The sequence below is a fragment of the Bacteroides gallinaceum genome (assembly GCF_030373775.1).
Lineage (GTDB): Bacteria > Bacteroidota > Bacteroidia > Bacteroidales > Bacteroidaceae > Phocaeicola > Phocaeicola excrementipullorum.
The window spans coordinates 1-57,671 of sequence record NZ_JAUDEN010000005.1 but is presented as its reverse complement, the minus strand read 5'-3'; the positions used below and the strand labels follow the sequence as shown (position 1 = coordinate 57,671).

Annotated in this window: 53 protein-coding genes and 2 pseudogenes (1 of these 55 running past the window's edge); 31 read left to right on the top strand and 24 right to left on the bottom strand. The window is 49.5% G+C overall.

The genetic code is table 11. The features are described from left to right. The 10 genes from QUW60_RS04415 to miaA form a co-directional block, all read left to right on the top strand. Positions 1-614, top strand: the 3' portion of a protein-coding gene (locus QUW60_RS04415; protein ID WP_258337756.1) for an AIR synthase-related protein. The gene continues 559 nt to the left of window position 1, outside the view; only the last 614 of its 1,173 coding nucleotides appear in the window; its start codon lies beyond the left edge, outside the window; it ends in the stop codon at positions 612-614. Beyond that, on the top strand, positions 607-879 hold the full coding sequence (locus QUW60_RS04410; protein ID WP_258337757.1) for a hypothetical protein: 273 nt from the start codon (positions 607-609) through the stop codon (positions 877-879). Before QUW60_RS04415 ends, QUW60_RS04410 begins: the two co-directional genes overlap by 8 nt. A gap of 5 nt (positions 880-884) precedes the next feature. Then, positions 885-1,994, top strand: coding sequence for a peptide chain release factor 1 (gene prfA / locus QUW60_RS04405; protein WP_258337758.1), 1,110 nt, complete (start codon positions 885-887; stop codon positions 1,992-1,994). Positions 1,995-2,065: 71 nt separating this feature from the next. Next, on the top strand, positions 2,066-3,784 hold the full coding sequence (locus QUW60_RS04400; RefSeq protein ID WP_289558699.1) for a DUF4153 domain-containing protein: 1,719 nt from the start codon (positions 2,066-2,068) through the stop codon (positions 3,782-3,784). 18 nt (positions 3,785-3,802) lie between these two features. Beyond that, on the top strand, positions 3,803-4,627 hold the full coding sequence (gene pyrF, locus QUW60_RS04395; RefSeq protein ID WP_289558697.1) for an orotidine-5'-phosphate decarboxylase: 825 nt from the start codon (positions 3,803-3,805) through the stop codon (positions 4,625-4,627). Positions 4,628-4,866: 239 nt separating this feature from the next. After that, on the top strand, positions 4,867-5,907 hold the full coding sequence (gene lpxD, locus QUW60_RS04390) for a UDP-3-O-(3-hydroxymyristoyl)glucosamine N-acyltransferase (RefSeq protein WP_289558695.1): 1,041 nt from the start codon (positions 4,867-4,869) through the stop codon (positions 5,905-5,907). A 5-nt stretch (positions 5,908-5,912) separates the two neighbouring features. Then, positions 5,913-7,298, top strand: coding sequence for a bifunctional UDP-3-O-[3-hydroxymyristoyl] N-acetylglucosamine deacetylase/3-hydroxyacyl-ACP dehydratase (locus QUW60_RS04385; protein ID WP_258337762.1), 1,386 nt, complete (start codon positions 5,913-5,915; stop codon positions 7,296-7,298). 4 nt (positions 7,299-7,302) lie between these two features. After that, positions 7,303-8,070 carry an acyl-ACP--UDP-N-acetylglucosamine O-acyltransferase gene (lpxA, locus tag QUW60_RS04380; RefSeq protein ID WP_289558693.1) on the top strand — a complete coding sequence of 256 codons (768 nt, stop codon included), beginning with the start codon at positions 7,303-7,305 and terminating at the stop codon, positions 8,068-8,070. 46 nt (positions 8,071-8,116) lie between these two features. After that, the gene (locus QUW60_RS04375) at positions 8,117-8,665 is read left to right on the top strand and encodes an IS1096 element passenger TnpR family protein (RefSeq protein WP_258337764.1); all 549 of its coding nucleotides are present in this window, start codon (positions 8,117-8,119) and stop codon (positions 8,663-8,665) included. An 82-nt stretch (positions 8,666-8,747) separates the two neighbouring features. Further along, positions 8,748-9,662 (top strand): tRNA (adenosine(37)-N6)-dimethylallyltransferase MiaA, encoded by a 915-nt coding sequence (gene miaA, locus QUW60_RS04370; protein WP_289558691.1) that lies wholly within the window; start codon positions 8,748-8,750, stop codon positions 9,660-9,662. A 25-nt stretch (positions 9,663-9,687) separates the two neighbouring features. Here the strand turns inward: miaA and QUW60_RS04365 are convergent, their stop codons facing one another. From QUW60_RS04365 to QUW60_RS04355, 3 genes are read right to left on the bottom strand one after another with little or no spacing between them, the layout of a single operon-like run. Beyond that, entirely contained in the window at positions 9,688-10,683 is a 996-nt protein-coding gene (locus tag QUW60_RS04365) for an AI-2E family transporter (RefSeq protein WP_258337766.1), read from the bottom strand. Further along, positions 10,680-11,036, bottom strand: coding sequence for a hypothetical protein (locus QUW60_RS04360; protein WP_289558690.1), 357 nt, complete (start codon positions 11,034-11,036; stop codon positions 10,680-10,682). Before QUW60_RS04360 ends, QUW60_RS04365 begins: the two co-directional genes overlap by 4 nt. Beyond that, positions 11,033-11,344: an FtsB family cell division protein gene (locus tag QUW60_RS04355; RefSeq protein WP_258337768.1), complete on the bottom strand. Its 312-nt coding sequence runs from the start codon at positions 11,342-11,344 to the stop codon at positions 11,033-11,035. The genes QUW60_RS04360 and QUW60_RS04355 overlap by 4 nt, the downstream gene beginning before the upstream one ends. Positions 11,345-11,452: 108 nt before the next feature. Here QUW60_RS04355 and QUW60_RS04350 point away from each other — a divergent pair, with 108 nt between their 5' ends. After that, a complete protein-coding gene (locus tag QUW60_RS04350; RefSeq protein WP_289558689.1) occupies positions 11,453-13,279 on the top strand; it encodes a DNA polymerase III subunit gamma/tau in 1,827 nt (608 codons plus the stop codon). Between the two features lie 41 nt (positions 13,280-13,320). Here the strand turns inward: QUW60_RS04350 and queF are convergent, their stop codons facing one another. The 6 genes from queF to QUW60_RS04320 all read right to left on the bottom strand — a co-directional run bounded on the left by queF (position 13,321) and on the right by QUW60_RS04320 (position 17,531). Continuing rightward, positions 13,321-13,779 carry a preQ(1) synthase gene (gene queF / locus QUW60_RS04345; RefSeq protein ID WP_258337770.1) on the bottom strand — a complete coding sequence of 153 codons (459 nt, stop codon included), beginning with the start codon at positions 13,777-13,779 and terminating at the stop codon, positions 13,321-13,323. 98 nt (positions 13,780-13,877) lie between these two features. Beyond that, positions 13,878-14,534, bottom strand: coding sequence for a 7-cyano-7-deazaguanine synthase QueC (gene queC / locus QUW60_RS04340; protein ID WP_258337771.1), 657 nt, complete (start codon positions 14,532-14,534; stop codon positions 13,878-13,880). Positions 14,535-14,539: 5 nt separating this feature from the next. Further along, on the bottom strand, positions 14,540-15,226 hold the full coding sequence (locus QUW60_RS04335) for a queuosine precursor transporter (protein WP_258337772.1): 687 nt from the start codon (positions 15,224-15,226) through the stop codon (positions 14,540-14,542). A gap of 202 nt (positions 15,227-15,428) precedes the next feature. Then, entirely contained in the window at positions 15,429-15,998 is a 570-nt protein-coding gene (locus tag QUW60_RS04330) for a flavodoxin (protein WP_289558688.1), read from the bottom strand. A gap of 107 nt (positions 15,999-16,105) precedes the next feature. Then, positions 16,106-16,801 carry a flavodoxin gene (locus tag QUW60_RS04325; protein WP_289558687.1) on the bottom strand — a complete coding sequence of 232 codons (696 nt, stop codon included), beginning with the start codon at positions 16,799-16,801 and terminating at the stop codon, positions 16,106-16,108. Positions 16,802-16,829: 28 nt separating this feature from the next. Beyond that, the gene (locus QUW60_RS04320) at positions 16,830-17,531 is read right to left on the bottom strand and encodes a flavodoxin (RefSeq protein ID WP_289558686.1); all 702 of its coding nucleotides are present in this window, start codon (positions 17,529-17,531) and stop codon (positions 16,830-16,832) included. 198 nt (positions 17,532-17,729) lie between these two features. Here QUW60_RS04320 and QUW60_RS04315 point away from each other — a divergent pair, with 198 nt between their 5' ends. From QUW60_RS04315 to nth, 3 genes are all read left to right on the top strand, one after another. After that, entirely contained in the window at positions 17,730-18,632 is a 903-nt protein-coding gene (locus QUW60_RS04315; RefSeq protein ID WP_289558685.1) for a helix-turn-helix domain-containing protein, read from the top strand. Positions 18,633-18,747: 115 nt separating this feature from the next. Further along, positions 18,748-19,785, top strand: a complete 1,038-nt coding sequence (gene corA, locus QUW60_RS04310; protein ID WP_289558684.1) for a magnesium/cobalt transporter CorA — start codon at positions 18,748-18,750, stop codon at positions 19,783-19,785. Between the two features lie 3 nt (positions 19,786-19,788). Next, positions 19,789-20,439 carry an endonuclease III gene (gene nth, locus QUW60_RS04305; RefSeq protein ID WP_258337776.1) on the top strand — a complete coding sequence of 217 codons (651 nt, stop codon included), beginning with the start codon at positions 19,789-19,791 and terminating at the stop codon, positions 20,437-20,439. Between the two features lie 83 nt (positions 20,440-20,522). Here the strand turns inward: nth and QUW60_RS04300 are convergent, their stop codons facing one another. After that, positions 20,523-21,113 carry a Crp/Fnr family transcriptional regulator gene (locus tag QUW60_RS04300; protein WP_289558683.1) on the bottom strand — a complete coding sequence of 197 codons (591 nt, stop codon included), beginning with the start codon at positions 21,111-21,113 and terminating at the stop codon, positions 20,523-20,525. Positions 21,114-21,226: 113 nt separating this feature from the next. Between QUW60_RS04300 and hcp the strand changes: the two genes are divergently transcribed. After that, positions 21,227-22,885 carry a hydroxylamine reductase gene (gene hcp, locus QUW60_RS04295; RefSeq protein ID WP_289558682.1) on the top strand — a complete coding sequence of 553 codons (1,659 nt, stop codon included), beginning with the start codon at positions 21,227-21,229 and terminating at the stop codon, positions 22,883-22,885. 10 nt (positions 22,886-22,895) lie between these two features. Further along, on the top strand, positions 22,896-23,627 hold the full coding sequence (gene ric / locus QUW60_RS04290) for an iron-sulfur cluster repair di-iron protein (RefSeq protein WP_289558681.1): 732 nt from the start codon (positions 22,896-22,898) through the stop codon (positions 23,625-23,627). A gap of 552 nt (positions 23,628-24,179) precedes the next feature. Here the strand turns inward: ric and QUW60_RS04285 are convergent. The 5 genes from QUW60_RS04285 to QUW60_RS04265 form a co-directional block, all read right to left on the bottom strand. Further along, positions 24,180-25,967 carry a vWA domain-containing protein gene (locus QUW60_RS04285; protein WP_289558680.1) on the bottom strand — a complete coding sequence of 596 codons (1,788 nt, stop codon included), beginning with the start codon at positions 25,965-25,967 and terminating at the stop codon, positions 24,180-24,182. Positions 25,968-26,234: 267 nt separating this feature from the next. Beyond that, entirely contained in the window at positions 26,235-27,503 is a 1,269-nt protein-coding gene (locus QUW60_RS04280) for a WD40-like domain containing protein (RefSeq protein WP_289558679.1), read from the bottom strand. A gap of 606 nt (positions 27,504-28,109) precedes the next feature. Beyond that, positions 28,110-28,892, bottom strand: coding sequence for an MBL fold metallo-hydrolase (locus QUW60_RS04275; protein ID WP_289558678.1), 783 nt, complete (start codon positions 28,890-28,892; stop codon positions 28,110-28,112). A 27-nt stretch (positions 28,893-28,919) separates the two neighbouring features. Further along, on the bottom strand, positions 28,920-29,933 hold the full coding sequence (gene murB / locus QUW60_RS04270) for a UDP-N-acetylmuramate dehydrogenase (protein WP_289558677.1): 1,014 nt from the start codon (positions 29,931-29,933) through the stop codon (positions 28,920-28,922). 4 nt (positions 29,934-29,937) lie between these two features. Then, positions 29,938-30,795, bottom strand: coding sequence for a DUF4348 domain-containing protein (locus tag QUW60_RS04265; protein WP_289558674.1), 858 nt, complete (start codon positions 30,793-30,795; stop codon positions 29,938-29,940). A 120-nt stretch (positions 30,796-30,915) separates the two neighbouring features. Between QUW60_RS04265 and pheS the strand changes: the two genes are divergently transcribed. Together pheS and QUW60_RS04255 are read left to right on the top strand one after the other, a co-directional pair. Then, a complete protein-coding gene (gene pheS, locus QUW60_RS04260; protein WP_289558672.1) occupies positions 30,916-31,950 on the top strand; it encodes a phenylalanine--tRNA ligase subunit alpha in 1,035 nt (344 codons plus the stop codon). 98 nt (positions 31,951-32,048) lie between these two features. Further along, positions 32,049-33,248 carry an MFS transporter gene (locus QUW60_RS04255; RefSeq protein WP_258337793.1) on the top strand — a complete coding sequence of 400 codons (1,200 nt, stop codon included), beginning with the start codon at positions 32,049-32,051 and terminating at the stop codon, positions 33,246-33,248. Between the two features lie 11 nt (positions 33,249-33,259). On the opposite strand, the gene QUW60_RS04250 is transcribed toward QUW60_RS04255, so the two are convergent. The 8 genes from QUW60_RS04250 to susR form a co-directional block, all read right to left on the bottom strand. Further along, a complete protein-coding gene (locus QUW60_RS04250; RefSeq protein WP_289558669.1) occupies positions 33,260-34,390 on the bottom strand; it encodes a hypothetical protein in 1,131 nt (376 codons plus the stop codon). A gap of 80 nt (positions 34,391-34,470) precedes the next feature. After that, complete coding sequence (locus QUW60_RS04245) at positions 34,471-35,313, bottom strand: tetratricopeptide repeat protein (RefSeq protein WP_289558667.1); 843 nt, start codon at positions 35,311-35,313, stop codon at positions 34,471-34,473. Between the two features lie 184 nt (positions 35,314-35,497). After that, positions 35,498-36,559, bottom strand: coding sequence for a 3-isopropylmalate dehydrogenase (leuB, locus tag QUW60_RS04240; RefSeq protein ID WP_258337796.1), 1,062 nt, complete (start codon positions 36,557-36,559; stop codon positions 35,498-35,500). A gap of 20 nt (positions 36,560-36,579) precedes the next feature. Then, entirely contained in the window at positions 36,580-38,115 is a 1,536-nt protein-coding gene (locus QUW60_RS04235; RefSeq protein ID WP_289558664.1) for a hydroxymethylglutaryl-CoA lyase-like TIM-barrel protein, read from the bottom strand. 29 nt (positions 38,116-38,144) lie between these two features. Further along, positions 38,145-38,741, bottom strand: a complete 597-nt coding sequence (gene leuD / locus QUW60_RS04230) for a 3-isopropylmalate dehydratase small subunit (protein WP_258337798.1) — start codon at positions 38,739-38,741, stop codon at positions 38,145-38,147. Between the two features lie 13 nt (positions 38,742-38,754). Further along, positions 38,755-40,149 carry a 3-isopropylmalate dehydratase large subunit gene (gene leuC / locus QUW60_RS04225; RefSeq protein WP_289558662.1) on the bottom strand — a complete coding sequence of 465 codons (1,395 nt, stop codon included), beginning with the start codon at positions 40,147-40,149 and terminating at the stop codon, positions 38,755-38,757. A 13-nt stretch (positions 40,150-40,162) separates the two neighbouring features. After that, a complete protein-coding gene (locus QUW60_RS04220; protein ID WP_258337800.1) occupies positions 40,163-41,659 on the bottom strand; it encodes a 2-isopropylmalate synthase in 1,497 nt (498 codons plus the stop codon). Between the two features lie 343 nt (positions 41,660-42,002). Beyond that, the gene (gene susR, locus QUW60_RS04215; RefSeq protein ID WP_289558660.1) at positions 42,003-43,616 is read right to left on the bottom strand and encodes a SusR family glycan utilization regulator; all 1,614 of its coding nucleotides are present in this window, start codon (positions 43,614-43,616) and stop codon (positions 42,003-42,005) included. 451 nt (positions 43,617-44,067) lie between these two features. On the opposite strand from susR, the gene QUW60_RS04210 reads away from it, so the two are divergent. Both QUW60_RS04210 and QUW60_RS04205 read left to right on the top strand, forming a co-directional pair. After that, on the top strand, positions 44,068-46,365 hold the full coding sequence (locus QUW60_RS04210; RefSeq protein WP_289558658.1) for a TonB-dependent receptor: 2,298 nt from the start codon (positions 44,068-44,070) through the stop codon (positions 46,363-46,365). Between the two features lie 48 nt (positions 46,366-46,413). Further along, the gene (locus QUW60_RS04205) at positions 46,414-48,606 is read left to right on the top strand and encodes an alpha-galactosidase (protein WP_289558657.1); all 2,193 of its coding nucleotides are present in this window, start codon (positions 46,414-46,416) and stop codon (positions 48,604-48,606) included. 63 nt (positions 48,607-48,669) lie between these two features. On the opposite strand, the gene pncB is transcribed toward QUW60_RS04205, so the two are convergent. Continuing rightward, positions 48,670-49,836 (bottom strand): nicotinate phosphoribosyltransferase, encoded by a 1,167-nt coding sequence (gene pncB, locus QUW60_RS04200; protein ID WP_258337803.1) that lies wholly within the window; start codon positions 49,834-49,836, stop codon positions 48,670-48,672. A gap of 561 nt (positions 49,837-50,397) precedes the next feature. Here pncB and QUW60_RS15175 point away from each other — a divergent pair. From QUW60_RS15175 to QUW60_RS04145, 11 genes and pseudogenes are all read left to right on the top strand, one after another. Continuing rightward, positions 50,398-51,360, top strand: a pseudogene (locus QUW60_RS15175) (WG repeat-containing protein); the annotation flags it as partial. Beyond that, complete coding sequence (locus QUW60_RS04190; RefSeq protein ID WP_289558656.1) at positions 51,357-51,839, top strand: SecDF P1 head subdomain-containing protein; 483 nt, start codon at positions 51,357-51,359, stop codon at positions 51,837-51,839. The pseudogene QUW60_RS15175 and the gene QUW60_RS04190, both read left to right, overlap by 4 nt. Before the next feature lie 126 nt (positions 51,840-51,965). Continuing rightward, positions 51,966-52,106, top strand: a pseudogene (locus tag QUW60_RS04185) (SIMPL domain-containing protein); the annotation flags it as partial. 228 nt (positions 52,107-52,334) lie between these two features. Then, positions 52,335-52,697, top strand: coding sequence for a hypothetical protein (locus QUW60_RS04180; protein ID WP_289558654.1), 363 nt, complete (start codon positions 52,335-52,337; stop codon positions 52,695-52,697). 17 nt (positions 52,698-52,714) lie between these two features. Next, a complete protein-coding gene (locus QUW60_RS04175) occupies positions 52,715-52,945 on the top strand; it encodes a hypothetical protein (RefSeq protein WP_258339276.1) in 231 nt (76 codons plus the stop codon). Next, entirely contained in the window at positions 52,929-53,471 is a 543-nt protein-coding gene (locus QUW60_RS04170; RefSeq protein ID WP_289558652.1) for an RNA polymerase sigma factor, read from the top strand. Before QUW60_RS04175 ends, QUW60_RS04170 begins: the two co-directional genes overlap by 17 nt. Before the next feature lie 4 nt (positions 53,472-53,475). Beyond that, entirely contained in the window at positions 53,476-53,802 is a 327-nt protein-coding gene (locus QUW60_RS04165; RefSeq protein ID WP_289558650.1) for a hypothetical protein, read from the top strand. Positions 53,803-53,815: 13 nt separating this feature from the next. Further along, positions 53,816-54,250 carry a hypothetical protein gene (locus QUW60_RS04160; RefSeq protein ID WP_289558648.1) on the top strand — a complete coding sequence of 145 codons (435 nt, stop codon included), beginning with the start codon at positions 53,816-53,818 and terminating at the stop codon, positions 54,248-54,250. 31 nt (positions 54,251-54,281) lie between these two features. Next, positions 54,282-54,623 (top strand): hypothetical protein, encoded by a 342-nt coding sequence (locus QUW60_RS04155; RefSeq protein ID WP_258339279.1) that lies wholly within the window; start codon positions 54,282-54,284, stop codon positions 54,621-54,623. A 257-nt stretch (positions 54,624-54,880) separates the two neighbouring features. Then, a complete protein-coding gene (locus QUW60_RS04150) occupies positions 54,881-56,275 on the top strand; it encodes a formylglycine-generating enzyme family protein (RefSeq protein ID WP_289558644.1) in 1,395 nt (464 codons plus the stop codon). Between the two features lie 22 nt (positions 56,276-56,297). Continuing rightward, entirely contained in the window at positions 56,298-57,641 is a 1,344-nt protein-coding gene (locus QUW60_RS04145; protein ID WP_289558642.1) for a formylglycine-generating enzyme family protein, read from the top strand. The last annotated feature ends 30 nt before the right edge of the window (positions 57,642-57,671 follow it).

Sequence of the window (57,671 nt, the reverse complement as noted above, 5' to 3'; positions counted from 1 at the left end):
TGGCTTCTTACGGACAGGCCACTTACGAAAAGGAATACAACGGAGGAATGGGAAGCAACGGACTGACCAGCGCACGGCACGACGTGTTCGCCAAATACCTGGCCGCGAAATATCCGGAAAGCTACGACCATGCCGTGCCCGAAGAACTGGTGTACAGCGGAGGCCTGAAACTGACCGACGCCGTGGAAGGATCGCCCGTCGACGCAGGCAAGCTGGTGCTCTCTCCCACACGCACCTATGCGCCGGTGGTGAAGAAGCTGCTCGATGCGCTCCGCCCGCAGATTCACGGAATGGTGCATTGCTCGGGAGGCGCGCAGACCAAGGTGCTCCACTTTGTGGGCGAGAACTGCCGCGTGGTGAAGGACAATCTTTTCCCGGTTCCTCCTCTCTTCCGCACCATCAAGGAGCAGAGCGGAACGGACTGGGACGAAATGTACAAGGTGTTCAATATGGGACACCGGCTGGAAGTCTATCTCTCGCCGGAACACGCCGAAGAGGTCATCGCCATCTCGAAATCGTTCAACATCGACGCGCAGATCGTGGGCCGCATCGAAGAAAGCGAACGCAAGGAACTGATTATCCGCAGCGAGTTCGGGGAGTTCAGGTATGAGTAAAATGGAAGGAAAGAAACGTCCGGCAGGAGTATATGTCGCATTGGCCATCCTCGTGGTGGGGGTAGGACTGAGCATCGTTGCCGACTGGCTGGGAAGTCCCTTCCTGAAGTCGTTGGCTCTCGTGCTTCCGTGCGGTCTGGCGGGATATGCCGTCAGCGTCTACATGTTCGACATAAAGCCTTTCCGGACAACGGCAGGGCGGCTCTTCTATGCCGCAATCATACTGCTGGTGACGATAGCTTTTTGGCTCATTGATATTTATTGAAGAAAATGACAGGAAACAATACATTACTGGAAAAACTGGAGGGACTGGTTTCCCGCTTCGAAGAGGTTTCGACCCTGATAACCGACCCTTCCGTCATTTCCGACCAGAAACGGTACGTGAAGCTGACCAAGGAATACAAGGACCTGAACGACATCATGAAGGCACGCAAGGAATACGTGCAATGCCTCAACGGGCTGGAAGAAGCCAAGGCCATGATGAACGAGAGCGATCCGGAAATGAAGGAAATGGCACGCGAGGAAGCGGCCCGGTGCGAAGCGCGCCTTCCGGAACTGGAAGAAGAAATCAAGCTCCTCCTTATCCCTGCCGACCCGCAGGATGACCGCAACGCCATCCTGGAAATCCGCGGAGGAACGGGAGGGGACGAAGCCGCCATCTTTGCCGGCGACCTGTTCCGCATGTACTCGAAATACTGCGAATCGAAGGGCTGGAAACTGGAGGTGTCGAGCGCAAGCGAAGGAGCGTCCGGAGGATTCAAGGAAATCATCTGCTCGGTGACGGGCGAAAAAGTTTACGGAACGCTGAAATACGAGTCGGGCGTACACCGCGTGCAGCGCGTGCCGGCCACCGAAACGCAGGGACGCGTGCATACGTCGGCCGCATCGGTAGCGGTATTGCCCGAAGCGGAACCTTTCGATGTGGAAATCAACGAGGGGGAAATCAAGTGGGATACGTTCCGAAGCAGCGGAGCCGGAGGACAGAACGTGAACAAAGTGGAATCGGGTGTCCGCCTGCGATACAACTGGAAGAACCCGAACACGGGCGCAACGGAAGAAATTCTGATCGAGTGTACCGAAACACGCGACCAGCCGAAAAACAAGGAGCGCGCGCTGGCGCGTCTGCGCACTTTCATCTACGACAAGGAACACCAGAAATATATCGACGACATCGCATCGAAACGCAAGACAATGGTGAGCACGGGCGACCGGTCGGCAAAGATACGCACCTACAACTATCCGCAGGGACGCATCACCGACCACCGCATCAACTACACCATCTACAACCTGGCCGCTTTCATGGACGGTGACATACAGGACTGCATCGACCATCTGATTGTGGCCGAAAATGCCGAAAGGCTGAAGGAAAGCGAACTATAACCCCAAGTGTCTGATCCGGACAAGCCTCTCTTCCGGGAGGGGCTGGAGAGGCTCTTTAATTACCTGAAGACATGGCAAGTAACTTTATCGAAAAAGCGGTTTACACCATAGCGGAAGCGTTTCAGAATTGCCTGAAACGCTTCCCGGTCACAGTATGCTTCGTGTTTGCCCTGACCGGACACCTGATTTATCTGTGCGCATCCGACGGAAAGGTGCCGGACGACAAGCTGTTCTACACCATCAGCTACTACTTCTCCGTAGGAACCCTGCTTTCGCTCACTCTCCATCTGTGGAGCGAGGAGATAAAGCGGAAAGCGGCCAAGGCCGTCACGCACCTGACCGGACACCTGCTTCTGCTGGCCGACACGTTCTTTCTTTACACGCTGTCGCCGGAACAGTCGTGGACGGAAATCATCATCGCCCACGCTGCCGCCATACTGGCTCTGGGGCTTTCGGTGTTCTTCCTTTCGTTCTTCCGGGAGAAGAATGACGTGCCGAGCTGGAACTTCGCCCTGTCAAGCCTCGGCTCGTTCGTCACGGCCAACGTCATGGGAAGCATCATGAGCGGAGGCATCTGCCTGCTGCTGTTCTCCCTGCACCAGCTCTTCAACCTGGATATTAAGCCCAAAGGATACGGCTATATCCTCATTCTCTGCAACGTACTGCTCGCCATGATGCTGTTTTTGGGACTCCTGCCGAAAGGAGAGGCCAAGCACGACCGCAAGCCGCTTGTCCGGAGTTTCCTGAACACGGCGGCGCACTATCTTTTTCTGCCGCTCACCGGAGCCTACCTGCTGGTGCTGTATGTATATGCCGCAAAGATACTGATCAGCTGGGAACTGCCCGACGGGTGGGTGTCGTGGCTGGTCACGGCCCTCATGACGGGATGCATCGCAATCGAATTCAGCATCTACCCTACCCGCATGGCATTGTCCGGCAGATGGGACGAACGCATCGCCCGCTGGCTTCCGGTGCTTGTCCTGCCTCTGCTCGTCCTCATGAGCGTGGGCATCGTACGCCGGCTCAATGACTACGGAATTACCGTCAACCGCCTGTATCTCGCCACCTTCAACGCGTGGTGCTATGCGGTGTGCATCGGACTGTTCGTCACCCGGGCCAGACGCATCAACTGGATTCCGATTTCCTTCGCAGCCACCTTTCTGCTGACTTCCGCTTTGCCGGTGAACTTTGCCAGCATAACTCGCCGGACTTTGCGGCACGACATCGAACAGCTGACGGCACAAGTGGACAAAGACAAGCTGCCATTTTCAAACCGCCAGTACGAGGAGTGGCTGAACACGCTTCCCAGAGAAACCGCAACGGATGTAAACGACAAGCTCGCCTACATGCGGCACACCTTCGGACGGGAAAGTATCCGCGACATTGTGGCAGAGGATGTGTACTTCTACGACAAGGTAGAAACCGCATCCGAAAGATCGCACCTGCTCGTCTGTTCGTTCGATGAAACGAAACCGATGGAAATACCCGAAGGATATACACGGTTCATCGGGGACAGCCAGGATACATTCTTCTTCTCCGCAGAGGAATGCCGGACAGGAACATTGGCCGTCCCTTTAAACAGATGGATCGAAAACTCCGAAGACTCCATATCCATAGACATCAAGACGCTGGAAGAATGGGACAAGAAAGAAGAGTCCGGAAACATTCCTCCGCCCCGAATCAACAGCAAGTCGGGGAACCATGTGTTCTATATAACTTATTTCTGCTATGATCCGAAACAGGGCAGCGGGCCTTCCCTCCGACTGAGCGGCTACCTATTCATGAAATAACCATCAAAACAAACCGATATGAACAAACAACAACTCTTTGAAAACATCAAGCGCAAGAAATCATTCCTCTGTGTGGGACTGGACACCGACATCAAGAAAATTCCGGAACACCTGCTGAAAGAGGAAGATCCCATCTTCGCCTTCAACAAAGCCATCATAGATGCAACCGCACCCTACTGCATCGCCTACAAGCCGAACCTCGCCTTCTACGAAAGCATGGGCGTAAAGGGCTGGATCGCATTCGAGAAAACGGTGCAGTACATCAAATCAAACTATCCCGACCAGTTCATCATCGCCGACGCAAAGCGGGGTGACATCGGAAATACGTCCGCCATGTATGCGCGCACCTTCTTCGAGGAACTCGACATCGACTCCGTAACCGTTGCCCCCTACATGGGCGAAGACAGCGTAACCCCGTTCCTCACCTACAAAGGCAAATGGGTTATCCTGCTGGCCCTGACATCTAACAAAGGCTCGCACGACTTCCAGCTCACGGAAGACAAGGACGGCGAACGCCTGTTTGAGAAAGTGCTCCGCAAATCGCAGGAATGGGCGAACGACGAGAACATGATGTACGTGGTGGGAGCCACACAGGGACGCATGTTCGAAGACATCCGCAAGATCGTTCCCAGCCACTTCCTGCTGGTTCCGGGAATCGGCGCGCAAGGCGGCTCGCTTGAGGAAGTATGCAAATACGGCATGACACCCGAATGCGGGCTGATCGTGAACTCCAGCCGTGCCATCATCTATGCCGACAAGACGGAAAGCTTTGCGGAAACCGCCGGCAAAGAGGCACACAAAGTGCAGATGCAGATGGAAGAACAGCTCAAAAACATATGCTGAAACGGGCCTGCCCGGAATCCTTCTTTTTGATACGTGAGGAAGCAGTACACGTTGTCACTCAGAATCTCCGGGCAGCCAGTCGCAAGAAATTAAGGGGGGGCATCTGCAAATAACTGACTTTTTCGACGGCTATGTAAAAAAAAAATATTTAATTTGCATAATTAAGTAGTAAGTATGCTTTGTACTGCAACATTACAGGCAACCGAAATAAGAAAACCAAGGAACAAAAGACGATAATTATGGAGTTCTCAGCGAAACAGATTGCGGAATACATCGGAGGAACAATCATAGGAGATGAAAATGCCAAAGTGCATACCTTCGCAAAGATAGAAGAGGGTGTGCCGGGGGCCTTGTCGTTCCTTTCCAATCCGAAATATACACATTATATATATAGTACACAGTCGTCAATCGTACTGGTGAACAACGATTTCTGCGCAGAGCACGAAATCAAGGCCACGCTCATAAAGACAGCAAACGCCTATGACAGCCTGGCCAAGCTGATGACTCTATACGAACAGAGCATGCCCAAGAAAAGCGGCATCAGCCCGCTGGCCTCCATCGCCGAAAACACAAAAATCGGCAGCAATGTATATATCGGACCTTTCGCCTGCATCGAAGAAGGCGCGGAAATCGGCGACAACTCCTATATCCACCCGCATGTAACCGTAGGCTGTCACGCAAAAGTGGGAGCAAACACCATATTATATCCCAATGTGACAATCTATCACGACTGCCGCATCGGGAACAACTGTATCCTGCACGCCGGAGCGGTCGTAGGAGCAGACGGCTTCGGATTCGCTCCCACACCGGAAGGCTATGAAAAGATCCCCCAGATCGGAATCACTGTCATTGAAGACAATGTGGAAATCGGAGCCAACACATGCGTCGACCGTGCCACCATGGGCGCCACCATCGTACACTCGGGCGTAAAGCTGGACAATCTTATACAGATCGCACACAACGTGGAAATAGGAAGCCATACGGCTATCGCTTCACAGACCGGCATCGCAGGCTCGGCAAAAATAGGAGAATGGTGTGTGTTTGCCGGCCAGGTGGGAATCGCAGGACACATCAAAGTGGGCGACCATGTAACGGTGGGGGCACAGTCCGGCATACCCGGAAATACAAAACCGGGGCAGACACTGATGGGATACCCAGCCATCGACCCGAAACTTTTCGCACGCTCTGCCGCCATCTACAAGAAACTTCCTGACATGTACGTAGAGCTGGGACGCCTTCAGAAAGAAATCGAAGAATTGAAAAAACAACTAAATAAATAAGACCCATGTTGAAACAACAAACATTAAAAGGCAGCTTCTCACTGAACGGCAAAGGGCTTCACACGGGAGTGAAACTTACCGTTACGTTTAATCCTGCTCCCGAACACCACGGGTATAAGATTCAACGCATCGACCTTGATGACCAACCGATCATTGACGCAGTTGCCGAAAATGTAGTGGACACCACCCGAGGAACGGTTTTGGCCAAGAATGGGATAAAAGTCAGCACGGTAGAACACGCGCTGGCCGCACTCTATGCAGCCGGCATCGACAACTGTCTGATACAGGTGGACGGCCCGGAAATACCGATTCTGGACGGAAGTGCCAAAGCCTATGTTGAATGTATCAAACGGGTGGGAATCGAAGAGCAGACAGCTCCCAAAGACTATTATATCATCAAATCCAAGATAGAGTTCAGGGACGAACAAAACGGTTCGTCAATCATCGTGCTGCCTGACGACAAGTTCAGCGTAGACACGCTCATCTCGTATGATTCGAAGATTCTGACAAACCAGTATGCCACATTGGAGAACATGGAAGAATTTCCCGCCGAAATCGCTTCGGCGCGCACATTCGTGTTCGTCCGCGAAATCGAGCCGCTGCTCAACGCGGGACTCATCAAGGGAGGGGATCTGGACAACGCCATCGTAATCTACGAAAAGCAGATGACGCAGGAGAACTTCGACAAGCTGGCAGATGTCATGGGAGTGCCCCACATGGATGCCAGCCATCTGGGATATATCAACCACGTGCCTCTGGTATGGCCCAACGAACCGGCGCGCCACAAACTGCTTGACATCATCGGCGACATGGCGCTGATCGGGAAGCCTATCAAAGGACGCATCATCGCAACCCGCCCGGGACATACCATCAACAACAAGTTTGCCCGCCAGATGCGGAAGGAAATCCGCCAGCACGAGATACAGGCTCCGGTCTACAACTGCAATGAGGCTCCGCTGATGGATGTGAACCGCATCCGGGAACTTCTTCCGCACCGCTACCCGTTCCAGCTGGTAGACAAGGTGATCGGAATAGGAGCCAACTACATCATCGGAGTAAAGAACGTAACTTCCAACGAACCGTTCTTCCAGGGACATTTCCCGCAGGAACCGGTCATGCCGGGTGTCTTGCAGATCGAAGCAATGGCGCAAGTGGGAGGACTGCTGGTGCTCAACTCCGTAGACGAGCCTGAAAAATATTCAACTTACTTCCTCAAAATAGACAACGTGAAGTTCCGGCAGAAAGTAGTTCCCGGCGATACGCTGATTTTCCGCGTGGAGCTGATGGCACCTATCCGCCGCGGAATCTCCACAATGAAAGGATATGTTTTCGTAGGCGAAAGAATCGTCTGCGAAGCTGAGTTTATGGCACAAATCGTAAAAAACAAATAAAGATATGATAAGTCCACTTGCATATATAGACCCGGATGCACAAATCGGAGAAAACGTAGAAATCGGACCATTCGTGTTTATTGACAAGAACGTAGTGATAGGCGACAATAACGTAATCATGCCTAATGCAAACATACTCTACGGTTCACGCATTGGCAACGGAAACCGGATTTTCCCGGGAGCCGTCATTGGCGCCATTCCTCAGGACTTGAAGTTTCATGGGGAAGAAACCACGGCCGAAATAGGCGACAACAATACAATCAGAGAAAATGTAACAATCAACCGGGGAACTGCAGCTAAAGGAAAGACAATCGTGGGCAACAACAACCTGCTTATGGAAGGGGTACACGTGGCGCACGACGTGTGGGTAGGAAGCGGATGCATCGTGGGAAACTCCACAAAAATGGCGGGAGAAGTCATCATCGACGACAACGCTATCGTGAGCGGAGGTGTGCTCATGCACCAGTTCTGCCGTGTGGGAGGATATGTGATGATTCAGGGCGGATGCCGGTTCAGCAAGGACATACCTCCTTTCATCATCGCAGGACGCGACCCCATCGCCTATTGCGGAATAAACATTGTGGGACTGCGCCGGCGGAACTTTTCGAACGAGCTGATCGAAAACATCCATAACGCCTACCGAATCATCTACAACAGCGGAAAAATCGTTTCGGAAGCCCTGGAACAGGTACGCAAAGAAGTCCCGATGAGCAAGGAAATCGAATACATCATTTCTTTTGTCGAGGGTTCGCAACGTGGAATCATCCGATAACAGCATATTATCTTACACAATTGACTAAAAATGAAAGGACAAGACAATGGTATATAAATTTAGAATCATATCCGATGAAGCCGATGATTTTCTGAGAGAAATCAAAATCGACTCTGAAGCCACATTTTACGACTTGCACGAAGCGATATTGAAATGCACGGGCTATAAAGATGACCAGATGACTTCTTTCTTTATCTGCGACGACGACTGGGAAAAGGAAACGGAAATCACACTGGAAGACATGGGACAAAGCTCTTCAGAAGAAGACACCTACGTCATGAAGGATACCAGACTGAGCGAACTGCTCGAAGACGAAAAGCAGAAAATGCTCTATGTGTTCGACCCGCTGTCGGAACGTGTGTTCTTCATCGAGCTCTCTGAAATAATCACCGGAAAGGATCTGGACAAAGCCGTATGCTCGCGCAAGTCCGGCGAAGCGCCCCAACAGATTATCGACTTTGACGAACAGATGAATACGAACAGCGCACTCGACCTTGACGAGAACTTTTATGGAGATGAAGAATACGACATGGAAGACTTTGATCAGGAAGGATACGGAATGGACAACGAAAATCCATACGACGACAAATATTAATCAAAATCATTCACAGAAACACAAGGGTGCGTCAAAGGATGTAATGTACATCAATGACACACCCTTGTGTCGTTTAGAGCCAATGGACAAACAATCTACATTAATCGTGCTGGTCGGTCCGACCGGAGTAGGAAAAACAGAACTGAGCCTATCGATTGCGGAAAGATACCATACATCAGTCATCTCTTCCGACTCACGCCAGCTATATGCCGACCTGAAAATCGGAACGGCAGCTCCTACGCCCGAACAACTGCAAAGGGCCAGGCATTATTTTGTAGGAACACTGCAACTGACAGACTACTACAGCGCAGCCCGATATGAAGCCGAGGTGATGAAAGAGCTGGAATCGCTTTTCAAGCAAAACCCGGTACAACTGATGACGGGCGGGTCAATGATGTATGTCGACGCTGTTTGCAAAGGTATAGACGACATCCCAACCGTAGACAAGGAAACACGCGAACTGATGCTCCGACGCTATGAAACGGAAGGGCTTGAAAGGCTGTGCAGCGAACTGAAGCTGCTGGACCCGGAATACTACAGGATTGCAGACCTGAAAAACCCGAAGCGGGTGATCCATGCGCTGGAAATCTGCTACATGACAGGAAAGACCTATACCTCGTTCCGCACGCAGACGCAGAAGGAACGCCCGTTCAACATCATAAAGATCGGGCTCAAGCGCGAGCGTGAAGAACTTTACGAGCGGATCAACCGCCGCGTAGACCTGATGATGGAGGAGGGCCTGCTGGAAGAAGCCAAACGGGTCTACCCCTACAGGCACCTGAATTCGCTGAACACGGTAGGCTACAAAGAACTCTTCAAGTATCTCAACGGGGAATGGACCCTTGACTTTGCGGTGGAGAAGATAAAGCAGAACTCGCGAATCTATTCACGCAAGCAGATGACATGGTTCAAGCGTGATCCCGACATCCGCTGGTTTCATCCCGACAGCCATGCGCAAATCTTGCAGTTCCTCGATGAGAGCCTGACAAACGGATAGCCGGACAAGGCACGCCCCTCCCCCTCTACTCATCCATAAGATACTCCTTGCGGAACATGTCGAGGAACAGCAGGAACAGGGAAACGAGCAAAGGCCCGAAAATCACTCCCATGAAACCGAACAGCGGCAAGCCTGCCACCACTCCGAAAATCGTGATCAGCGGATGCACGTTTGCCATCTTTTTCTGCAGAATGAAGCGGATCAGGTTGTCGCACTGAGAAATGACGATGCCGCCATACGCCAGCATAACCACTGCACTGACCCAGTCGCTCACCACCAGGAAATAGACCGTGATGGGAATCCAGACCAAAGCCGTGCCCACAATCGGAATGATTGAAGCGAAAGCCGTCAGCATCGCGCTCAGAACCGGATTGGGCGCACCGCTGAGAAGATAGCCGCCGAATGAAATGACGCCCTGAATGACTGCCAGCAAAGGGATGCCTATGGCGTTTGAACGCACCATCAGCTCCACCTTCCCCAACACCTCACGCTTGTTCTGCTCTTCGAAAGGCAGCAGCGACGACACATAATGCTCCATCTGCCTCCCCTCCAAAAGCATGAAGAACAGAAGCATGATGGCAACGCCCAGATTCACAAACAAATCGCTCACGCCCGACATGACGGACTGTCCGATGGAGGATGCCTGGGAAACGATGAACGAAAGGGACTTTTCTGAAAGCAGATCGAAGCCCGTATTGATCTTGATGAAGTCGATCACCTTCATGGCCGGCCGGATTATGGCTTCCGTGTCAAAGTGCATCTTGGAAATCTGACCGACAAGTATCCAGATGAACAACGACAGGGGAATCAGGATAAAAAGCGACACGCCGATGGTCACCAGCCACACAGCCAGCGTATGGTTCATCTTCTTCTGAAGCCAGAACGTAAAGTTCCGGAGCAGCAGATACAAAGTGAAGCCTCCCAGAATTCCATTCATGAAAGGCTCAGCCTGCCGGAAAAGGATATAGCCCAGTCCGATGATGAAGATGATCAGCGAGTATTTCCAGTATTTTTCTTTCATCGGCTGTTCTTTTTTTCTTTTGCCTCTTCCTGGGGTATGCGGAAAGCCGTATACAGCTCCAGTACAGCGGAAACGGCCAGACACACAATCCACTCGTTGCGATGCCACAGCAGCATCACCACACCTGTCAATATCAGCAGCATCGCACCCAGAATCTGCTGGCGGCGCAAACGCTTTATCATTACGTTGGTGCCCGAATAGCCCGAAACCACCACCTGCACATAGGCAAACAGCACGGCTCCCAGCAAATAGACATACGGAGCACACTCAAACTTGAAGAACTGCAACGCCAGTCCCGCAAACAAAACCAGCGTTCCGCAAAACGCCACTGTATCTGCTACTTTCGCACTCATTCCTTTTCTGTATCTTTTTGAAAAACAAATATGTCTTCGTTCTCCTGCTTCATCAGATAACGCTCGCGGGCCACTTTTTCCAAAGCGTCTTTATTGCCCGTAATCTCTTTCAGCATCTTGCTGTCCTCCTCATACCGCTGGCGGTAGCGTTCTATTTCTGTCTTCAGCGCATGAATCTCCCGCCGGTGCTCGAAACGCCGGATCAGGCTGTTCTCGTCGAACACACCGATAATCAAAAGGAAAATGACGGTAACCACCCAATACTTATGCCGCCCGATAAACGACCATATCACAGAAAGCTTGTTCATAAACTCAATTGAATTAACAAAGACAAAGATACGCATTATTTCAAAGCAACCCCATGCAAAAGAAAAAGATTTTGCGTACATTTGCATGAACAAACAAAAATGCAGCAGATGGAAAACTATATCGTATCAGCACGAAAATACCGCCCCGCAACATTCGACACCGTAGTAGGTCAGCGCGCATTGACCACCACTCTGAAAAATGCCATAGCAACACAGAAGCTGGCACACGCCTACCTTTTCTGCGGACCGAGAGGAGTGGGGAAAACCACCTGCGCACGCATCTTTGCAAAAACCATCAACTGCCTCCATCCGACTGAAGACGGAGAGGCATGCAACGAATGCGAATCGTGCCTCGCATTCAACGAACAGCGCTCGTACAACATCCACGAGCTGGATGCTGCCTCAAACAACTCGGTTGAGGACATCAGAAGCCTGATTGAACAGGTGCGCATACCGCCGCAGATCGGAAGGTATAAAGTGTACATCATCGACGAGGTGCACATGCTTTCGACAGCGGCCTTCAACGCTTTCCTGAAAACACTGGAAGAGCCGCCGCAGCATGCGATATTCATCCTCGCCACAACGGAAAAGCACAAGATTCTGCCCACGATCTTGAGCCGGTGCCAGATATACGACTTCAACCGCATCAATGTTGCAGACATTGCCGAGCACCTGGAGGATGTGGCCAGAAAAGAGCACATCGACGCTGAGCCGGAAGCACTGAACGTCATCGCGCAAAAAGCCGACGGAGGCATGCGCGACGCGCTGTCTATCTTCGACCAGGTGGTCAGCTTTACAAACGGGCATATCACATACAACAGCGTCATAGAAAACCTGAATGTGCTGGACTACGAATATTATTTCCGCCTGACAGACTGCCTGCTTGAAAACGAGGTGACCGACTGTCTGCTGATATTCAACGACATCCTGCAAAAAGGCTTCGACGGAAACCACTTCATCACGGGATTAAGCTCGCACTTCCGCGACCTGCTGGTGAGCCGGGACGCCTCTACGCTGAAGCTGCTGGAGGTGGGGGCATCCATACGCGAGCGATACCAGACGCAGGCTCAGAAATGCTCTCCGCAGTTTCTGTACAAGGCCATGAAAATCAGCAACGACTGCGACCTGAACTACCGCCAGAGCAAGAACAAGCGACTGCTCGTAGAACTGGCACTGATACAGCTTGCCCAGCTCACTGCACCGGCGAGCAATTCTGCGGAAACCGAACAAAGTGTCCCCAAGAAGATTTCTCCCGTATTCAACAACAGCCAGGCAGAAACAGCACCCCCCCAGCCGGCAGCCGCCCAACAATCGGGATATGCCGCAACCTTGCAACAGCCGACTCCCGTATACCAGCCGAAAGCGCAGGAGGTGCAGGCAGCTCCGGCAACGGCAGCCGCCCGCCCCAATCCCATTCCGAAGCCTCAGCCGGGGAAAAAGATACCGCTGATGAAAGCGGAAAGCCTGAGCACCTCAATCAAGCGTACAGCGCAGGCACAGCAGGCATCCGGCGAAACGCGCCCCGCGCAAACCGCCAGCAGCGCACCGGTTGCGGATACGTGGGAAGACTATATCTTCAATGAAAAAGACTTGAACTATTACTGGAAGGATTTCACGAACAAGCTGCCGCAAGAAGAAGCTGCCAATGCCGGCCGCATGAAAAACATGCACCCCAAACTGCTGAAAGACCAAAGCACGTTTGAAGTGGTGGTAGACAACGAAATGGTGCAGAAAAACATGCAGAAACTTGCCCCGCAGATAGAGAACTACCTGCAAGGCCAGCTGCATAACCGGAAAATCAAAATGACGGTACGTGTCAGCGAAGCCGGCGAAACCGTCCGCGCCTACAGCCAGCCGGAAAAGTTCAAGATAATGAGCGAAAAAAACCCAAGCCTGCTGAAACTGCAGAAAGAGTTCGGACTGGAACTTTCCTGACCGCCGCCGGCAGCCCTCTGCCGGATGCAAGGCCGCAGCCGTTACAGGTCGTGGTTCTTCATCCTGTATTCGGCCAGCTCTTCGTATTTCGTGCCGGGACGTCCGTAGTTGCAATACGGATAAATGGAGATGCCTCCACGCGGGGTAAAGATGCCCGTCACTTCAATGTATTTCGGATCCATAAGCTTAATCAGATCCTTCATGATGATGTTCACGCAATCTTCATGAAAATCTCCATGGTTGCGGAAGCTGAACAGATAAAGCTTCAGGCTCTTGCTCTCCACCATCTTCACGTCGGGCAGATAACTGATGCGGATTTCCGCAAAATCCGGCTGTCCCGTGATCGGACAGAGGCTCGTAAATTCCGGACAGTTGAAACGCACCCAGTAGTCGTTGCCGGGATGCTTGTTGACAAACGCCTCAAGCACCTCCGGCGCATAGTCCTGCTTATAAACCGTATTTTTGTTTCCCAAAAGGGTCAGTTCGTCTTTTCTTTCCATACAATCATAAACTTTTAAATATGTACCATCCCTTTCTTCAGTCTGAAGACAGAGATTTTATCCGCACGGACACACGTTTCAGATACGCATCCCGCGCCCTATTTCTTAGAGGCCAAATACTTCTCCAGCCCTTCCCGGCGCAGCCTGCAAGCCGGACAATGCCCGCAGCCGTCGCCCGGAATGCCGTTGTAGCAGGTAAGCGTTTCGTTGCGCACGATATCCAGCACCCCCAGTTCATCGGCCAGCGCCCACGTCTGCTCCTTGTCAATCCACATCAGCGGCGTATGGATAACGAACTGCTCGTCCATCGCAAGATTGAGCGTGACGTTGAGCGACTTGATGAATGAGTCCCGGCAGTCGGGATAACCGCTGAAATCAGTCTGGGACACACCGGTCACCAGATGGCAGACTCCCAGTTCGCGGGCATATACAGCCGCTATGCTCAGGAAAAACAGGTTGCGTCCGGGCACGAAAGTGTTCGGATACGAGTCCTGCGGCTTTTCCTCATCCATCCTGATGGAAGTATCCGTCAGCGAGTTCTTCCCAAGACGGCCGATAAAGGAAACGTCCATCGCATGAAAGTCCACACCCGCCTTTTCCGCTATCGCACGCGCCAGTTCCACCTCCTTTTCGTGTTTCTGGCCGTAAATGAAGCTCAAGGCATATACTTTTCTGAAGTGTTTCTTCGCCCAAAACAGGCAGGTAGTGGAGTCCTGCCCGCCGCTGAACACCACCAATGCTGCATCATGATTCATAAGCGTCAAATTTCTTTAATCTTCAATATGTTGTAAGAGATATGTTCGTCGTAGACATCGCTTCCGTCCACCCGCTTCACATAGTTGACCACACGGACAGTCACGGGCAGGATAATGACTTCATAAAGCGTTTTCAGCACCACCTGAACCAGCATCATGCGGCCCAGCTCCTCGAGCGGCATCAGTCCGCCGAACGCCAGCGGGAAAAAGATCAGCGAGTCGGCGCTTTCTCCGGCCAAAGTAGACAGGACAGCACGCAGAGAAAAATGTTTGCCATGCGAAGCCACTTTCATACGGCTCATCACGTATGCGTTCATGAACGAGCCGACAAGGAAAGCCAGCAGACTGGCTGCGGCAATGCGGGGAGCCATGCCGAACACAAAGTTGAAGCCTTCTTCGCCCTCCCAGAACGGAGCGGCAGGAAGAGCCACGGCAATCTGGCCCAATGCGACCACCAGAAAGTTCATCAGAAAACCCATCCAGATGATCAGACGTGCCTTGCGGAAGCCCCACACTTCGGCTATGCAGTCATTGATAATATAAGAAATGGGAAAGACCAGCAATCCGGCGGTCACGGCAACCGGACCCAGCTGCACGACTTTGGTTTCCAAAAGATTCGCTGCCACGAGGCAGACACAAAAGACAATGCCCAAAACCATAAAAGGCACTGACACGGTATTTTCTTTTTTCATCGCTCCTGTTTTTTACGTGGTGTTCTAGAATACACGGAGAGGCTTCAATCTGTTTTCCGCACTCTCATCACAAATGAATGTTCGCTTTTCTATCGGGCGCAAAGGTACGAAGAATTTGCCGGATTACAAAAAATCACGCATCTTTATCCAAACCGTTTGCAACAACGGATCCGGTCTTCTGCGCTAACGCCACATTCGGATGCTACTGTATGATATGTATCCCACGCAGCCATTCTTCCACACTGCCACCGGAGTAAGTGCGCAAATGAACAGACGAGGGCGTTACCTCATGTATCTTGTCGATAGACTGCTGCAAATATTCAGTCGAACCGTATGTAAAGAACGGGACAATAATCTTCCCGCTCAGGTCATAACTTTCCAGGAAAGTACAGACCACCATGGCCGGATTATGCCACCAGATGGGCGAACCGACCAGAATGACATCATAATCTTCTACATTGTCGGGCAAATTGGCTACTCCCGGACGGAGGTCATCATACGATTCGTTTTGGATACGGCCACTGTCATCATAAGGATTGCTGGCATACGGCTCGGAAGGCTGGATACGGTATACGTCTGCACCTGTCGCCGCTACAATCTGGTTGGCAAGGCGTTCTGTATTTCCTGTCTGCGAAAAATAAGCGACCAATATCCGGCGGCTTCCGTCATACTCGATATTGTCTGCCGGATAATTCGGGTCAAAGTCCTCTTTACAAGATGTTGCAAGGAATGCGGCCAATGCCGCGAACACTAATACATAAAGCTTTTTCATACCGATCTATTTTTAATGTGATTCATCTGCCGCAAAATTAGACGATGCATATAATACCTTTGCTACACAAATAACAGATAGATGAACCTATTTTACATGCGGGCCGATTATTTGCCGAACCCCATCCGTTGCAGCCAATTCTGTATTGCCGTTTCCGCCTCACCCAGGTTCTTGCGCGAAATGGCAAGTCCTTTCTGCATCTTCGCCCCTTTCTCCAATGCCGCTATGGTCTTCTCTGCCTGTGAAAAACGGCTTCCGGCATGTGTGCAAAACGGTATCAGCGTCTTGCCTGTAAAATCGTATGCGTCAAAGAAGGAGTAAAGCGGCATCGGCATGTCGTACCACCAATTAGGGAAGCCGACGAATATCACGTCATAATCCTTCAAGCGTTGAATATGCGAAGTCAGCTTCGGACGGACTTTTGCGTCAATTTCTCTCTTTGAGGCATCTAGCAGTTCCTTGTGCGTGCCGGGATAAGCATTCGCCATCTTAATCTGAAACAGGTCGCCGCCGGTCTTTTGGCTGATGAGAGCCGCCACATACTCGGTGTTGCCATACAGCTTGCCGTCGGCGACAATCCGGCTTGCTCCCGACGAAGTGTCCACACCATCCGTTTCGGGCGAGGTAAAATACACTACGAGCACTTTTCCTTTTACCGGTACGGCTGCAGGTTGTGCCGCCTCAGCCGAAATTCTGTCGTTCGTTACGGATTCTGCCGTACAGGTGCGACTGGCATAAGCATAGACGGTGAAAACGACTGCCAACGACACGGCAACGGATAAAAATAAACTAGCCTTGTTCATATCTGTTCTTGTCTTTGATAATAAATAATCACTGCAATATGCCCAGCTCGTGCAACCAACGTTCCACCCCACTGGCGTTGCCCGGCATCGGGATGCCCGCATCATCGCTCTGAGGCTCACGGATATTGTCGGGATCGAGGTCTTCGGGCAATGTGGCAGGCAGATGTTCCGATTCGGGCGTTACACGGTAAATCGTCTGCATCGACTCATTCAGATAAGTTGTCGCACCGTAAGTGAAGAACGGCACCACAACCTTGCCTTTCAGATCATACGATTCGAGAAAAGTGCAGACCACCATAGCCGGCTGATGCCACCAGCAGGGCGAACCGACAAAAAGCGTGTCGTAGGCGGCAACGGTTTCCGTATCGGGCAAGTTGCCCACTCCAGGACGCAGGCCGTTGTATGCCTCATTCTGGATACGGTTGCTGTCGTCATAGGGATTTTCTGCGTACGGCTCTGCAGCCTCTATACGGAAGATGTCGGCACCCAACACTTCGGCTATACGTTCGGCCACTGCCTGTGTATGCCCCTGAGCGGAAAAATAAGCGACAAGCGTCTTCGTCCGGACCGGTTCATCCGGACTATCCGGTTCATCGGGCGCGTCTTCGCCTCCCGGCTGTTCGGGATTTGCCGGCTGTTCCGTCCCCGTTTCAGGAGTGTCACTGGGAGAACAGGCCGCCATAGCGGTCACAGAAAGGAATAAAAGCGGAATAATAAGAAACTTTTTCATGTTCAATCGGAGTTAAGTGTTATTTATGGTTATACGGTTCATACACTATTAAGCCTGCTTCTTTCCAAATACGATGCAAATTTACCGCCCTCCTGACAGAAACAACCTATCCAAATTACAGATTGGCGTATAACATTTACTGAAAGCAAAGGATTATTCTGAAAATATGCTACTTTTGCAGCAATAAGAAGAAAAGCGATGGATAAGATTGTAAACATACCTACGGTCAGCGATTACGACGAGCATTGGGGGCTTGAAAGCCGGCATCCGCTGGTGAATGTACTTGAAGGCTCACAAATCACACGCCCGATACCGAACTGCCGAAAGAATTTCGGGATTTATGTCATTTTTCTGAAAGACGTAAGATGCGCCGATTATTTGAAATACGGCCGCGGAGAATACGACTATCAGGAAAATACGCTCGTATTCGTCGCTCCGGGGCAGGTTTTCGGCTATCCCGCCGACGGCTCCACCTATCAGGCTAAAGGCTGGTGCCTCTATTTCAGTCCGGATTTGCTGAGGAATACCCCGCTTGGGAGTCACATCAAAGACTATACGTTTTTTTCTTATAATGTAAGCGAAGCCCTGCATCTCTCTTTACAGGAACGGGACACGATCATCGACTGTCTGAAAAAGATTGATGACGAAATAAAAAACGGGACAGACCGGCACAGCAATGCCATTATAGCCTCGGCCATCGAACTGCTGCTGAATTACTGCACCCGTTTTTACGACCGCCAGTTCATTACACGCAAACGTGCCAACAAAGACATTCTGAAACGTTTCGAGGAGCTTTTGGACGATTATTTCATATCAGACAAACCTAAAAGCCTGGGAACGCCTACAGTGGCATGGTGCGCCGACCAGCTGCATCTATCTCCTAATTATTTCGGTGACTTGATAAAGAAAGAAACAGGGAAATCAGCGCAAGAGTATGTGCAGCAGAAAATCATGGACACGGCAAAAGACTTGCTGCTGGCATCAAGCAAGTCGGTGAGTGAAATAGCATACGCTTTGGGATACCAGTACCCGCAGTATTTCAGCCGGGCATTCAAGAAAGCGGTCGGATGTACGCCCAATGAATACCGGATACCGGATTAGGAGCAAGTTTAAAGAGAATCCTCTAAATCATTAGCCCTCACTCATATTTCGGCGAATTGCTCAGCATCTCGCTTTTTTATATTATCTTTGCAGGCATACCAAACACGGACAGATTATGGCAAAGAACAATTTGCTGAGCGAAGAACTGAACTATATCGGCGAAAGCCGCACTCCCACACATCTGCACCTGTGCAGCTACAGTGCGAAGGATATCCAGACCGTCACAGGAAAAGAGCTGGAAGACATCCTGCCCCACATGCGTGACGAAGCCATCAACTGGATTCAGATACACGGTCTGGAAAACACCGGTATCGTCCGCGATGTGTGCAACCACTTCCATGTGGATTTTCTCACCGTACAGGACATACTGAACTCAAGACACCTCACAAAGATCGAAGAACATGACACCTACAATGTGGTGCTCCTGAAGCAGCTCTCGCCCAACGAAGAAAACGAATACACACCGCAACAGTTCTGCATCATACAAGGCGAAAACTTTGTGCTGACATTTCTCGAAAAGGATACGGACTTTTTCAATGAAATCAATACGGCCATCAACAACAATGTGCTGAGAATCCGCAACCGGCAATCGGACTTCCTGATGAGCGTAATGCTGAACAGCGTGATGGCAAGCTTCATGTCGATCATCTCCAAAATGGAAGACGAACTGGAGGATCTGGAGGAACGCCTGCTGTCGCCGACCGACACCAGTCCCGGCATCGACGAAATCCAGCAGTACCGGCGCAATTTCCGCCTCGTCAAGCGAAGCATCCTCCCGCTGAAAGAGCAGTTCAGCAAACTTTTCCATACAGAAAACAACCTGATCCACAAGGCAAGCCGCCCGTTCTACAGCGACGTGAACGATCATCTGCAATTCGTGTTACAGACACTCGAAGGATGCCGCGACATGATTTCTTCCCTGCTCGACCTCTACATGTCGAACAACGACCAGCAGATGAACAATATCATGAAGCAGCTCACTATCGTTTCCACCATCTTCATTCCGCTGACTTTCCTCGCCGGAATATGGGGGATGAACTTCAGCTTCATGCCCGAACTCGACTGGAAGTTCGGCTACCTGTTTGCCTGGCTGCTGATGCTTCTGCTGGGCACAGGACTTTATTTTTATTTCCGACGCAAAAAATGGTATTGAGATATGACAAAGAAAGACCTGTATCAGAAAGTTATCGAATACTTCAACGCGGCGATGCCCGTGGCAGAAACGGAACTGCATTACGAAGACCCGTTCCAACTGCTCATTGCCGTTATTCTGAGCGCACAATGCACCGACAAGCGGGTGAACATGATTACCCCTCCGCTCTTCCGCGACTTCCCTACTCCGGAAGCGCTTGCTGCCACAACACCGGAAGTAGTTTTTGAATACATCAAAAGCGTAAGCTACCCCAACAACAAGGCGAAGCATCTGGTAGGCATGGCTCAGATGCTGGTGAAAGACTTCCGGAGCCAGGTTCCCGACACGCTCGAAGAACTGGTGAAGCTGCCCGGAGTGGGACGGAAAACGGCAAATGTCATTCAGAGCGTGGTGTTCCACAAGGCAGCCATGGCGGTAGACACCCATGTGTTCCGCGTAAGCCACCGCATCGGCCTGGTGCCCAAAAGCTGCACGACACCGCTCGCCACCGAAAAATACCTGATGAAATACCTGCCCGAAGCGATTGTACCCACCGCCCACCACTGGCTGATACTCCACGGACGCTATGTCTGCACGGCACGCAATCCCAAATGCGCCGAATGCGGACTGAACGGAATCTGCAGGGAATCGCTGAAAGGAGCAAGCGGAAAATAGAAGCATAGGGATGCAAGGAGATGAACTTCATGCCTTTGCGTCCCATCTATATTTAGCCGAGCAAAGGCAATCCGTAATCCCTATTATTTCTTTATCCTTCCCTCATTTGCCAGCTCAGACAATGCCCTGGCCAACGACGGACGGGTAACTCCCAGCTTCTGAGCCACTTCCTGCTGATTATGGATCGCAGGATGCGTTTCCAGGTATTTCAACAGACGAGCCTTTAGATTCAACAAAGCAAACTCATTCAGTTTCCTGCTTAGAAAAACACTCCGGTCCGAAATATCCTTCAAAAAATTCTGCATCATCAACGGATGCAAGTGCATAAATTCCAGGAAACGTTCTTTTCCTATTATAAAAACCTCACAAGGCTCTACAGCCTCTACATTGACAGGAAAGCGATTTTCTGTAGCAAAAATAAAGCCTGAGGCCAGCAAGTTGGGAGCGTCAATTTCTTCTACCGTCAGTTCTTTTCCTTCATCATTTATCATCCCCGCCCGCACACTTCCCGAGGCAAGAATGTACAGCCCTTTGCATAAGCTGCCTTGCCGGGCGATGACATCACCCGTCTCAAAGTGCTTCAAGCTATTCGGAACGCCGAATAGAAAAGCAATCAGTTCTTCTTCTTTCATTCCCTGAAAAGGGGCAACCTGCAATAATCCCGTCAGTTCCATCCTGCTTTCTTTTAACTGTTGTTTGTACGCGCTGTAACATATGGTACAGTTTAAAAGACGGAAACCGTCTACTTTTGCACAAAAGTAATAGAAATCATTAAAAAGAGAAAGATATGGAGAATAACATGTTTTGTTTCCAGTGCCAGGAAACAGCCAAAGGTTTCGGTTGCACCTTAAAAGGCGTTTGCGGAAAGAATGCAACTACAGCACGCAATATGGATTTATTACTCTTTGTTGTGCGGGGAATTTCTGTTGTGGCGGACCAACTGCGCCAATATGCTCTTCCCGTTGAAGAAAATGTAGACAATTTCATTGCAGATGCCTTGTTCTGCACCATTACCAATGCCAATTTCGATGACGAAAGCATCGTGAAACGCATCGGCAAAGGCCTGGCAATACGTGATGAACTCAAACATCGGGCTTCGTCCAAAAACATTCCTCTGCCGGAAGCTGACGAATTGAACTGGAAAGGTGACCGCGATGAATACGATACAAAAGCTGCAACCGTCGGAGTGTTGCGCGAAACAAACGAAGACCTGCGCTCGTTAAAGGAACTGATTATGTATGGTCTAAAAGGAATGGCTGCTTATCTGGAACATGCCATGAGGTTAGGACACAATGACGAAAGCATCCATCGTTTCATGCAGCATACCATCGCACAGCTCACCACAAAATCTTTATCGGCGGATGAGCTGACTGCATTAGCTTTGAAAACAGGTGAAACAGGCGTGCAAACAATGGCTTTGCTCGACAAGGCAAATACTTCCAGCTACGGCAATCCGGAAATTACCCGCGTAAACATCGGAGCAGGTACCCGGCCCGGCATTCTGATAAGCGGACATGACCTGCATGACCTGGAGGAACTGCTGGAACAGACCAAAAACAGCGGTGTAGACGTATATACTCATGGTGAAATGCTTCCTGCACATTACTATCCGGCATTCAAGAAATATACACACTTTGCCGGAAACTACGGAAATGCATGGTGGAAACAACGCGAAGAGTTCACCTCATTCAATGGTCCCATCCTATTCACAACCAACTGCATCGTTCCTCCTCTGCCCAACGCCACTTACAAAGAACGCATGTTTACCACCAATTCTACCGGATATCCCGGCTGCAAGCATATTGCAGCAGACGAGAAAGGACATAAGGATTATACTGAAATTATAGAAGCAGCCAAACGATGCGCCGCACCGACAGAAATAGAACACGGAGAAATCATCGGCGGCTTTGCCCACAATCAAGTGCTGCAACTGGCAGACAAGGTGGCAGAAGCCGTAAAGAGCGGAGCCATCCGTAAGTTCATCGTCATGGCAGGCTGTGACGGACGTATGCGCGGCCGTGACTACTACACCGCTTTTGCCGAGATGCTCCCCAAAGACACGGTCATTTTGACTGCGGGATGCGCTAAATACCGTTATAACAAACTGGCGTTAGGTGACATTAATGGCATTCCGCGCGTTTTGGATGCAGGACAGTGCAACGACAGCTATTCATTGGCAGTCATCGCCCTCAAGCTGAAAGAAGTGTTCGGGCTGCATGACATCAATGAACTGCCCATTGTTTACAATATCGCATGGTATGAACAGAAAGCGGTGATCGTATTGCTGGCGTTGCTCAGTTTGGGAATAAAAGAGATTCATCTCGGTCCCACCTTGCCTGCATTCCTCTCGCCCAATGTAACGAAGATACTGGCCGACAACTTTGGAATAAGGGGCATCGGCACTGCAGAACGTGACATGAAAAAATTTGGATTAATAAACGAATAAACAAAAGATTATGAAACAGAAAAATTACAATTCATACACTGTCGGACAAATTGTAGCCGGCAACTTTGATGCTGCCAAAGTGTTTTCCCGCTACCGCATTGATTTTTGCTGCCATGGCCATATTCCGTTTGCGGAAGCCTGCCGGAACCGCAACCTTGATCCCGAAGCTGTGGCGCGTGAACTAAACGAATTGCAGGAGAATGCGAACGGCAATGCTCCCGACTTTCCCGGATGGCTCATCGACTTATTAATAGACTACGTATTGAAGATTCACCACCGGGGAATCCGTGCCAAAGGCCCGCAAACAGAAGCCTTATTGGCCAAAGTAACCGAAGTGCATGCGAAGAATCATCCGGAGTTGCTGCAAGTCCAGACACTGTTCCGCGACTCGCTCCGTGATTTGGAAAATCATTTGTCAAAAGAAGAGAATGTTCTGTTCCCTTACATTTACGGGATGTTCCAGGCCAAAGAAGAAGGCGTGAAAGTAGCCAAATTTCATTGCGGCACCATCCTGCACCCCATCAAAGTGATGGAAGATGAACATAGCCACGAAGGAGAACGTTTTGAAAGAATCTCTTCCCTAACCAACGGATTCACCGCTCCTGAAGACGCATGTGCCAGCTTCCGGCTGGCATTGCAGCAATTGAAGCAATTTGAGGAGGCATTGCACGAACACATCCATTTGGAAAACAACATCATTTTCCCCAAAGCACTGGAATTGGAAAAAGAGCAGACCGCCTGACAGCGACACCATAGGATTTCCATTTAAGCAGGTGCGCAAAATGAAGAGCCTGTCGTTTAAATTTTCCGGTTAAGAAACTGTTTTGAATTTATCGTGTGCTGATTTGGGATGAGTTTTTGAGGCATTTCCGTTTGTGTGATGAGGAAGATAGCGGGCTATCTGACGAAGAACAGAAGCAGAAAAGACCCAAAAATAGCCCAAAGCACACACGAAAACGAACACATCAAGCCAAGAAAAACTTTTTGGAGAAATTCAAAACAGTTTCTAAGTATTTTTATCCGCTCCTTTTGAGTTTGTTTCCGGTCGGTTTCCCTGCTGTCATCCCCGTAAAAATGGATAAACATCCTCGAATACAATTCTCAAACCGAGGCAGAGCAAAATTTAAACGCTCTGAATCCGTCGGACTCACGTTAATATCAAAAAGCTCTACCTTCCCCTTTCCGGAGAATGATAGAGCTTTTTGAATTTATGTCCATTGCCACAGAACAGCCCACCATACTTTTGCCATCAAACGCCAAGCATGTCGGCTGTTCCGGAACAAGGCATTTGTTTTTAATAGTTCGGAGTGAATACGGTGGTTACCGAAGAAGGCTGTACCCGGCTCAGTTCTGTTTTACCTTTACCGGTCAATTCACCGATAATGTTGTCAATTACGTAATCGATATTTTCAAATCCGGTAGACGTATCTGTCAGATGCATCACATTGATCCAACTGTCCAGATCACTCCAGCTGCCTCCATTGGACTGAGTCCCGTTTGGAGCGAACAATACCAAGCGGCGTCCGGAAGGCATGCTGTCCCATTTGAGCTGCACATTTTCCAAGGTCAAGTCCGTATAGCTGGAACCAGTCAAATAAGGCGCATCTGTCCACAAAATGACCACCTGACGATGATAGCCGTCGTCTTTGCCCCAATCGTCCCTTGAAAAAGCAGTATCCAGCGCTTCCAGACCACTTTCCGGGATATCACCTCCACCTGTAGCTCTCAGTCCATTGACAAATCCGCTGAACAGCTCCCTGTCATCAGGCATGGCATACACATCCGATTTCAACAGCCAGTCTTTATCCTCATTCTTGTCACGGAAAGCAATAACCTGGGTATTCAACGAAGACAATATGATGTTTGATTCAACGCAAGCTTTCTCAAATATGTCATAAAAATTCAGGGCATTTTTCTTTACCGTATTAATCAGTCCGCTCATACTGCCGGTCACATCCATACACATCACTACATCCACATTCAAGATATTATCGCCTGTAGTAAATTCTTTGATGACCGTATCGTATCCGACCTGTCCGTCTGAAGAAACCTCAACATTGTCCACGAATTTCAAATTACCGTGATCGGAGCTGTTGAACTTATAATAAGCCCGATAATAATAAGTGGTGCGCGGCTGCAGTCCTCTGAAATCAACTTCAAATTCCTTATCCGTCTGGATGCCTGTACCTGAGAATTCAGGATTTGCATCAATCTTCAGTTTTGACTTGTCCGTATCACACACAATACCATATACTCCATAATCTCCAAATGTCTGCGATGCACACCAGATAGACCCTTTCAACGTACATGAAGATCCGCCGACCTTAAAGCTGGCCTCACCTGTCCATAAAGCCAGTTCTGAAAAGACCTTCTCAACCACGACATCAAACACAACATTTATGTCACTGACGAAGACAAAACCTTCATCGTCCTTTTCAAGAGCCAAAACGTCTATATCCACATCCAAGCTGATTTCCAGACTGAGCACGTCGTCGAATGTTTCGGTCAATCCAACGATAGAAGATGAAGTACATCCGCTTTCCTTAACCAGGAAATTAAAATAAGACAGAGCCTGCATCAGGATATCTTCACCCGCATACTGAGTCTTAATGGTTTCCCATTCAGCATAACTGTATCTGTAGTTGCCGATCTTTTCCATCTTTCCGCCTCCGTCATAAACCAATTCCAGAACGGTTTCTTCTTCCGGCTCATCATCCAAATAACTGAAATACAGAGAAGTCTTATCTTCAAATACAATCTGCGCAGGAAGTTTGTCGTCTTTTGACAAAAGAATATTCACTTTTGTCTTTTTATCCAACGACATATAACTCAGACAATCATATTTATCGTCTGTTTCGCCTTCGCGCGCTGCCGGAGCAGAGATTCCGTCACGATACAAAAAATACCCGTCGGGAGTCAGATAAGCCTTATCCCAGTCACCGATATCTTCCGTTACCATTGCTATTTGACCGAGCTTTGCCAGATTATCCCCTCCACCGGGAAGTCCAGGTTCATCATCATTCTTACAAGACACCGCCGTTAGCACAAGCAGTATCCATACAAAAAGATTTTTCGTTCTCATACATAATGTTTTTAAGTTTCATGGCAAATGTAGCGTCATTCGTTTAATTAAAAAAAGCATAATTATGCATTATATACCAAACAGATGTTTACGAATGCTAAGCAGACAAAAAAAAGGATTATATTGTCTGTTTTTATTAACTAAACTAAACAAAATGTCCTACATCTGCATTCCACTCAAACAATCAGAAAGCATGAGAGCCGGATGATACACACCCGGCAGGCAATAAAACAGAAGAAAAACGACAGACTTTACCAAGCAGACAGATCAGTTCGTCCATACGATCTCATCATAAGCGCATCCCTCCTCGTCCACAGATTTCCAGACCTTTCCATCCAATGAAAACTCCATGATCTTGCGACCGGTACCGCCGGTTTCAAAAAGAACGGTCAAGGTTCCCGGACGGTCGTAATTGGCAGACACCGACAGGGCACGGCCGGCAAACGTGGAACACGGCTCGTCGAAAGCAGGCTCGCCGTTCTCTTCCAGCAGATACATCCCGCTCACACCGGCACGGACCACGATATATCCGCACTGCCATTCATTGTCCTTATCCATAAAGGAGAAAGGTATCAGTCCTTCAGCCTCCACATCGCCAAGCGCATGGAATCCGCTATAGATGCCATATACCACAGGAGTCCATTTTCCGTTCCCATTATTTGCGGAAAACAGCAGACTTTCCGTTCCCGTATAGGCACCGGGATAATCGCCGAACATTTCCGCTTCCAAACCTTCCGGCAACGGATATTTATATAGCGGTGCCGGCATAATATCGCGCGAAGAGGTTGAAACATAATCATTCCGCTCCAGATGGTCAGAGATGATCTCAAGCGTATAATCCTCCCCGTCAACGGCATGAAGCGCACCTACTCCTGACGGAGAGGCAAACAAGGCAAGCGTAGGATATCCGCCCAACCTTTTCCATTCCGAGGTGCAGAAGTCGAAAAAGACGGGACACTGCATCCCTCCGATTTCGCTCAGTCCGCACAGGCCATAGCACTCCCAGCAGGACACGGCGGAATGAAAGTCCGGACATCCGTCAAGCGTCCACCGCGTTTCCGGCTTTGCGTTCCACATGCATTCCGCCGTGCCTCCACCACGGGTAATGCCATACAGCCGGGCTTCTTCAGGAGTAGCACCGTCTTCCACGTACAATTTCCCCACATGCATCATTTCTCCGCTGCGCATCACCAGCACCTCCACCCGCGATTCGGGCTTCCGGTAAGGCAGACGGATAGAGATGCCGTCCGAAGCCGACTCCATGATTTCGGCCCTGTAACCCTTGATGTAACCTTCCGGAAAACCCGGCTCGTTCAGGTCCCAATAAAACTCCAGCATCACATCATCGGTATCCAGATAGCCGTCACCCAAAAGATGCACGGTTTCGCCCGGAGAAAGCGTCTGTCCCTCCTCCATCAGCCTTGCATTTTCAATGAATTGCGGTTCGGATGCCCCTTCGTCATCCTTGCATGCCGCCATGCCCATTGCAAAGACTGGTACCAGCAGAACCAGCCCTAAACGAACGTTTGTTTTCATAGCTTTGTTTCTTTAAATTCAGCAATTTATCCGTTTAACAAAGATAAGCAAAAGGAACGACAAAATATCAAAATTTTTGAAAAAAGCGGGAAACGTCATCTTGACAAAATGCCATTTTGCCATTTCAAAGGCCTGAGAATCGCCCGCATTCAGACAGAAGCAACGGGAAGAGAAATTCGGGAAAGACGAGAAAAGACAAACGACCGGCATGTCCGAACAAACCGGTTCTGCATGTCAAAACGGAAGGAAAAGCTTTTCGTCCGCCCTGTTTCGAGAGGGAAATGCGCCATAGGCAAACATTCGGACAATCCGAAAACCTCGCCATTCTGAAACATTCCGGACAAAAAAGAAGGATAAAAAGCAGGATCTGAAAAGATGACGGGACATTTTCCGCCACATATAAGGTCATCCGGACAAAGATGACGGGAAACTTTTATCAAAACAAGCCGTTATTTTCACACGCTTATACGCCCCAATCCTCCCGGCCAGTCCGGAACCGCCCCTTCACAAGGCGTATGAACGGGGTTCCGATTATATTTCTTTAAGAAAACATCTCCAGAAAGCGAAAAGCGCGTCGCGGTGCGGAAAGCAAAAGAGGCTTTCTGCTTACATATTGCAATGCAGTTCCAGTCCGTCGTAAGCAAGATGCACATTGGCAGGAAGCGACTTTTCAACCTCCGCATGAAGGCCTATCTGATGGCTCATGTGGATAAGCCACGTGCGGCCCGCCCCGATTCGTGCGGCCTGCGCAAGGGCTTCCGAAAGCGACTGGTGCGTCCAGTGCGGCTCGATGCGCAGGGCGTTCATCACCAGACAGTCCAAATGCTGCAAACAGGCATACGAAGTGTCGGGCATGGAAAGCATGTCCGTAATCCACGCCATCGGACCGATACGGTATCCCATGATAGGCAAAGGGCCGTGCATCACGCGGAAAGGCACCACCTCCACCGAGTTGCCCTGCATGTTGCTGACCGTGAAGGGAACGCCCTCCGCGATCTTTTCCAGCGGAATGTGCGGCACGCCCGGATAGAGATGCTCCGTAAAGCAGTAAGGAATGCGCCTTTTCAGACGTTCGGCGGTATCGCTCTCGGCATAGACCGGAATGTCACGGAAATGGCAGAAAGGGCGCAGATCGTCAAGTCCGCCCACATGATCGTAATGCTCGTGCGTTATCAGCACCCCGTCGATCGGACGGTAATCGTCCAGCCGGAGCATCTGCTGGCGGAAATCCGGACCGCAGTCGATGAGAATGCGCACGCCGTCCGCCTCTACCAGGCCGGAACAGCGCAGGCGGTTGTCCCTCGCGTCCGTGCTTCTGCACACCTCACACGTGCATCCCACTTGGGGAACTCCCGTAGAAGTTCCGCTTCCCAATATCGTAATCTTCATGTCCATCCTGTTCTGTTAATCTGAATCTTATTCTATCACATTCACCTCGGGCGAAATCGCTATGCCGAACTTTTCCTGTACCGAACGGACCACTTCACCGGCCAGCCGGAGCACATCGCGCCCCGTAGCCCCTCCCCGGTTGACAAGCACCAAGGCCTGGCGGTCGTGTACGGCGGCAGGTCCCAAAGACTTGCCTTTCCACCCGCACCGGTCTATCAGCCATCCGGCCGGCACCTTCACACGCTCTCCCTCCAGAGGATAGGAAGGCATGTCGGGGTATTCCCCGCGCAAGCGTTCAAACTGGCTCCGCGGAATGACCGGATTCATGAAAAAGCTTCCGGCGTTTCCCATGACCTCCGGATCGGGGAGCTTGTTCTTCCGGATTGAAATGATCACCCGGCGCACGTTAGCAAGAGTCGGCACGGCGCCTTCTTTCTCCAGCTCGGCGCGCACGTTGCCGTAATCAAGACGAAACACGGGACGCTTGCTCAGGCGATAAGTCACCCCCGTCACAAAATACTGCCCTTTCAGCTCTTTCTTGAAGATGCTCTCGCGATAAGCGTAGCGGCATTCCGCATTGGAGAAACGGCACTTCTTTCCCGTTCCGGCCTCAACCGTGTCTACCGATACGATCAGGTCTTTCGCCTCGGCTCCGTATGCGCCGATGTTCTGCACCGCCGAAGCTCCCACCTCACCGGGTATCAGCGACAGGTTCTCGGCTCCATACCATCCGCGCTCCACCGTATAGGCAACAAAATCGTCCCACACAACGCCCGAGCCTGCGCGAAGTTCGATCCATTCCCCGGTTTCAGCCACCGTTTCGATCCCCCTCACGGCCGAATGCAGGATCAATCCGGGATAGTCTGAGAGGAACAGCAGGTTGCTTCCGCTTCCGATATGCAAAAAGGGAAGCCGAAGCCCTCCCGAAGAAAGGAAGGCGCACAACTCTTCTTCCGACTTATACTCAATGAAACGCGCCGCCTTCACGTCCATTCCGAACGTGTTGTGAGCAAGCAGGGAATAGTCTGTATATTCAGTCATACAATCAATCGCTTAAATCTTCAAACTTTACCAGACGCCACAGCCCGTTTCTCCGCGAAAAATGCAGCGTGTTGTTGAATCCGTTTCCGAAACCCTTGAATTCCATTATCTTGCGGTCTGCATTTTTCTGCTCGGGCTGGCCGTAATGCACATTAGTCAACCGTTCTTTCATCATCGGCGGACGGAAAGCGAACCACTGCCCCTCATCGAGCGTGGTTTCCAGAATCTGGAACTCGTCTTCCGGATCGACCGTAACGAAAGCCAGCGGACTGGACAGGCGTTCGCTCTGGAACACCGAATCGCACGAGAACTTCTTGTAGAAAGCAAAGAAATCTTCCTTCCCGTCTTCTTCTTGCGCCAGCCGCTCAATATTTATCGCCTCAAGAAACCACGAACTCCGCTTGCGCTCAAAATAATAGCGCTTGATCTTTCCTTCATGCAGATAAATCCAGTCGACCTGCACGCTCCGCAAGCTCGTGTCCTTCTCCACCTCCATGTCTTCTTCCGAATCGAAAAGCACGGTATAGGCCTGCTCTTTGCTGAAGAGCGGATCGTATTTCCATTCTTTGCGCTGGATACGCACCACTTCTTCTCCCTTGTAAAACGAAAAAGGAAAAACCACACGCGACTTCTGGAACTTAGGCTCCGAAGCGAAGTTATAGAAAAAATCGGCGAAACTCTCATCAGCCGACGCCGGAACTTCTTCCTCCGCAACCACAAGCGTGTCCTGAACCGAATCAGGCACCATAGTCAAAGAATCAATCTGCTCAGTCAAAGTTTCAAAAGGACCGGCTTTCTTCTTGCCACCTTGGCAGGATGCCATCAGTATCACCAAACAACACCCGAAAATCAATGTTTTCATTTACTATACTCAAATGTTGGGTGCAAAAATACCTTTTTTTTCGTTTCGGTGTAAAATAAAATAGGACTTTTCTTTTTTATTACTACCTTTGCACTCAGCAAAATAATAATAGCAAGAACTATGTTAGCAAAAATAGAAGAACTGCTTCATGAAGTAGAAGGCATGACTGCCAGCAACGCTGAAGAACTCGAAGCTCTTCGCATCAAATACTTAAGCAAGAAAGGGGCGATCAATGCGCTGATGGCGGATTTCCGCAGCGTGCCCGCCGAACAGAAGAAAGAAGTGGGCATGAAACTGAACGAACTGAAGAACCGCACGCAGGAACGCATCGCGGCCCTGAAAGAAATGTTCGACAACCAGGACAATGACACTGAAGGCATTGACTTGAGCCGCACCGCCTACCCCGTCGGACTGGGAACGCGCCACCCGCTTTCCATCGTAAGGAATGAAATCATCGACATATTCGGACGGATGGGATTCACCATCGCCGAAGGCCCGGAAGTGGAAGACGACATGCACGTATTCACAATGCTGAACTTTGCGGCCGACCATCCGGCACGCGACATGCAGGACACGTTTTTCGTTGAGTCGAACGCAGACGACGTGACCAAAAACATCATTCTCCGCACGCACACAAGCAGCGTGCAGGCCCGCGTGATGGAAAAGACCCAGCCCCCTATCCGTGTCATCTGCCCGGGACGCGTATACCGCAACGAGGCGATCAGCTACCGCGCCCACTGCTTCTTCCACCAGATTGAAGGGCTGTACGTCGACAAGAACGTATCGTTCACCGACCTGAAGCAGGTGCTTCTGCAGTTCGCCCAGGAAATGTTCGGCCCGCAGACAAGAATACGCCTCCGTCCGTCCTACTTCCCGTTCACCGAACCGAGCGCGGAGATGGATATCAGCTGCCACATCTGCGGCGGCGAAGGATGTCCGTTCTGCAAATATACCGGATGGGTGGAAATCCTGGGATGCGGCATGGTAGACCCGGCCGTGCTTGACGCCTGCGGAATAGACAGCAAGGTATATTCCGGCTATGCGTTCGGCATGGGTGTGGAACGCATCACCAACCTGAAATACAAAGTGAAGGACTTGCGCATGTTCTCGGAAAACGACACCCGCTTCCTCGAAGAATTCGAATCGGCAAACTAAGGTTTCCACATACAGCACAACAGAGGCCACAGAAACAGGTGCGGGATATATCCTCCTTGTTTCTGTGGCCTCTATAGCGCAACAAAAACTCCCAGGCCATGAAAAAAGACAGGCTCGCAACTCCCAGCTACTGCTTTATCCTGGCAGCCAATTTTCTGCTCTACTTCGGATTCTGGCTGCTGGTTCCGGTGCTTCCGTTCTATCTTTCGGAAATCTTTCAGGCATCCAACACCACTATCGGAATCGTACTGTCGTGCTACACCATCTCCTCGCTCTGCATCCGCCCATTCTCGGGATACCTGCTCGACACTTTTGCGCGCAAGCCCCTCTACCTACTCGCCTACTTCACGTTTACGCTGATTTTCGCAGGATACATGATTGCCGGCATGCTGACATTATTCATCATATTCCGCGTCATTCACGGCTTCTCGTTCGGAATGGTCACCGTAGGCGGAAACACGGTGGTGATTGACATCATGCCTTCTTCCAGACGAGGCGAAGGACTGGGCTATTACGGGCTGGCAAACAACATAGCCATGTCCATCGGACCGATGTTCGGACTCTTCCTGCACAGCGGAGGGGCATCCTATACCACCATATTCAGCTATGCGCTCGGCTCATGCCTGCTCGGATTCTTTTCGGCATGTGCGGTAAAGACTCCCTACAAGGCTCCTGTAAAGCGCGCTCCGGTTTCGCTCGACCGCTTTATTCTTCTCAAGGGTATTCCGGCCGGATTCAGCCTTCTGCTCCTCTCCATTCCCTACGGAATGACAACCAACTACGTAGCCATGTATGCACGCCAGATTGGAATCACCGCAGAAACGGGATTCTTCTTCACACTGATGGCTGTCGGGATGGCAATCAGCCGCCTGTTCAGCGGAAGACTGGTCGACAAAGGAATGATCACGCAGGTGATAGCAGCCGGACTTTATCTGGTTAGCTTCTGCTACTTCATCCTGACCGCTTGCGGATGGCTCGTCGACTGGAACATCAGCATCGCAACCGCCCTGTTCTTTCTTGTCGCACTTCTGCTTGGAGTAGGTTTCGGAACCATGTTTCCGGCTTACAACACCTTGTTTGTGAACCTTGCTCCAAACAGCCAGCGCGGAACAGCCACAAGCACTTACCTGACATCATGGGACGTAGGCCTGGGAATCGGCATGCTTGCCGGAGGATACATTGCAGAAATCTCCACGTTCCGGGTAGCCTACCTCTTCGGCGCCGCCCTTACAGTGGTTTCTCTCTTCTACTTCCATTTCAAGGCCGGACCGCACTTCCAAAAGAACAGGCTGAGATAAGCGGGGGCGGACTAATCCTTATAGGTAAAGACAAAAATATGGGAGAAATGATTCTTTACCTTTTTTATCTGAACGGAAAGAATAAATGACCGGAAAAGGTCGGGATGACGCAAAAGAAAGCCTGGCAGAAAGGAAGCATACTGTTCGGGATGCTTCGCGATCTTGTCCATGTCGGCAACCATTATGTATGAAGCGTCGCGCGAAAGGTTTGCCGTACACTCATCAAACAACGAATGGAAAGGCGAGGCTATCACCGAAGAGATGCAAGAATCAACTTTCTCCGGCCCGGAAACAATCAGCAGGCTGTCTTTCTCCACCACAGGCTGCACCTTATCCAGCCGCTCCTCTATCGTCTGCATGCAGGAATCGGGCATGTACATTGCCCCGCTCAGATAAAAGACCTCGCTGTTCATGTTTACATCAAACTCGCTCCAGCATGGATGTCCGTCAACAAAGAAAGGAAGGGAGGCAGTGCGCCCATAAATTGTCAGATGATTGACTGACTTCGGCTGATGAATGGAAGAAAACACCGCATCGTTCCGCAGCGAGGCACCGTCTTTTTTCGCGTCAATCACCCGCTCGATCAGATTCTTCTGGTAACTGACAGCCAGCACTCCGCCCTCCTCATACACAGACAGGTAGTGCGCAGGATCCATCGGAAAAACTTCAATCTTTTCTCCTCTGTAAGTTTCCTCCTTCGACACAAAGTTCACATTGTATTTCCGGCGGACAGCTTCGACCAGCTGCCTTTTCTCTTCTTTCCCGGCATGAAAATACGCCACTACGTCCGGTTTGCCGGGAGTATGGAAACTCACGAGCAGATGGTTCATCCGATTGCTCAGCCCATGCGCGGCAGAAGAAGAGTAATTGTTCAGATCGTTCAGCACATCAGCCACAAGCCCCGTCCGATGCAGCGTATCCAGCTGGGCGGCATAGGCCATATCAGAAAATCCGTGCAAGAAAAAGTCTATATTGTCTATTTCAAAAAGGCCATAACAATCAGCCGGAACATACTCAAGCAAATCAGCCCCCTGATTCTTGTCAGCCACACTCAGTCTGGCAAATCCGTAAAAGCCGATTCCGATGCAGAATAAAATGACGGAAAGTGCTACACCCAACTTCACGAGTAAACGTAGTTTCATACTTTACACTTCTTTATGCAGCAAAGATAACAAAAAATTTAAAAAGCACAAATTAAGATGAAGTTTTTTTAAAATTTGTATCATCTGCATTTTTCCAGGCGCAAATGCACTTCCGCCTGCGAAGCCCCCAGTGCAACCGCCTCTTCATAAGCCTCTTTAGCCTTTTCTTTTCTGTTCATTTCCAGATAAATGTCACCACGCATCAGCCGGATCTCCACATCACGGGGAGCAAGCTTCATCGCCTTTTCCAGATCGAGCATGGCCATATCCCAATGCTGCTGCTCCCATTCCAGATTGGCACGCATCTTATAAAGTGCCACGTCATCGGGAGTATTCTGTATAAGCAGGTTCAGCCGGTTGATGGCCGAAATATACCTTCCCTCCTTTTCATCGAGCACAACCATTCCCAGAAGTGCGGTCCGGTTCTTCGCGTCCTTGTCCAAGACCACATTATAATCAATGCGCGCTTCCTGATACTGCCGCTTCTGCATATAGATGTATGCACGGAACAGGCGCGCTTCGATATTTTCGGGCAGGAGATCGATGACATTGCAATAGTCCACGTATGCCTTATCGGTAAGATTCTCTTCCAGATACAGAGCAGCCCGGTTCAAAAGCATGGAAGTGGAATAGGGTATGATGTTCAACGCCATCGTATACGACTGGATGGCTTCATCCGCCTTTCCCAAACGCTTCTGAACAGTCCCCAGGTTAGAGAACAGCAGAGCGTTACGCGCGTTTGACGGATCCATTTTCAATGCCTCCTGAAAAAGAGCCTCAGCCTGCGCCAGGCTGTCTTTTTTTACACACGCCATCGCTTCTTCAACCACTTCGTTATAAGACTGGGCAAACAAACGGCCGCCAAAGAGAAAAAGGGAAAAGAGAATTATACAAAAGCGCACATAACTGATTGTCCGATTCATATTCAAAAAATTTTCCACGAAATAAGCAAACTTTCATGAAATGCACAAATGAAGCGGGCACAAAAGTCTTTCTGATAACTTTTTATATTACAAAACAAAAAAACGGCACCCGCTTTTTATCCTTTTTCAGAATAAAACGGGGATGCCATTCTGTATCTTATCCGACGCGAAAAGACGTAAGGAATTACGCCCTCCTGATATAGTCAACGATCCATTCGCCCACTTCCTTCGTGCCGTACTTCGCCCCCCCTTCTACCTGTATCTCGGGAGTGCGGACATTGGCGTCAAGCGAAGCGTCGACAGCTTTCCGTATCAACGCTCCCTCTTCCTTCAAGTCGAAATGCTCGAACAGCATAGCGACAGAAAGAATCTGGGCAAGCGGATTGGCGATATTCAGCCCTTTCGCCTGCGGCCACGAACCGTGGATCGGCTCAAAAACCGGTGTGCTTTCACCTGTAGACGCAGACGGCAGAAGTCCCATCGAACCGCTGATGCAGGAACCTTCGTCTGTCAGGATATCACCGAATGTATTTTCTGTCACCATCACGTCAAAGAAAGTAGGCTCCTGAATCATGCGCATAGCCGCGTTGTCCACATACATATAGTCGGTTGTCACTTCCGGATAACCGGGAGCCATTTCCTGTGCTATCTGCCTCCACAGGCGGGACGAAGCCAGCACATTCGCCTTGTCGACCACCGTGAGATGCTTGCGGCGCTTCATGGCATATTCAAAACCCACTTTCAGGATACGCTCTATTTCCGGACGGGTATACATGTTCGTATCATACGCCTTGTCGTTGTCCTGATACTTTTCGCCGAAATACATTCCGCCGGTCAGCTCGCGGATGCAAAGGAAATCAGCGCCTTCCACCAGTTCTGCACGGAGAGGCGACTTGTGAAGCAGGCATTTGAAAGTCTGCACGGGACGGATATTGGCAAACAGTCCCAGTTTCTTGCGCATGGCCAGAAGCCCCTGTTCCGGACGGACTTTTGCCGTAGGGTCATTGTCAAATCTCGGATCGCCCACCGCAGAAAACAGCACAGCGTCCGCCTCCCTGCAGATCCTGTATGTTTCCTCCGGGAAAGGATCGCCCACCTCGTCGATGGCATGCGCTCCGCACAGCGCATCCTTATACACTACCGTATGGCCGAATTTCTCACAAACGGCCGTCATTACATTCACTCCCTGCACCGATATTTCCGGGCCGATACCGTCGCCAGCCAATACTGCAATTCTAAAATTCATGTTCAAGTTTCGTTTAAAAGTTATTCAAAATCATTTTCAATCATGTTCAGCATCTTGATAGTGGCCTTGATTGCCGCCTCTGTCTGGTCGGCATCAAGTCCTCGCGTGCGGAACTCGTGTCCTTCGCTATTCCACGTGATGACCGTCTGCACGAAAGCATCCGTACGCCCGCCCGGAGGAATGGACACCGCATAGTTGGTAAGCATGGGGAATTTACGTCCCAACGTTCCCTTATAGATCTTTCTCAGGGCCCGGACAAAGGCATCATACTGTCCGTCGCCGGAAGAACTTTCCTGATAAGTTTTGCCGTCTATCTCGATACTCAACGTGGCCATCGGCTTCAGCCCCTGAGCCAACGTTACAAAATAGCTCAGCAAGCGCACCTTATTCTTGTCGCTGTCATGCTTCAGCACATCGCTGATGATATAAGGCAGGTCTTCTTGAGTGACCACCTCTTTCCGGTCGCCCAGCTCTATAATCCGCCGGGTCACCTTTTTCATGGACTCTTCGTCAAGCTCCAGACCGAGGCTTTCCAGATTCTTGCGGATATTCGCCTTGCCGGAATTTTTGCCCAAAGCATACTCCCTGACACGCCCGAAACGTTCGGGAAGCAGATCGTTGCAATACAGGTTGTTCTTGTTGTCACCGTCGGCATGCACACCCGCCACCTGCGTAAACACGCTATCCCCCACAATGGGCTTGTTGGGAGGAATCACGACTCCCGAATAAGACTCCACTACCCGGCTCACCTCATTCAGGCGGCTTTCGTCAATATTGGTGACGGCATGGAAATGATCCTTCAGAATCGCCTGCACGCTGGCAAGAGGAGCGTTTCCTGCACGCTCGCCCAAGCCGTTGATTGTGGTATGAAGTCCCTTCACTCCGCTCAGGACAGCCGCCAGCACATTGCTCACCGCCAGATCGTAGTCGTTGTGCGCATGAAAATCCAGATGAACGTCAGGATAACGTTTCCTCATCTTCCGCATGAACTCGATTACCTGAAGCGGGTTCAATATACCCAACGTATCGGGAAGCATAAAGCGTTTGATGTTGCTCCCTATCAGTCCGTCCATCAGTCCGAATACATAGTCGGGCGAATCTTTTATCCCGTTGCTCCAGTCTTCCAGATAAACGTTCACATCCATGTCCTGTTCATGCGCATAGTCCACCACCTGACGGATATCATCAAGATGTTCGGCAAGCGTCTTCTTCAACTGAAAACGGCAATGCTTCTCCGAACCCTTCGTAAGCAGGTTGATGACCTTTCCTCCGGCCTGGCGAACCCAATCGACCGAAACGTGCCCGTCAACAAACCCCAGCACTTCCACCTTGTGCAACATTCCTCTGCGCGCGGCCCAATCGCAAATCATCCTGACCGCATTGAACTCTCCATCCGACACACGGGCCGAAGCCACTTCAATCCGGTCCACTTTCAGATCCTCAAGAAGCAGCCGGGCTATCATCAGCTTTTCATGAGGCACAAACGAAACGCCCGAAGTCTGCTCTCCGTCGCGCAAGGTTGTATCCATGATTTCTATTTTCGGATGATTCTCCATAATCTCGTTCGTTTTGTTTTTAAACCTGCTCAGCCGCGCGCATGTTCGAAAGCCTCGATCTTATCCTTGTTTCCAACCAGGAAATCAATGTCGTCAAGCCCGTTCAGCAGGCAATGTTTCTTATATGCGTTGATTTCGAAAGTTTCCGACTTGCCTGTAGCTCTGTTTGTAATGGTCTGCGCCGGAAGATTGACTTCCACCTCCGTCTTCGGGTCGGCATAGATGGAATCGAAAAGCTCTTTCAAGAAGCCTTCGCTCACCACCACCGGAAGCACAAAATTATTCAGTTCGTTGTTCTTGTGGATATCTGCGAAAAAGCTGGACACCACCACACGGAAGCCATATCCGGCAATGGCCCATGCCGCATGTTCACGGCTGGATCCGCTTCCGAAGTTCTTTCCGGCCACCAGAATCTGACCGCCGTAAGCCGGATTGTTCAGCACAAAATCCTTGTTCAGCGAACCGTCCGGATTGTATCTCCAGTCGCGAAAAAGATTGTCGCCGAAAAATTTTTCTTCACGGGTTGTCGCTTTCAGGAAGCGGGCAGGAATAATCTGGTCAGTGTCCACATTCTCCAAGGGCAGCGGAACACACGTGCTGACTATTATATTGAATTTCTGTTTCATGGTTAATATGCTGTTACATTAATGTTCTCGGGTCAGTAATCACACCGGTCACGGCAGCGGCGGCGGCCGTCAGCGGACTGGCAAGCAACGTCCGCGACCCCGGTCCCTGACGTCCTTCAAAATTGCGGTTGCTGGTAGACACGGCATATTTCCCGGCAGGAATCTTGTCGTCGTTCATTGCCAGACAAGCCGAACATCCCGGCTGGCGGATTTCAAAGCCCGCCTCCTCCAGCACCTTATCGAGCCCCTCCTCGCGAATCTGTCCGTCAACCATCCACGAGCCGGGAACCAGCCATGCAGTGATGTTGCCGGCCTTTTTCCGCCCTTTGACTATCGAAGCGAAGGCACGGAAATCCTCGATGCGCCCGTTCGTGCAGGCACCGAGAAAAACATAGTCCACCTTTTTCCCGAGCAAAGATTCTCCCGGAGCGAATCCCATATAGCCCAACGACTTCTCAAAAGAAGCCTTTTCAACATCGGCCATTCCTTCCGTCGTCGGGATGCAGTCGGTGATCGCCATGCCCATTCCCGGATTTGTTCCGTAGGTAATCATCGGCTGTATGTCGGCCGCATCATAGCGCACCTCCTTGTCGAATACGGCATCATCATCGCTCTTCAGCGTCTTCCAATAAGCCAGCGCCTTCTCCCAGTCTTCACCTTTGGGAGCATACTCACGTCCCTTGATGTACTCAAAAGTCACCTCGTCAGGCGCAATCATGCCTCCGCGCGCCCCCATCTCGATCGACAGGTTGCATAACGTAAGGCGGCCTTCCATCGTCAGGCTGCGGATTGCTTCACCGGCATATTCCACGAAATAGCCTGTGGCACCGCTCGTTGTCATTTTCGACATCATGTACAGCGCAACATCCTTGGCCGTAACCCCTTTGCCCAGCTTGCCGTCGATCGTGATGCGCATCGTTTTCGGGCGGGACTGGAGAATGCATTGCGAAGCCATCACCATCTCGACCTCACTGGTGCCGATTCCGAAAGCCACCGCTCCCATTGCACCGTGTGTGGAAGTATGCGAGTCGCCGCAGACGATTGTCATTCCCGGCAACGTAAGCCCTCTCTCCGGACCTACCACATGAATGATTCCGTTCCGCTTGTCCATCATCCCGAAGTGAGTCAGGCCGAAGTCCGCCGCGTTCTTTTCCAGCGCATCCACCTGCGCCTTTGAAACCGGGTCTTCAATGGGCTTGTCCTGATCGTGGGTCGGCGTATTGTGGTCCGGCATGCAATAGATGCGTTCGGGACGGAAACATTTCAGGCCTCTCGCCCGCATCCCTGCAAAAGCCTGCGGACTGGTTACTTCGTGGCAATAAAGACGGTCGATATACAACTGAGTAGGTCCGTCATCTACCTTCTGCACCACATGTGCATCCCATATTTTGTCGAATAAGGTATTCATGAATCTAAAACTGTTATTTTCTGAATTTATTGATACAATCGATATAAGCCTCTACCGAAGCGGCAATGATGTCGGTGTTCGCTCCGAAGCCATAATACATCTGTCCGTCGTATTCCACCTGCATGTGAACCTTTCCTACATCGTCGCTTCCCTTGCTGATGGCCTGGATGGTAAACTCCTTCAATGTCATCTGGCGGCGGATAATCTGCTTGACCGCCTTGATGGCAGCGTCAACGGGACCGTTTCCTGTGGCAGCCGCTTCAAAATGCTCGCCGCTGATGTTGAGCCCCAGGCTGGCCACCGAACGCACGCCCACACCGCTCGTCACCTGCAGATATTCCAGTTTGATATGATGGTTTACATTGCGGTCGGCACCTGCCAGAACAAGGATGTCGTCGTCCGTAATGTCTTTCTTCTTGTCGGCCAGCTTCAAGAAGTCCTCGTAAACCTTGTCCAGCTTCTCCTGGCTCATCTCCACGCCCAATACATGCAAACGGTGCTTCAACGCCGCACGTCCGCTTCGGGCAGTCAGCACGATCGCATTGTCGTCGATGCCCACATCTTTCGGATTGATGATTTCGTATGTCTGCACATTCTTCAGCACGCCGTCCTGGTGGATGCCCGAAGAATGGGCAAAGGCATTGCGGCCCACAATCGCCTTGTTGGGCTGCACCGGCATGTTCATCAGGCTCGAAACCATGCGGCTTGTAGGATAGATTTTCTGCGTATTGATGTTCGTGTCGATATTCAGATGCTTATGGCAGCGCAGAATCATGGCCACTTCTTCAAGAGCCGTGTTTCCGGCACGCTCTCCGATGCCGTTTATCGTTACCTCCACCTGCCGCGCACCGTTCAATACACCGCTGACGGTGTTTGCTGTGGCCATGCCAAGATCGTTGTGGCAATGAGTCGACAGGATTGCCTTGTCAATGCCGTCCACATGGTCAACAAGGTACTTTATTTTTGCTCCGTATTCATCCGGCAGGCAATATCCGGTGGTGTCGGGAATATTGACCACGGTAGCTCCGGCCTTAATGACCGCCTCAACCACACGGGCCAGGTATTCATTGTCGGTCCGTCCGGCATCCTCAGCATAAAACTCCACATCATCCACATAGCGGCGGGCATACTTCACCGCGGCAACGGCCCGCTCGATAATCTCCTCACGCGTAGAATTGAACTTGTATTTGATGTGCGGGTCTGAAGTGCCGATACCCGTATGGATACGCTTATGTTTGGCATACTTCAAGGCTTCGGCCGCCACATCGATATCCTTTTCAACCGCACGTGTCAGCGCACAAATGGTGGGCCATGTCACCGCCTTCGAAATTTCAATGACAGAATTGAAGTCACCGGGACTTGAAACCGGGAAGCCAGCCTCTATCACATCGACTCCCAAAGCCTCCAGCTGTTTGGCCACCTGAATTTTCTCAACCGTATTCAACTGACAGCCGGGCACCTGTTCTCCGTCGCGCAATGTCGTGTCAAAAATAAACAATCTTTCGCTCATAAGTCTGTTGTTTTTAATATTGTTAGGTTCCTCATATCAAGCAAAAAGCCTTTCGCACATGGAAGTGAGAAAGGCTTTGTATCATTTTGTCTGCCATATTACGCACGCGACCCACTTCCCATTGGCTTTTCCAATAGAATAATAATCAGACCGCATAGCAGAATATGGATAAACAATGTACTCATGTTTCTATTTTTATTTTCGGATGCAAAGGTATATCTTTTTTTGAAACGGCAAAATAAAACAGTAATTTTTTAGTCGGCAAAAATTATAATTTATCACAAGCGAAAGTTCTTAACAGACTTTCTATTCAAATAATCCCCATATCACTGACAGAATGCTATCAGATGAGGGCGCATAACGCTTCCACCTGCTTTTCAAAATCATCGCGCACAATCGCCTTGCTCTTCACCGCACTCCGGTAATTATAAATAGTCTGCGGAGAATAGAACAGCAGAGTCGCAATCTTGGAACTGTCCTTGATGCCTATCCGGACCAGAGCGAAAATGCGGAGTTCGGTATTCAGAATCTCTCCTTTCTTGGGAATAATCCGCTCATCCTCGCGCAGAAGCGCATTGAACTCTTCAATGAACTGGGGATAAATGGCCAGAAACGCCGTGTCGAAATTGACGAAAAATTCCTTTGCGTCCGGTTCGGACATTTTGGAAGAATTGACGATCTTCAGCAGGTCGTCAATCTGACGAGCTTTCACCTTGCGCTTCACCAAATCCTGGTATTTGCCCAACTTGTCAATATAGGCCGCGCACAGATCAAGGAACAAACTGACATATTCTTCGCGAATATGGTTGGTGTTGACAAGCTTCCTGTTCAGCTGCTTCAACTCCCGATTGACCGCAGCAAGCTCTTCCCTGCGGAGACGCAACTGGCGCATCTGCTTGCATATGTACAGCAACGACAGAAGCAGCCCGACGGAAAGGATGCTGACAAAAGAAACGGTAAGCGCCAAACGCCGGCTCTTCTCCTTGTTCTGCTGCTGATAGGCCATGACAATGGAAGGAAACTTCTTGGCTATTTCGAGCAGGCGAAGACGATTGTTGTAGAATATCGCATCCTCCAGCGAATAGCCAAGATAGCGGTTTGCCAAAGCCACGTCCGCTTCACGGGTCTTGAATATGTGTAAAGCAAGCTCCTGCATCGAAAGGTTTTCCTTCAGTGGACAGATCTGGTCGGATATGGCAGACAATATCAAATACTTCTCATAGTCTTCATATCTGCCCATCTTCTTATAGACGAGCGCAAGACCGCACGTGGCACAGGCATAAAGCCGGGTGCTTACGTGAAGCCCCTCTAGGGCTTTCAAATAATCCACTTCCGCCTTCTTCCAGTCAAAGTCCCCGCCAAGGCCTTCCCTTTCGGCTTTCCGGTAAAAGTACTCCCTGCTGTCTGGCTCGATCACGGCAAGCAAGGAATCCGAATAAGCCAAGAACTTCTCCCTGTAACGGGGTGCATAGATGTTGTCGTCCGAATATTCCGCCCACACATTATATGCCCATTGGCAGGCCTGATAGTATTCTTTGCGCAGCTTCGGGTCGAAGACCGAACGGTCGACCGCAGAAAGAGCAGCGACGGCTTCGCTGAAATAGCCGGTTGTGGAAAGGAGATAAGCCCGGTAAACACGAAAAAGATTCTGATAGTAGACGTTGCCACGCTTCATGGCCAGCCTTTCCGCCTTGTCAACACAGACCATGGCCGAATCAAACTTATAGATATAATACTCATGATAGATGGAATCATACAGGCGGAAAGACTCATCCGAAGAGCGAGCTTCATGCACCAGCCGCTTCAAGCGTCCGATTTTCTCCTCCTTCTCTCTCATATAATCCGCCCGGTGTTCCAGCGCATATTCCAAACGCCGGTACAATGTGTCCAAATTGCCCGCACGCAAAGAGAATCCGACCAACCACAGCATTACCGCAATCACAACCTTCTTCGCCATAATCTTCACTTAATGTGTTTCTGCAAATATAAAGAAAGAAAACGAGATAAAAAAGTATACATTCAGAACAACCTGTCAGAGATTCATGCCCATAACCGTAAAGTTTATATTCCAAATACTGGAACGTATATTCCTGCCATTTGGGACATAAACTTTGCGCAATATCCGGAAAAAGACATCCGCACAAACAAAACAAAAAGAAACTCCAAAGCCCGAAACATGCACTGGAAAATCTGCGCTCCCATCTACTTAAACCTATATACATAAAACAAGCAATATACTGCATTACAACATTTTAAGAATTAAACATACTAATACCAATCTACCTGATAACTACCCGAATACCACACAAAGCGATATGCAGACTATTTTTGCATCATCCAAAACTGGCAGATAGAAGCCGGAAACACAAGCAGCATATTTGTACACAACCTATTAAACCATTATTGATATGAAGCCTAAATTCTTTTACCTTGCAATGGCGTCCTTCCTTCCTGCCCTAACACAACAGGCAGATGCGAAGCAGGCAAAACACATCCACTTGCAACAAGATTCACTCAAGACAGAAACCTCACAGAAGCCGGAAGGAAGCGAACGGAACGTAATGCTGAATGCTTCGGACGCAAACAAGCCTCGTGAAATCCAGATAGGACTGCCTAGCGAAGATGTCAATGTATATGAAAACGGACTACCTGCCGTATATTCTTCTGCGGTACACAGACTGGCTGCCCATTGGAGAAGCGATGCAAGCTTGGGAGAGGTGGGACTGCTCACTCCTTCTGAATCGGCTATCATGACAGGAAACATTGCCTACTCAGTCAACTCCTTCAGCAAACTCGGACAAAAGGAATTTAAAGGAATACTGAATTACCGTGCCAACCATTTCGGGATGCAGCAGTTCGACCTAAATGTATCGGGCGGAATCGGTGACAAGTGGCTGTATACTGCAAGCGCATACCAAAATTTCGACCCGGGAAGTTTCGACTTGAAAATCGATGAATATTCCGACCGGACACAGCTTTACCATGCCGGACTTACACGGCTCTTCAATAACAACAAAGGCAAGATTACCTTGATGTACAAATATGCGAACAGCCGGAATCCAGGGAACTTCTTCAACCAAGCCCCGTTCATCTATACAGGAGATGGATCGGTAAAGGAGCTTCCGGGATTTCCTCTAGGGACCACTTCATACGGACCCAAGAACGGAGATATCGAATATATGGATATCATGGACGGACAAATGAAAAAAGCAAACCTGAAAGATCTTACGCATAACCGCTCGCACGAGGTTGCACTACTCACGGACTATGCTTGCGACAACGGCATGAGATGGACGCTGAACATGAAATATATGAACGCTCCGGAAGCGAACTACGTGGACTTCGGCGGAAGTACAATTTCCAGAATCACAGCAACAGACGGATATATTGACGGAGATGGAAATCCATTTGAAGGGTTGGTGGAAGGCAGACGCACATGGCTACACGCTGGAAAGGTACAGAACTTCCTTGCCACTTCCGAACTTCAAAAGCAATTCGGACGTCACGGACTCCGTCTGGGACTGAACGAATGGTATTACCATCTGGACTACCACTCGTCTTCATTCCAATGGATAGGTTCCGTACAGGAATACCCTGAGATACTTACAGGACCTGACGGAAAGAAATTCCGCGGCTTCAACGAACTGAGTCCGGAATACACGGTCGGGTATGAAAACAAGCTGGCACTCTATCTGACAGACAACTGGCAGATAGCTCCGAATCTGAACCTGTATTATGGAGGGCGTCTGGAATACTACCGCATGTCAGCCGACCAGATTCCCTATACACGCTATCCCGGCTTCCACATCGGAGATGTACATACCTATAGCAATGCAGACGGATCGACTTATACGGAAACCATCGCTCCACACAAGGTAGTGAAAGACAAACTGAATTATGCAGCCACAGCACGCATTACATACAACATGACAAAAGAGTTCGGCATCACAGCCGACGGAACCATCGCAACCCGATTCCCGCGCATCAACGAATATGCCGGAACAGGACCAACGGAAGATCAGTACAACCGGGTGACCATTCCGCTGGTACGCGGCGGACTCTTCTACAAAAACAACTGGATTGACCTGACTTCGATGGTCACATACATCGCCAAGTCAAACAACATAGACCAGCAGAACATCACCAAACCAGGAACGACCGAATCGAAGACTACGCTGCTGATTTACGACATCCAAACTTTGGGATGGACTACATCCGCTGAAATTGACCCTTTCAAGGGATTCCATCTGCATGCGCTGTTCACCTACCAGAAGCCGGTCTACAACAACTACGAAGCGACCGTCACCTTCAACGACGGCTCTACCCAAACACTGAACGCCAACGGAAACATCGTAAAGGAAATTCCGCAAATCCTGCTGGAACTCGACCCAAGCTACAATATTACGGATGACTTGCGTGTTTGGCTAAGTTTTCGTTACTTTGGGAAGACATACGCGAATCTTACCGATGCGCTCTATTTCAACGGACGCTGGGAAACTTTCGGCGGTGTGAACTGGAACGTGAACAAACACCTCTCGCTGGGAGTAGGTGTAATCAACTTCCTGAACCAAAAAGGCGCAAGCGGTACAATCAGCGGCTCGGAACTTATATCGAAAGAGGAAGCGGCTCAGTTCAACAACACGTATATGAGCGGGACTTACCTCCGCCCGTTCACGATTGAATTCAGTGCAAGCATCAAATTTTGAAACAGAGAGATAAACTCTCACATTAAACAACAACTAATAAACAAAACCATGAAAAAAGTATTATTGGCAACAGCATTGGCCTGCATGAGCCTCACGCAGGTAGACGCAGCCGAACAAAAAATCATCCGTATCTCTACAGACAACACGGATCTGGTCCTGCAAGTGGCTCCCAACGGACGTCTCTACCAATCTTACTTCGGAGAGAAGTTGCTGCATGAGAACGACCTGAAAAACCTTCCATGGAACATTCATGCAGGTTCTGACGGCAGCGTCACCCCAAGAGGATGGGAAGTGTACAGTGGTTCGGGCAATGAAGACTATTTCGAACCGGCAATAGCCGTCACACACAGCGACGGGAATCCGTCTACTTATCTTTACTATGTATCTTCGTCGACGCAGCAGGTGGAGGGCGGAACACAAACCACCATCAACCTGCGCGATGACAAATATCCGGTGGACGTGACACTGCACTACGTGGCCTATCCCAAAGAGAATGTCATCAAGACATGGAGCGAAATCAAGCATCAGGAGAAAAAGCCGGTGTATCTTTCAAGATACGCTTCAACCATGCTTTATTTCAACCGCACGGCATATTATCTGACAGAGTTCAGCGGCGACTGGGCAAAGGAAATGCAGATGAGCACCCAGCAGTTGCAGCCGGGAAAGAAAATCCTCGACACAAAGCTGGGAAGCCGTGCCGCCATGCACATGCAGCCTTTCTTTGAGGTTGGACTCGACCAGCCGGCCGACGAGCAGAAAGGAGATGTGCTGATGGGCACCCTCGGATGGACCGGCAACTTCCGCTTCACTTTTGAAGTAGACAATGCAGGCAACCTCCGCATAATCCCTGCAATTAATCCGTATGCTTCAAGATATGAACTGAAAGCCGACGAAGTGTTCACCACTCCGGAATTCATCTTCACATTAAGCCACGAAGGTACCGGTGCGGGAAGCCGCAACCTCCAGGCCTGGGCAAGAAACTATCAACTGAAAGACGGCAAAGGAAGCCGGATGACCCTGCTGAACAACTGGGAAAATACGGCTTTCAACTTCAATCAGGAAATTCTTGCAGGACTGATGAAAGAAGCAAAGCACTTGGGCGTGGACATGTTCCTGCTTGATGACGGATGGTTCGGAAACAAATATCCGCGCAAAAATGACCATGCAGGCTTGGGTGACTGGGAAGTGACTCATGACAAACTTCCCGGAGGCATCAAAGCATTGACAGACGCGGCTAAGGAAGCCGGAGTGAAGTTCGGCATCTGGATCGAGCCTGAGATGGTCAACCCGAAGAGCGAGCTGTTCGAGAAGCATCCCGACTGGGCCATCCACTACCCAAACCGTGACATGTATTTCTATCGCAACCAATTGGTGCTTGACCTGAGCAACCCCAAAGTGCAGGATTACGTTTACAGTGTAGTCGACAACATTCTGAAAGAAAACCCCGAAGTGGCCTATTTCAAATGGGACTGCAACAGCCCGATTACAAACATCTACTCGCCGTATCTGAAAGACAAACAAGGGCAACTGTATATCGACCACGTGCGCGGTGTATATAATGTGATGAAACGCGTAAAGGAAAACCATCCGGACATCCCGATGATGCTCTGCTCGGGAGGCGGCGCGCGCTGCGACTATGAGGCTCTCAAATATTTCACCGAATTCTGGTGCAGCGACAATACGGATCCGGTTGAAAGAATATTCATCCAATGGGGATTCTCGCAGTTCTTCCCGGCAAAGGCTATGTGCGCGCATGTAACAAGCTGGAACAGAAATACATCCATAAAGTTCCGCACTGATGTCGCGTCAATGTGCAAACTGGGATTCGACCTGGGACTGAAAGATTTGAGCAAAGACGAGCTGACATACTGCCAGGAGGCTGTGGCCAACTGGAAACACTTCCAGCCCGCCATCATGGACGGAACGCAATACCGCCTTGTATCTCCTTACGAAAGCAACCACATGGCTGTAAACTATGTAAGCAAGGACAAAAGTCAGGCCATTCTTTTTGCCTACGACATTCATCCGCGCTTCCAGGAGAAACTGATGGCCGTAAAACTGCAGGGGCTCAATCCTGACGCCATGTACAAGATAGAAGAAATCAATCTGATGCCGCATACCGCATCAACTCTGAAAGCCAATGGAAAGGTGCTTTCGGGTGATTATCTGATGAAAGTGGGTCTGGACGTATTCGGATTTGCACAGACCCGGAGCCATGTGATATCCATCACGGCACAATAAACATTCATTTTTTCCTATATGACGAAGGTGCTGCAAACCATTTGCAGTGCCTTCGTTTTTTTACTATGAAATGCGCAGCTCGTGCAGGCAGGCTTCCACTTCTGTCATGCTTCCCATGTGTTTTCCCATATCATCAGAAAGCTTCACGCATTCCCTCCACTCCTGATTGACATTCATCTTGCAGCGCGAAAGCTTCATCACAATATTCGACGGACGATAGCCCGTGTCATTCGTCAGATTGGTACCGATGCCAAAAGAACATCTGATTTTCCCCGAACAATAGTTGAATATATGCAAAGCCTTTTCAAAGTCAAGGGCGTTGCTAAAGATTATGGTCTTGGTTGCAGGATCAATTCCCAGTTCCTTATAGCGGGCTATCAGCCTGTCGATGAACTCATATTCATTCCCAGAGTCACATCTCACCCCGTCAAACAGCTTGGCCTGCTTCCGGCTGAAATTGCTCAAGAACGAATCAGACGTATAAGTGTCAGACAAAGCGGTTCCCAGATCGCCGTCATACACGTTCACCCAATTCTCAAGCGCCATATAATTGGCGTGCTTGTACCCGAACTGGGCCCCATGAAACATGAACCATTCGTGCGGATGGGTACCCATCGGCAGCATACTGTATTTCATCGCCAGATAACAATTGGAGGTTCCCGTGCAATACCGGGCATTCTTTTTCAGATAGGCAACAACTTTGTCCTGCACATCAAAAGAGAACCGCCTCCTCGTTCCAAATTCAGAAAAGAGCATCTTGTTTTCGTTTGAAAGCTTCACCTTCTCGGCAAGCCTTACCATCCAGTCCGCATCATCAGGTATGCGGTTCATGAACTGATTCTTGATTTCGGAAACGATAGCCAGCAACGGCACTTCATACAAAGTAACCTTATAAAGAAAATCGGTCACCTCAATATGCAAATGTTTTTCTTCATCCAGATAAACTTCTATCTTCTGCGGATCGAATCGAAATGATGAAAGCCACTCCCAGTATACTCTCGGCAGGAAACGGCAATGCTTGCACATGTATTCCAGCTCATTTTCCTGAAGCACGACCAGACTCAGGTTCTGTATTTCATTCTTCAAGGCCTCCAGAAACCCGAGGGTATATTCGGTTTCATCCCTGTCCTTAAAAGAAAAGGTTCCCATAGCATAAGGGAAAAGCTTGATGTACGCATACGAGGTGGTGAACTTATACAGATCTGTATCTAAAATTGTCTTTATAACCATAATCTCTTATCTAAATTTGTCCTTAATACTGTCTTTCATTGACAAGCACAAACTTACGGAAAATCTGTGGAATATCCGACGGATTTCGGCAGAAATGCAAATTTGAAATTGAAGATTAAGCAGTTAGGAGGAAATCACAGAAGTTGGACTGAGGACTGACAACCGTTCCCAAGCGGATTGAAGCAGAAGATGGGGTTCCTGTTCATTACCCGATGAAAGTGCAGATGTTTTCTCGCCGCAGAAAAGAACTCAGGCTATAAGAGTTAAATTGCTTAAACCTAAAGGGAAAGTGATAGTCTTATAATTGATCAGACTATTCCTTTTTTCCTATCTTTGAGCCACTAACAATGATAAATTATGAAAAGAAGACATATATATCCTATTTTGTTACTTTTGGCTGTCATACAAGTAAAAGCAACGGAATTGTCATGTGATTCTGCAAGATTGCCTGAAAAATATTCTATCATAGGGAAAGTGTATGGTGAATGTGTCCGGCAAATTCCACCCTATGATGTCATGACAATACCTTTGACAGGCTCTTACCTTTCTGTTGAGGAATTACCCAAACAGGGTTGGCTTACTGATTCTACTGCAAGTTTCCGGATAGACTATCTGGAAAAAGGTATCTATCATCTAAAAGCGGAATATGTCGGCTTTGATTCATGTGATACGCTTATTGTCTTGACGGAACACACCGACACATTGCGTTTAGTCTTGCCATTGTGCTACGAATACATTTCAAAATATGAGTGTTCCCCCGAATTGTCACGTGAAAATATCCGAAAAGGACATCCGTATATAAAACTCATTATCCCCGAAGATAAGGAAAAAGAAGTCAGAAATCACCTTTTTTGGAAAAAATACGGTGTCAGCTATGATAGTTTTTACCCGCTAAGAAAGGATGGGCACCTTGCTTGCTATTTGAGTGTTCCCAACTTTATGCTTGCAGCCTACAATCAAGAAGTGTTTGATTATCTGGATGCTCAATATGGCAAAATCTGGCGTCGGGAAGTTCCCGATGGGATATTGATATTCGGTCTTGACAAATCATCGGAAAGCAGTCTAATTGCCCATACAACTGAAAAGCATCTTGAGGTCGGCGTTCCTGTATGCTATTTGAACGAGCAAGGCGATACCATTGTGCCATATGGCAAATACAAATTCTGCCAAACAGATACCATACGGAATATAGGCTTCGTATATGGGAACAAGCAGGACGCACGGATTGTTTGCATAGACAATCAAGGCAAAGAACTGTTCTATGTGTTCAAATATGATAACGGCCCCGACTATATCCGTGAAGGACTTTTCCGCATCATGGATGACAAAGGATTGATAGGCTTTGCCGATTCATTGGGCAATGTGGTAATTAAGCCTCAATTCAAGTTCGCATTTCCTTTTGAAAGAAACAAAGCAAAGGTTACATTGACAGGAGAACAAAAGGAAATGCCAGACAGAGAACGCCGTGAGTGGGCAAGCGATAAATGGCAATATATAAACAAGAAAGGAGAGCTTATACAATGAAAACGATCATCTTATTCGCGATGCTGGCAAGTGTCGTTTGCCTGAGTTGCACTAACTATTCCAGCCATTCCCAATTAGTCAAGCATAGGGAAAACGGCTGGTATCGTATCATTGACGGACAAAAGGACAGTATCGCCTCCCTTCCGATTGTTACAGTAAAGGAATTTGCCGCTTTACGGCTGGATAAAGATTTCTCCGGAAAGGCAGTGATAACAGGGAGCGTGAGCAAGAATAAATTACAAGCATGGGCAGACTCAACGGAGCAGCTTATAGGCAAGCGGATAGGATTCGTACTCAATGACACCGTAATTACCGCGCCACGTGTGAATATGAGATTGGAAAGCGGGGCATTTCAAATTGCGACACCCAACAATTATGATATACCCTCTTTATACAGAAGCCTGTTGAAAGAAAAGAAAGATTCTTTGGACGCTCTGTTCAAAGCCAACGGATGGGAAAACGATACGCTCTTTTTTTAATCAATCAGACCTCCAGATACAGGATTCAATCATAAACACATTGGACTATATCGATGCCTGCTCCATTGTAAAAGGATTTGAGAACAAATAATTAAAACCCAAAGGAATGAAAATGGAACTATTTGTATGGTAACCGGCCTATTGTCCGTTCTTTCGTTACAAGTGCAAACCAACGAACGGTACATTGAAGTAACAGGTGCATCGGAAATAGAAATCGTGCCCGACAAAATCCATTATGTTGCCGACATCCGGGAATACTTCGAGGAATACAAAAGCTGCCGAAAGTCCGTTTTAACTATGTCCTGATGACTGCCGCATCACGCGAAATGCTGGATGAGCCACCAATTTCTCACAAAAAAAATTACACCGCCAATTTTACTTTTATCCTGTTGCCGGGTCTTTTATACAGAAGCTCAGTTCAAATAAGCTGACAGCCTATATTCTATCAGGCTCTTACAGACGAAACGACATGAGCGTATAACTTAAACATTGAATATGATGAAACCAACAGGAAAACTGAAAACAGCGATAATGGCGGCAGTCATTATTCTTGCATGCAGCACTGCGGACGCACAGCACTGGCGTTGGCACTCACGCCCTTATCGGGTGGTGACGGCAGTTGCCAAACCGGACATAATCATCCATGTTGACAACCGTTTCAGCCAAAAGGAACGTTTCAGAATGGCAATGGCCTACCTGAAAAGCCACGAATACCTTACCGTAAAGAGATATGCAAAAATGACCGAACTGTCGAAAGTGGCAGCAAAAGCAGAACTTGACGCATTCGTGGCAGACAAGGAAAAACCTATCATGGCTGTCATAAGGGGAGAAAAGAAAGTATATACACTAAAAAAGTAAAAAAACGAGGTTATACAATGAAAGGATATACAAAATGGAGTGCACTCGCATTGACGGCAGGTATGGCAATGGTGTTCAGTTCATGCGCTGTGCATAGACCTCCACGGACTCACCGCCATCATCCGCACCGTCACAAGGTGGTGATTGTAGCGGAACAGACTGCCAGTCCAGAACAAAACAGCAACCGCATGACCTTTGAAGAATGGTTGGCTATGACCGAATCGGAGTCTTATGGCAGCACTGAATGACAAGGATATTGTTTCAGCACTGAAAAAGAATGCTGAAAACGGATTCCGGCTGCTGATGGCGAAATACAAAGAGGCTGTATATTGGCATATCCGCCGATTGGTCGTTTCGCACGACGATGCGCAGGATGCCTCCCAGGAAACATTTGTACGGGTATTCCGTTCTTTCAGCCAATTCAAAGGAGAGTGTTCGTTCAGCGCATGGATTTACCGGATTGCCACCAACGAAGCTCTGCGCATATTGGAACGCAGACGGAGCGAACGGCTTTCTTTGGACGATCCAGAGGCCGGAACAGGCTCTTTGATGGCTGACGAATATATGGATTACAGCGACCTGGAGGCGGTGAAGCTGCAAAAGGCCATCCTGTCATTGCCCGCCAAGCAGCAACTGGCTTTCAACCTGCGCTATTATGACGAAATGAGTTATGACGAGATAGCCGCTATCACAGATTCCACGGCAGCCAACGTGAAAGCCAATTACCATACAGCCAAAGAGAAGATAATAAAGTATATGAACTCCACAGACTAAGGATATGGAAAAAGATTTTGACTTCAGACAGATTGGGAAGCGCATGCCTTACAAGACACCGGAAGGCTTCCTTGATGAGATGGAAACGAATATATGGAAAGAAGTGCAAGGCGAACTTTCCCAAACGCACAAGCGTAAGGCATACCGCCTGCGTATTTTTGCCGGAGCCGTAGCTGCAAGCATAGCCTTGCTGCTTGTATTCAGCCCGCTTTCACATAAGGAGCAGACTGACAGTTTATCAAGAGTAGAGCAGGCTTTTGCCAACTTAAGCCAGGAAGACCAGGCTTATATGCTTGCGGTTTACCAAGAAGACTTGTTTATGAACGAATAAAAAAGAAATGACGATGAAAGGTATTATCAGATTACTGCTGCTGGTTGCCGCACTGACAACTTTCTGCGGCATGGCTTCAGCGCAAAACAGCAGACAACGCCTCACCCGCGAACAGCTGGCAGAGGTACAGGCCAAGCATATTGCAAAGGAAATGGCGATGGACGATGCGACAAGCCAGCGTTTTATCGACACCTTCTGCCAGTTTCAACGGGAAATATGGGCACTCGGCCCTCGCCCTAAACAGTCACACAGACAAATGACCGATGAAGAAACGGAACAAGTGTTGAAAGCACGCTTCGCCCACAGCCGGAAGATACTGGATCTGCGGCAGAAGTATTATGGCATCTACAGCGAGTTCCTGACACAGAAACAAATCCAACGTGTCTATGAACTGGAGCGGCAGATGATGGAACGCCTTTCCAAACGAAGCAAAAGGACAAACCGATAAAATTCTATTCACACATTAAAAATTGTATCGTATGAAAAAGCTAATCATGGCTATGCTGATAGCCGTTTCAATGGTTCAGACCCTTTCAGCACAAGACAACAACCGCCAGCGTATGACACCGCAGCAGCGCACCGAACAGCGCATCCAAAAGCTTGATGAGAAACTGTCGCTGACAGACAATCAGAAAAGCCAGATACGTGACCTTTACGCCGATTTCTACAAGCAGAAATATCCCAAAGAAAAGCGTAAAGAAGCGATGGAAAAGCTGATAACAGACATTGCGGCTGTACTGACTTCCGACCAGCAGGTGCTTTACAAGCAATTACAGGAGGAAGCAGCAGCCGAAAGACGGAAACACGCAACTGAAAAATAGCAGACATGAAAAGTAAAATTTTATCTTGCCTGATCTCATTGCTTGTTCTTGCATCCTGCTCGGATAGCAATGAAGAATTGGGAGATAGCCTATATTCCGATACCCAAGCACCAACTTCTGGGGATTGGACTGCAACCTTCATAGATGGATTGTATGATAATTGGAGCATAGGCGATAGCATCCTGCTGCTTCAAAACGGGCAAGCTGTTTTCGCCGAAGCGCTGCAATCCGGGAACATATCAAACTTTTCAAGTGGTATGGAAAGTCCTTTTGTTGATGGTAATCCGCTGTACGGCATCTATCCGGCAGGTAATATGGTTTCTTTCGACAATGAGAGCGTTACCGTATCCGTTCCTTCCGTTCAGACGGCTAAGGATGTCGGATTTGATGAAGAGGCGGCCGTGTCAGTAGCCTGTTCCGTTTCCGAGTCGCTGTGTTTTCAATCGGTTTGTGGCGGTATAAAATTGAATTTCCAGATGTCTGGTGTAACGAAAGTGGAATTGGAAAGTGTTGATGGCTATGCCTTGTCAGGCAAAGCCAAACTTAAATGGGATGAACAAGGAGTTCCAGTTGTAGCAGAAATGAGCGACTCCTGTTATATCCTTACGTTCAACGCCCCCGATGAATTCGGTTTTCTGCCCGGAAAGGATTATTTCATATCCACCTTGCCTTGCAACCTTTACGAGGGATACAGGCTATCCATCTACAAAGACGGACTGGCTGCCGATTATTTCGGCGTGCATCAGACAGTAGAACGTGCCTCCTATATAACTCCGATTGACTTGGTGGAAAGCGAACTGGCGTTTGACGACCCTGATGCGCCGCTTGTGGAGGAAGAACGTCCGGAACTGGATGCCACGACAACCGCCCTTCTCCGCCAATATCAGCAGAACCCGACAGAAGAAAACAAAGAGGCTTTGATGGAACAGATGGGAATCCGCTATGACAAAGTTGTCGCACGGAAGAAATCCAAACTTCGGGAACTGGAACGGGAGGCTCTTACTCCCGACCTTGTTGACGAGATGCAGGAGATAGTGGATGAAATGGTTGAAAACCGCGACATCCGACTGGAACAGCAGTTCCTGAGGCTGATTGACCCTCGAAACGATGACAATCCCGATGATGCATGGATGGTACTGCGCGGTGTGCCGGAACAGGACGCCTACATCGGATATGCTCCTGTAACAAATGCTGAATATGCGGTTTTCAATCCTGATTTCAGCTATGATGCAGGGAAAGATAACTATCCAGCTGTGAACATCCCGATTGCACAGGCTGCCGCCTATTGCGACTGGCTCACGGCGCAGGACACCTCGCACACATACCGTCTTCCGACAGACGAGGAGTGGATTCTCGCCGCCGGACACATGCCCAAGGATGTTTCGATGAACTCCGGCTATGTGGAATACGGATTGACAGCGGTTGATGCTTACAGCCAAACAACCGGAGCGTGCGGCGGCATAGACTTTTGGGGCAACTGTTGGGAATGGACTTCATCGGTGGATGCCAATGGCTTGTACATCATCAAAGGAGGCAGTTGGGATTCCGACCGTGACGATTGCCGCAGTGAGAAATCCGATGTAGTAAGGGACGGCTCGCAGGGTTATGCCAATGTCGGCTTCCGAATTGTAAGAACAGCTCCAAATATCTGACACTTAAAACTTCATTGCAATTATGAGAAAGTTATTTTTAGCAATGGCTATGACCATTGTGACGGCCACAGTTGTGTCCGCCCAAGAGAACACCAAAGAAAATAGAATGAATGTTTCGTCCGTTCAGACAGACAAAGACAACAGAAATGATGGCGATTCCAGACTCCGCTGCGGCATCAAGTTCAGGATCGGACTTTCCGGTGTGACCAAAATCGAGTTGGAAAGCGTAGACGGCAATCCGTTGGCAGGCAGAGCGAACATCAAAGTAGACGCGCAAGGAAATGCTGTGATGGAAGAAATAGGAAGCGCAAGCGCTATCATCACGTTCCGTGCTTCAGATCCCTCCGGCTTTACACCCGACAAGGACTATTACATCTCCACCTTGCCCTGCGATCTTTACGGCGGTTACAGGCTTTCCATTTACAAAGACGGCCTTGTGGCTGATTATTTCGGTGTCCATCAGATTGTAAAACCGGGAACATTCATTACTCCCGAAAATTTGGCGGAAAGTGAACTGGAATTTGAAAAGCCTGACGCTCCGCTTGTCGAGAAAGAACGTCCGAAAATGGACGCCATAACGCACCAGCTATTCATCCAATACAGAAGAAAGCCGACCGAAGCCAACCGGCAGGCATTATTGGAGCGGATGGGCATCCGTTACGATAAAGTAGTGGCTAGGAAGAAAAACAAGCTTCGCGAACTGGAGCGAGAAGCAAGGACTTATAATATCGTAGAACACATGCAAGGCATTGTGAATGAAATGGTGGAGAACCGCGATATCCGAATACAGCAGCAATTCCTGCGCTTCATCGATCCCCGCAGAGATGAAAATCCCGAAGATACTTGGATGGTGTTGCGTGGCGCATCTGCAAGAAATGCTTATATCGGTTATACTCCTGTAACTAATGCCGAATATGCTCGCTTCAACACCGGGTTTATGTATGACAGAGGGAAAGACGATTATCCAGTCGTTGGCATCTCAATCAAAGATGCCGAAGCCTATTGCGACTGGCTCTCTACAAAAGACAGCGGACACAACTATCGCCTGCCTACCGAAGAAGAATGGGTGCTTGCCGCCGGACACATGCCCAAGGATGTTTCCATGAATTCCGGTCATGCAGAATCCGGATTAACAGCTGTAGATGCTTATGCGCAAAGCAAAGGAGCTTGCGGCGGCATTGACTTTTGGGGCAACTGCTGGGAATGGACCTCATCAACAGATAACAATGGACTGTACATAATCAAAGGAGGCAGTTGGGATTCCAAGCGGGATGATTGCCGCAGCGAAAAGTCTGATGATGCCAGAAATGGTTCGCAAAGTTATGCCAATGTCGGCTTCAGGGTGATACGGACAGACAGCAATTGAAACGCCGCCTTCACCCGACCGAAAGAAAAA

Bases quoted from the DNA above. Each gene is read 5' to 3' on its own strand.
- QUW60_RS04410 (WP_258337757.1), top strand. From the start codon at position 607: ATGAGTAAAATGGAAGGAAAGAAACGTCCGGCAGGAGTATATGTCGCA.
- prfA (WP_258337758.1), top strand. From the start codon at position 885: ATGACAGGAAACAATACATTACTGGAAAAACTGGAGGGACTGGTTTCC.
- QUW60_RS04400 (WP_289558699.1), top strand. From the start codon at position 2,066: ATGGCAAGTAACTTTATCGAAAAAGCGGTTTACACCATAGCGGAAGCG.
- pyrF (WP_289558697.1), top strand. From the start codon at position 3,803: ATGAACAAACAACAACTCTTTGAAAACATCAAGCGCAAGAAATCATTC.
- lpxD (WP_289558695.1), top strand. From the start codon at position 4,867: ATGGAGTTCTCAGCGAAACAGATTGCGGAATACATCGGAGGAACAATC.
- QUW60_RS04385 (WP_258337762.1), top strand. From the start codon at position 5,913: ATGTTGAAACAACAAACATTAAAAGGCAGCTTCTCACTGAACGGCAAA.
- lpxA (WP_289558693.1), top strand. From the start codon at position 7,303: ATGATAAGTCCACTTGCATATATAGACCCGGATGCACAAATCGGAGAA.
- QUW60_RS04375 (WP_258337764.1), top strand. From the start codon at position 8,117: ATGGTATATAAATTTAGAATCATATCCGATGAAGCCGATGATTTTCTG.
- miaA (WP_289558691.1), top strand. From the start codon at position 8,748: ATGGACAAACAATCTACATTAATCGTGCTGGTCGGTCCGACCGGAGTA.
- QUW60_RS04365 (WP_258337766.1), bottom strand. From the start codon at position 10,683: ATGAAAGAAAAATACTGGAAATACTCGCTGATCATCTTCATCATCGGA.
- QUW60_RS04360 (WP_289558690.1), bottom strand. From the start codon at position 11,036: ATGAGTGCGAAAGTAGCAGATACAGTGGCGTTTTGCGGAACGCTGGTT.
- QUW60_RS04355 (WP_258337768.1), bottom strand. From the start codon at position 11,344: ATGAACAAGCTTTCTGTGATATGGTCGTTTATCGGGCGGCATAAGTAT.
- QUW60_RS04350 (WP_289558689.1), top strand. From the start codon at position 11,453: ATGGAAAACTATATCGTATCAGCACGAAAATACCGCCCCGCAACATTC.
- queF (WP_258337770.1), bottom strand. From the start codon at position 13,779: ATGGAAAGAAAAGACGAACTGACCCTTTTGGGAAACAAAAATACGGTT.
- queC (WP_258337771.1), bottom strand. From the start codon at position 14,534: ATGAATCATGATGCAGCATTGGTGGTGTTCAGCGGCGGGCAGGACTCC.
- QUW60_RS04335 (WP_258337772.1), bottom strand. From the start codon at position 15,226: ATGAAAAAAGAAAATACCGTGTCAGTGCCTTTTATGGTTTTGGGCATT.
- QUW60_RS04330 (WP_289558688.1), bottom strand. From the start codon at position 15,998: ATGAAAAAGCTTTATGTATTAGTGTTCGCGGCATTGGCCGCATTCCTT.
- QUW60_RS04325 (WP_289558687.1), bottom strand. From the start codon at position 16,801: ATGAACAAGGCTAGTTTATTTTTATCCGTTGCCGTGTCGTTGGCAGTC.
- QUW60_RS04320 (WP_289558686.1), bottom strand. From the start codon at position 17,531: ATGAAAAAGTTTCTTATTATTCCGCTTTTATTCCTTTCTGTGACCGCT.
- QUW60_RS04315 (WP_289558685.1), top strand. From the start codon at position 17,730: ATGGATAAGATTGTAAACATACCTACGGTCAGCGATTACGACGAGCAT.
- corA (WP_289558684.1), top strand. From the start codon at position 18,748: ATGGCAAAGAACAATTTGCTGAGCGAAGAACTGAACTATATCGGCGAA.
- nth (WP_258337776.1), top strand. From the start codon at position 19,789: ATGACAAAGAAAGACCTGTATCAGAAAGTTATCGAATACTTCAACGCG.
- QUW60_RS04300 (WP_289558683.1), bottom strand. From the start codon at position 21,113: ATGGAACTGACGGGATTATTGCAGGTTGCCCCTTTTCAGGGAATGAAA.
- hcp (WP_289558682.1), top strand. From the start codon at position 21,227: ATGGAGAATAACATGTTTTGTTTCCAGTGCCAGGAAACAGCCAAAGGT.
- ric (WP_289558681.1), top strand. From the start codon at position 22,896: ATGAAACAGAAAAATTACAATTCATACACTGTCGGACAAATTGTAGCC.
- QUW60_RS04285 (WP_289558680.1), bottom strand. From the start codon at position 25,967: ATGAGAACGAAAAATCTTTTTGTATGGATACTGCTTGTGCTAACGGCG.
- QUW60_RS04280 (WP_289558679.1), bottom strand. From the start codon at position 27,503: ATGAAAACAAACGTTCGTTTAGGGCTGGTTCTGCTGGTACCAGTCTTT.
- QUW60_RS04275 (WP_289558678.1), bottom strand. From the start codon at position 28,892: ATGAAGATTACGATATTGGGAAGCGGAACTTCTACGGGAGTTCCCCAA.
- murB (WP_289558677.1), bottom strand. From the start codon at position 29,933: ATGACTGAATATACAGACTATTCCCTGCTTGCTCACAACACGTTCGGA.
- QUW60_RS04265 (WP_289558674.1), bottom strand. From the start codon at position 30,795: ATGAAAACATTGATTTTCGGGTGTTGTTTGGTGATACTGATGGCATCC.
- pheS (WP_289558672.1), top strand. From the start codon at position 30,916: ATGTTAGCAAAAATAGAAGAACTGCTTCATGAAGTAGAAGGCATGACT.
- QUW60_RS04255 (WP_258337793.1), top strand. From the start codon at position 32,049: ATGAAAAAAGACAGGCTCGCAACTCCCAGCTACTGCTTTATCCTGGCA.
- QUW60_RS04250 (WP_289558669.1), bottom strand. From the start codon at position 34,390: ATGAAACTACGTTTACTCGTGAAGTTGGGTGTAGCACTTTCCGTCATT.
- QUW60_RS04245 (WP_289558667.1), bottom strand. From the start codon at position 35,313: ATGAATCGGACAATCAGTTATGTGCGCTTTTGTATAATTCTCTTTTCC.
- leuB (WP_258337796.1), bottom strand. From the start codon at position 36,559: ATGAATTTTAGAATTGCAGTATTGGCTGGCGACGGTATCGGCCCGGAA.
- QUW60_RS04235 (WP_289558664.1), bottom strand. From the start codon at position 38,115: ATGGAGAATCATCCGAAAATAGAAATCATGGATACAACCTTGCGCGAC.
- leuD (WP_258337798.1), bottom strand. From the start codon at position 38,741: ATGAAACAGAAATTCAATATAATAGTCAGCACGTGTGTTCCGCTGCCC.
- leuC (WP_289558662.1), bottom strand. From the start codon at position 40,149: ATGAATACCTTATTCGACAAAATATGGGATGCACATGTGGTGCAGAAG.
- QUW60_RS04220 (WP_258337800.1), bottom strand. From the start codon at position 41,659: ATGAGCGAAAGATTGTTTATTTTTGACACGACATTGCGCGACGGAGAA.
- susR (WP_289558660.1), bottom strand. From the start codon at position 43,616: ATGGCGAAGAAGGTTGTGATTGCGGTAATGCTGTGGTTGGTCGGATTC.
- QUW60_RS04210 (WP_289558658.1), top strand. From the start codon at position 44,068: ATGAAGCCTAAATTCTTTTACCTTGCAATGGCGTCCTTCCTTCCTGCC.
- QUW60_RS04205 (WP_289558657.1), top strand. From the start codon at position 46,414: ATGAAAAAAGTATTATTGGCAACAGCATTGGCCTGCATGAGCCTCACG.
- pncB (WP_258337803.1), bottom strand. From the start codon at position 49,836: ATGGTTATAAAGACAATTTTAGATACAGATCTGTATAAGTTCACCACC.
- QUW60_RS04190 (WP_289558656.1), top strand. From the start codon at position 51,357: ATGAAAACGATCATCTTATTCGCGATGCTGGCAAGTGTCGTTTGCCTG.
- QUW60_RS04180 (WP_289558654.1), top strand. From the start codon at position 52,335: ATGATGAAACCAACAGGAAAACTGAAAACAGCGATAATGGCGGCAGTC.
- QUW60_RS04175 (WP_258339276.1), top strand. From the start codon at position 52,715: ATGAAAGGATATACAAAATGGAGTGCACTCGCATTGACGGCAGGTATG.
- QUW60_RS04170 (WP_289558652.1), top strand. From the start codon at position 52,929: ATGGCAGCACTGAATGACAAGGATATTGTTTCAGCACTGAAAAAGAAT.
- QUW60_RS04165 (WP_289558650.1), top strand. From the start codon at position 53,476: ATGGAAAAAGATTTTGACTTCAGACAGATTGGGAAGCGCATGCCTTAC.
- QUW60_RS04160 (WP_289558648.1), top strand. From the start codon at position 53,816: ATGAAAGGTATTATCAGATTACTGCTGCTGGTTGCCGCACTGACAACT.
- QUW60_RS04155 (WP_258339279.1), top strand. From the start codon at position 54,282: ATGAAAAAGCTAATCATGGCTATGCTGATAGCCGTTTCAATGGTTCAG.
- QUW60_RS04150 (WP_289558644.1), top strand. From the start codon at position 54,881: ATGGAAAGTCCTTTTGTTGATGGTAATCCGCTGTACGGCATCTATCCG.
- QUW60_RS04145 (WP_289558642.1), top strand. From the start codon at position 56,298: ATGAGAAAGTTATTTTTAGCAATGGCTATGACCATTGTGACGGCCACA.